46 protein-coding genes and 3 pseudogenes (1 of these 49 running past the window's edge) are annotated in these 56,877 nt (G+C 69.1%); 26 read left to right on the top strand and 23 right to left on the bottom strand.

Going from position 1 to position 56,877, the window contains the following annotated elements; genetic code table 11:
• Positions 1-328: 328 nt before the first annotated feature.
• The 12 genes from JOE48_RS14870 to hpxZ all read left to right on the top strand — a co-directional run bounded on the left by JOE48_RS14870 (position 329) and on the right by hpxZ (position 14,408).
• Positions 329-1,873, top strand: coding sequence for an ABC transporter substrate-binding protein (locus tag JOE48_RS14870; RefSeq protein ID WP_245252834.1), 1,545 nt, complete (start codon positions 329-331; stop codon positions 1,871-1,873).
• Complete coding sequence (locus JOE48_RS14865) at positions 1,870-3,453, top strand: GMC family oxidoreductase (protein WP_210030929.1); 1,584 nt, start codon at positions 1,870-1,872, stop codon at positions 3,451-3,453. Before JOE48_RS14870 ends, JOE48_RS14865 begins: the two co-directional genes overlap by 4 nt.
• A 410-nt stretch (positions 3,454-3,863) precedes the next feature.
• Positions 3,864-4,826 carry an ABC transporter substrate-binding protein gene (locus JOE48_RS14860; protein ID WP_245252833.1) on the top strand — a complete coding sequence of 321 codons (963 nt, stop codon included), beginning with the start codon at positions 3,864-3,866 and terminating at the stop codon, positions 4,824-4,826.
• 56 nt (positions 4,827-4,882) lie between these two features.
• The gene (locus JOE48_RS14855; protein ID WP_312893220.1) at positions 4,883-5,707 is read left to right on the top strand and encodes an ABC transporter ATP-binding protein; all 825 of its coding nucleotides are present in this window, start codon (positions 4,883-4,885) and stop codon (positions 5,705-5,707) included.
• A gap of 1 nt (position 5,708) precedes the next feature.
• A complete protein-coding gene (locus tag JOE48_RS14850; RefSeq protein ID WP_210030924.1) occupies positions 5,709-6,554 on the top strand; it encodes an ABC transporter permease in 846 nt (281 codons plus the stop codon).
• A 47-nt stretch (positions 6,555-6,601) separates the two neighbouring features.
• Positions 6,602-7,522, top strand: a complete 921-nt coding sequence (locus JOE48_RS14845; RefSeq protein WP_210030923.1) for an acetamidase/formamidase family protein — start codon at positions 6,602-6,604, stop codon at positions 7,520-7,522.
• Between the two features lie 264 nt (positions 7,523-7,786).
• Entirely contained in the window at positions 7,787-9,406 is a 1,620-nt protein-coding gene (locus JOE48_RS14840) for an ABC transporter substrate-binding protein (RefSeq protein WP_210030922.1), read from the top strand.
• 4 nt (positions 9,407-9,410) lie between these two features.
• Positions 9,411-10,382, top strand: coding sequence for an ABC transporter permease (locus JOE48_RS14835; RefSeq protein ID WP_210030921.1), 972 nt, complete (start codon positions 9,411-9,413; stop codon positions 10,380-10,382).
• Between the two features lie 2 nt (positions 10,383-10,384).
• Positions 10,385-11,212: an ABC transporter permease gene (locus JOE48_RS14830; protein WP_210030919.1), complete on the top strand. Its 828-nt coding sequence runs from the start codon at positions 10,385-10,387 to the stop codon at positions 11,210-11,212.
• Positions 11,209-12,825 (top strand): ABC transporter ATP-binding protein, encoded by a 1,617-nt coding sequence (locus tag JOE48_RS14825; RefSeq protein ID WP_210030917.1) that lies wholly within the window; start codon positions 11,209-11,211, stop codon positions 12,823-12,825. Before JOE48_RS14830 ends, JOE48_RS14825 begins: the two co-directional genes overlap by 4 nt.
• Positions 12,822-14,003 carry an amidase gene (locus tag JOE48_RS14820; RefSeq protein WP_210030914.1) on the top strand — a complete coding sequence of 394 codons (1,182 nt, stop codon included), beginning with the start codon at positions 12,822-12,824 and terminating at the stop codon, positions 14,001-14,003. The genes JOE48_RS14825 and JOE48_RS14820 overlap by 4 nt, the downstream gene beginning before the upstream one ends.
• The gene (hpxZ, locus tag JOE48_RS14815) at positions 14,004-14,408 is read left to right on the top strand and encodes an oxalurate catabolism protein HpxZ (protein WP_245252832.1); all 405 of its coding nucleotides are present in this window, start codon (positions 14,004-14,006) and stop codon (positions 14,406-14,408) included. It abuts the gene before it with no gap.
• Positions 14,409-14,489: 81 nt separating this feature from the next.
• Here hpxZ and JOE48_RS14810 read toward each other — a convergent pair whose 3' ends face one another.
• Positions 14,490-14,885: a tautomerase family protein gene (locus JOE48_RS14810; RefSeq protein WP_210030913.1), complete on the bottom strand. Its 396-nt coding sequence runs from the start codon at positions 14,883-14,885 to the stop codon at positions 14,490-14,492.
• A 15-nt stretch (positions 14,886-14,900) separates the two neighbouring features.
• Positions 14,901-15,401 (bottom strand): SDR family NAD(P)-dependent oxidoreductase, encoded by a 501-nt coding sequence (locus tag JOE48_RS14805; protein WP_312893219.1) that lies wholly within the window; start codon positions 15,399-15,401, stop codon positions 14,901-14,903.
• Between the two features lie 30 nt (positions 15,402-15,431).
• Here JOE48_RS14805 and JOE48_RS30335 point away from each other — a divergent pair.
• Both JOE48_RS30335 and JOE48_RS14800 read left to right on the top strand, forming a co-directional pair.
• Positions 15,432-15,548, top strand: a pseudogene (locus JOE48_RS30335) (GlxA family transcriptional regulator); the annotation flags it as partial.
• Positions 15,549-16,081: 533 nt separating this feature from the next.
• A complete protein-coding gene (locus tag JOE48_RS14800) occupies positions 16,082-18,337 on the top strand; it encodes a methyl-accepting chemotaxis protein (RefSeq protein WP_210030911.1) in 2,256 nt (751 codons plus the stop codon).
• A 183-nt stretch (positions 18,338-18,520) separates the two neighbouring features.
• Here the strand turns inward: JOE48_RS14800 and JOE48_RS14795 are convergent.
• The 3 genes and pseudogenes from JOE48_RS14795 to JOE48_RS14785 form a co-directional block, all read right to left on the bottom strand.
• A pseudogene (locus JOE48_RS14795) lies at positions 18,521-19,876 on the bottom strand (IS1182 family transposase).
• Positions 19,877-20,133: 257 nt separating this feature from the next.
• Positions 20,134-21,237, bottom strand: a complete 1,104-nt coding sequence (locus JOE48_RS14790; protein ID WP_210030906.1) for a phosphatase PAP2 family protein — start codon at positions 21,235-21,237, stop codon at positions 20,134-20,136.
• Positions 21,238-21,281: 44 nt separating this feature from the next.
• Positions 21,282-23,090 (bottom strand): adenylate/guanylate cyclase domain-containing protein, encoded by a 1,809-nt coding sequence (locus JOE48_RS14785; RefSeq protein ID WP_210030904.1) that lies wholly within the window; start codon positions 23,088-23,090, stop codon positions 21,282-21,284.
• A 272-nt stretch (positions 23,091-23,362) separates the two neighbouring features.
• Between JOE48_RS14785 and JOE48_RS14780 the strand changes: the two genes are divergently transcribed.
• A complete protein-coding gene (locus tag JOE48_RS14780) occupies positions 23,363-24,646 on the top strand; it encodes a S8 family serine peptidase (protein ID WP_210030903.1) in 1,284 nt (427 codons plus the stop codon).
• Positions 24,647-25,348: 702 nt separating this feature from the next.
• Here JOE48_RS14780 and JOE48_RS14775 read toward each other — a convergent pair.
• Positions 25,349-26,065, bottom strand: a complete 717-nt coding sequence (locus tag JOE48_RS14775; RefSeq protein ID WP_210030902.1) for a Crp/Fnr family transcriptional regulator — start codon at positions 26,063-26,065, stop codon at positions 25,349-25,351.
• A 564-nt stretch (positions 26,066-26,629) separates the two neighbouring features.
• On the opposite strand from JOE48_RS14775, the gene JOE48_RS14770 reads away from it, so the two are divergent.
• On the top strand, positions 26,630-27,379 hold the full coding sequence (locus JOE48_RS14770) for a helix-turn-helix transcriptional regulator (protein WP_210030901.1): 750 nt from the start codon (positions 26,630-26,632) through the stop codon (positions 27,377-27,379).
• Positions 27,380-27,387: 8 nt separating this feature from the next.
• Positions 27,388-27,600 (top strand): annotated as a pseudogene (locus tag JOE48_RS14765) (hypothetical protein); the annotation flags it as partial.
• A gap of 83 nt (positions 27,601-27,683) precedes the next feature.
• Here JOE48_RS14765 and JOE48_RS14760 read toward each other — a convergent pair.
• Positions 27,684-28,715, bottom strand: coding sequence for an aldo/keto reductase (locus tag JOE48_RS14760; RefSeq protein WP_210030895.1), 1,032 nt, complete (start codon positions 28,713-28,715; stop codon positions 27,684-27,686).
• Between the two features lie 251 nt (positions 28,716-28,966).
• On the opposite strand from JOE48_RS14760, the gene JOE48_RS14755 reads away from it, so the two are divergent.
• Positions 28,967-31,003: a molybdopterin oxidoreductase family protein gene (locus JOE48_RS14755; RefSeq protein ID WP_210030893.1), complete on the top strand. Its 2,037-nt coding sequence runs from the start codon at positions 28,967-28,969 to the stop codon at positions 31,001-31,003.
• A gap of 85 nt (positions 31,004-31,088) precedes the next feature.
• Here the strand turns inward: JOE48_RS14755 and JOE48_RS14750 are convergent, their stop codons facing one another.
• Complete coding sequence (locus tag JOE48_RS14750) at positions 31,089-32,108, bottom strand: GlxA family transcriptional regulator (protein WP_210030891.1); 1,020 nt, start codon at positions 32,106-32,108, stop codon at positions 31,089-31,091.
• A 146-nt stretch (positions 32,109-32,254) separates the two neighbouring features.
• On the opposite strand from JOE48_RS14750, the gene solA reads away from it, so the two are divergent.
• The 5 genes from solA to JOE48_RS14725 all read left to right on the top strand — a co-directional run bounded on the left by solA (position 32,255) and on the right by JOE48_RS14725 (position 36,769).
• A complete protein-coding gene (gene solA / locus JOE48_RS14745; RefSeq protein ID WP_210030889.1) occupies positions 32,255-33,424 on the top strand; it encodes an N-methyl-L-tryptophan oxidase in 1,170 nt (389 codons plus the stop codon).
• Positions 33,425-33,518: 94 nt separating this feature from the next.
• The gene (locus JOE48_RS14740) at positions 33,519-34,358 is read left to right on the top strand and encodes a transporter substrate-binding domain-containing protein (RefSeq protein ID WP_210030887.1); all 840 of its coding nucleotides are present in this window, start codon (positions 33,519-33,521) and stop codon (positions 34,356-34,358) included.
• A gap of 37 nt (positions 34,359-34,395) precedes the next feature.
• Positions 34,396-35,145 (top strand): amino acid ABC transporter permease, encoded by a 750-nt coding sequence (locus tag JOE48_RS14735; protein ID WP_210030886.1) that lies wholly within the window; start codon positions 34,396-34,398, stop codon positions 35,143-35,145.
• Entirely contained in the window at positions 35,142-35,987 is an 846-nt protein-coding gene (locus JOE48_RS14730) for an amino acid ABC transporter permease (RefSeq protein ID WP_210030885.1), read from the top strand. The genes JOE48_RS14735 and JOE48_RS14730 overlap by 4 nt, the downstream gene beginning before the upstream one ends.
• A gap of 5 nt (positions 35,988-35,992) precedes the next feature.
• Complete coding sequence (locus JOE48_RS14725; protein WP_245252831.1) at positions 35,993-36,769, top strand: amino acid ABC transporter ATP-binding protein; 777 nt, start codon at positions 35,993-35,995, stop codon at positions 36,767-36,769.
• Between the two features lie 35 nt (positions 36,770-36,804).
• Here JOE48_RS14725 and glnT read toward each other — a convergent pair whose 3' ends face one another.
• From glnT to JOE48_RS14700, 5 genes are all read right to left on the bottom strand, one after another.
• On the bottom strand, positions 36,805-38,112 hold the full coding sequence (glnT, locus tag JOE48_RS14720) for a type III glutamate--ammonia ligase (protein WP_210030884.1): 1,308 nt from the start codon (positions 38,110-38,112) through the stop codon (positions 36,805-36,807).
• Positions 38,113-38,186: 74 nt separating this feature from the next.
• Positions 38,187-39,515, bottom strand: coding sequence for an FMN-binding glutamate synthase family protein (locus tag JOE48_RS14715; protein WP_210030883.1), 1,329 nt, complete (start codon positions 39,513-39,515; stop codon positions 38,187-38,189).
• Between the two features lie 14 nt (positions 39,516-39,529).
• Complete coding sequence (locus JOE48_RS14710; protein WP_210030882.1) at positions 39,530-40,210, bottom strand: GXGXG domain-containing protein; 681 nt, start codon at positions 40,208-40,210, stop codon at positions 39,530-39,532.
• 26 nt (positions 40,211-40,236) lie between these two features.
• A complete protein-coding gene (locus tag JOE48_RS14705; protein WP_210030881.1) occupies positions 40,237-41,145 on the bottom strand; it encodes a glutamine amidotransferase family protein in 909 nt (302 codons plus the stop codon).
• 100 nt (positions 41,146-41,245) lie between these two features.
• Complete coding sequence (locus tag JOE48_RS14700) at positions 41,246-41,932, bottom strand: XRE family transcriptional regulator (RefSeq protein WP_210030880.1); 687 nt, start codon at positions 41,930-41,932, stop codon at positions 41,246-41,248.
• Between the two features lie 198 nt (positions 41,933-42,130).
• Here JOE48_RS14700 and JOE48_RS14695 point away from each other — a divergent pair, with 198 nt between their 5' ends.
• Entirely contained in the window at positions 42,131-42,484 is a 354-nt protein-coding gene (locus tag JOE48_RS14695) for a transposase (RefSeq protein ID WP_210030878.1), read from the top strand.
• Between the two features lie 161 nt (positions 42,485-42,645).
• On the opposite strand, the gene JOE48_RS14690 is transcribed toward JOE48_RS14695, so the two are convergent.
• The 6 genes from JOE48_RS14690 to JOE48_RS14665 are packed head-to-tail and all read right to left on the bottom strand — an operon-like array spanning position 42,646 to position 48,993.
• A complete protein-coding gene (locus tag JOE48_RS14690; protein WP_210030876.1) occupies positions 42,646-43,608 on the bottom strand; it encodes an acetamidase/formamidase family protein in 963 nt (320 codons plus the stop codon).
• Positions 43,609-43,628: 20 nt separating this feature from the next.
• The gene (urtE, locus tag JOE48_RS14685; protein WP_210030874.1) at positions 43,629-44,342 is read right to left on the bottom strand and encodes an urea ABC transporter ATP-binding subunit UrtE; all 714 of its coding nucleotides are present in this window, start codon (positions 44,340-44,342) and stop codon (positions 43,629-43,631) included.
• Complete coding sequence (locus tag JOE48_RS14680) at positions 44,339-45,049, bottom strand: ABC transporter ATP-binding protein (protein WP_210030873.1); 711 nt, start codon at positions 45,047-45,049, stop codon at positions 44,339-44,341. The genes urtE and JOE48_RS14680 overlap by 4 nt, the downstream gene beginning before the upstream one ends.
• A complete protein-coding gene (gene urtC, locus JOE48_RS14675; protein WP_210030869.1) occupies positions 45,046-46,146 on the bottom strand; it encodes an urea ABC transporter permease subunit UrtC in 1,101 nt (366 codons plus the stop codon). The genes JOE48_RS14680 and urtC overlap by 4 nt, the downstream gene beginning before the upstream one ends.
• Positions 46,143-47,774, bottom strand: coding sequence for an urea ABC transporter permease subunit UrtB (gene urtB, locus JOE48_RS14670; protein ID WP_210030868.1), 1,632 nt, complete (start codon positions 47,772-47,774; stop codon positions 46,143-46,145). The genes urtC and urtB overlap by 4 nt, the downstream gene beginning before the upstream one ends.
• Positions 47,767-48,993: a transporter substrate-binding protein gene (locus JOE48_RS14665; protein ID WP_210030863.1), complete on the bottom strand. Its 1,227-nt coding sequence runs from the start codon at positions 48,991-48,993 to the stop codon at positions 47,767-47,769. Before JOE48_RS14665 ends, urtB begins: the two co-directional genes overlap by 8 nt.
• 343 nt (positions 48,994-49,336) lie before the next feature.
• Here JOE48_RS14665 and JOE48_RS14660 point away from each other — a divergent pair, with 343 nt between their 5' ends.
• Positions 49,337-50,623, top strand: a complete 1,287-nt coding sequence (locus JOE48_RS14660) for a hydantoinase/carbamoylase family amidase (protein ID WP_210030861.1) — start codon at positions 49,337-49,339, stop codon at positions 50,621-50,623.
• Positions 50,624-50,636: 13 nt separating this feature from the next.
• Here the strand turns inward: JOE48_RS14660 and JOE48_RS14655 are convergent, their stop codons facing one another.
• Both JOE48_RS14655 and JOE48_RS14650 read right to left on the bottom strand, forming a co-directional pair.
• The gene (locus JOE48_RS14655) at positions 50,637-51,956 is read right to left on the bottom strand and encodes a dihydroorotase (RefSeq protein WP_210030859.1); all 1,320 of its coding nucleotides are present in this window, start codon (positions 51,954-51,956) and stop codon (positions 50,637-50,639) included.
• Positions 51,957-51,969: 13 nt separating this feature from the next.
• Entirely contained in the window at positions 51,970-52,650 is a 681-nt protein-coding gene (locus tag JOE48_RS14650) for an aspartate/glutamate racemase family protein (protein ID WP_210030857.1), read from the bottom strand.
• Between the two features lie 145 nt (positions 52,651-52,795).
• Here JOE48_RS14650 and JOE48_RS14645 point away from each other — a divergent pair, with 145 nt between their 5' ends.
• Positions 52,796-54,262, top strand: coding sequence for an amidohydrolase family protein (locus JOE48_RS14645; RefSeq protein ID WP_210030855.1), 1,467 nt, complete (start codon positions 52,796-52,798; stop codon positions 54,260-54,262).
• A 19-nt stretch (positions 54,263-54,281) separates the two neighbouring features.
• Here the strand turns inward: JOE48_RS14645 and JOE48_RS14640 are convergent, their stop codons facing one another.
• A complete protein-coding gene (locus JOE48_RS14640; RefSeq protein WP_210030850.1) occupies positions 54,282-55,874 on the bottom strand; it encodes an ABC transporter substrate-binding protein in 1,593 nt (530 codons plus the stop codon).
• Positions 55,875-56,187: 313 nt separating this feature from the next.
• Positions 56,188-56,877, bottom strand: partial view of a polysaccharide deacetylase family protein gene (locus JOE48_RS14635; RefSeq protein ID WP_210030849.1) — the 3' portion only. The gene runs 201 nt beyond the window's last position; 690 of the gene's 891 nt are visible here — the last part of the coding sequence; the start codon falls outside the window, past its right edge — the gene reads right to left on this strand; the stop codon is at positions 56,188-56,190.

Raw genomic sequence — 56,877 nt, 5'->3', positions numbered from 1 at the left:
GCCAGACCAGCCAGCCGGCCCTGGCCAGCATCGGGACATGCGCGTCGAGGCGGAGGGCATCGCACCTGTCCGAGGTGAGCGACAGCGCCGTCACCTCAGAGCCAGTGAGAACCCGTGCGCTCGTGGAAGCGGCTCGTTCCCTGAACCGTGTGACCGCCTCGAAGACGCGCGAATACGGCATCATCCATGACGATCCCTCCGATCGTATACCGGGCATCCCCGCATGCCGGCTCGACCGCGATCGCCAGCCGACGCGCGCGATCGGCTTGGTATCCGGCTTGCCTCTGCGGCCCAGGCAAAGGGTGAATGCGAAATGAGACGATCCTGGTTGTCCGGCCTATTCGCGGCCGTGGCGCTGCTCGCGCCGGGCTCCGCGGGCGCGGAAACGACGCTGAAGGCGGTGCTGGAAGCCGAGATCGTCACCCTCGACCCCTACTTCACCACGGCGTACATCACGCGAACCTTCGGCTTCATGGTATATGAGACGCTGTTCGCGCCGGACGCGACGGGCGTGTTCCGGCCGCAGATGGTCGACACATGGTCGGTGTCGGATGATCGGCTCACCTGGCGCTTCACCTTGCGCGACGGGCTGCGCTTCCACGACGGCGCGCCGGTCCGGGCCGCCGACTGCGTCGCCTCGCTGCGGCGCTGGGCGGCTCGCAGCGCGTTGGGCGGCCGGCTCATGGACGTGACGGCTGCCCTCGACGCCGTGGACGACCGGACCTTCGTGCTGACGCTGCGAGAGCCCTACGGCCTCGTCCTCGACACACTCGGCACGACATCGAGCCCCACGCCGTTTATCATGCCGGCGCGGCTCGCCGCGGCGCCCCCGACGACGCAGCTCTCTGAGGTCGTGGGATCCGGTCCGTTCATCTACGACCGCGCCGCGCACATCCCCGGCGACCACATGCTCCTGCGCCGGAACACCGACTATCGGCCGCGTCCCGAGCCGGCCGACTTCTTGGCGGGCGGCAAGGTCGTGAAGGTCGACGCCCTCGACATCCGCGTCATCCCCGACGGGGCGACGGCGGCGGGCGCCCTCGGCGTGGGCGAGATCGACTACATGCAGTATGCGCCCTTCGACCTGATCGCTCAGATGGAGTCCAAAAAGGGCTTGGCAGTGATGAACTTCACCGGCCCGCACAGGTTCACGGGCCACTATCGCATTAACACGGCGTCCAAGCCCTTCGACGACCCGGCCATTCGGCGCGTGCTGCTGCGGCTCGTCGATCAGCGCGAGGTCCTCGACGGGTTCGGCCTCGACCCACGCTTCTCGCAAACCTGCGACGCCTTCTTCATCTGCGGCTCGCCCTACGAGACGCATGTCGGGACAGATCTCTTGCACGACCCTTCGCTGGCGGCGGCACGGTCCGCTCTGAAGGAGACCGCCTACAAGGGCGAGCCGGTGATCGTGATGGTGGCCAACGATCTCGAGGCGGCGCGCGTGTCCTCGACCATCTTGGCCGATCGACTGAAGGAGGCCGGCTTCACCGTCGACCTGCAGGTGATGGATTGGGCAGCCCTGCTCGCCAAACGCACCAAGAAGGCCGGCTGGGGCCTCTTCGGCATCCATGCGCTCGGGCTCGATCTCAGCTCGCCTCTGACCAACTCCGCGATCAACTTCAACTGCAAGGACGCGGCGAGTTCCGGGTTCATGTGCGACCCGCGCATGGTTGGCTTGTTCGACCGTTTCGCCCGCGAGCCTGATCTGGACAAGCGGCGCGCCATCGCAGGGGAGATCCAGACCATCGTCTACGGAGAGGGCCTCGTCGTCCCGTTCGGCCAGTTCGCGCAGCCCGCGGCTTACCGGACCTCGCTCACCGGTCTGATCCCCTCCGCTATCCCGCTCTTCTGGAACGTCGTGAAGCAATGAGCGCAGCCCCGTACGATATCGTCGTGGTCGGTGCAGGCTCCGCCGGGGCGGCTTTGGCAGCCCGCCTCTCGGAGGATCCGCGCCGCCGGGTACTCCTGCTGGAAGCTGGACGCGATTGGCGCCCCACCGATGCGCCGCCGGCGCTGCGCTCGGCCAACATCATCCCGTTCATGTATGACCCGGCCCATCAGGCGGACTGGCAGTGGCCGGGACTGATGAGCCGGCGGACCCGTGTGCAGGAGCCACGCTTCTACTGGCGCGGTCGCGCGCTCGGCGGCAGTTCGACGGTGAACGCGCAGATCGCGATCCGCGGCGTTCCCGCGGCCTTCGATGCCTGGGCGGATCAGGGATGCACCGGCTGGTCAGCCGCGGATGTGCTGCCTCTCTTCGACCGGATCGAGGACGATGCCGATTTCGGCCTGGAGGACAGCTGCCGTCGCGGCGGTCCGCTCCCCGTGTATCGCGCGAAGCCGGATGCCTGGGGCGCGGTGGATCTGGGGCTTCGCGCGGCCGCCCTCGCAGCCGGCCATCCCTGGAAGGCGGACCTCAACTCGCCGGTGGGCGAGGGCGTCTCGTGCAACCCGATCAACAGCCGCGACGGTCACCGGGTCACCACCAACGACGGCTACCTGGAACCGGCGCGCGACCGGCCGAACCTCGAGATCCGCTGCGAGGCCCTGGTCGACTGCGTCCTGTTCGAGGGCCACCGGGCCGTCGGCCTGCGCGTCCGCTTCGGTGCGGAGCCCTGGACCGAGATCCATGGCCGCGAGATCGTGCTGTGCGCCGGCGCCGTCCACAGCCCGGCGATCCTGATGCGCTCCGGGATCGGCCCGGCCGAGCCGCTTCGCGCCCTCGGCATTCCCGTCCGGCAGGCGCACGAGGCTGTCGGCCGCAACTTCATGGACCATCCGATCCTGCGGGCGACGCTGGATCTGAAGCCGGGCCATCGGGCGCTCGGCACGGATGCGCGCCACACCAACTGCTGCGTCACGTACTCGAGTGGCCTCGCGGGCGGCGGGGAACGCGACATGATCTTCGTCGCCTACAATCATCGGACCCTGACCGGGCCGGAACCGACGCCGCAGGGCGCTGTCGGCGTCGGGCTCTACGACGCGTTCTCGCGCGGGACGCTGCACCTCACCGCGCCCAATCCGGAAGCCAACCCGATCATCGAGGAGAACATGCTCGATGACCCGCGCGATCGCCTGCGCATGCGCGACGCGGTGCGCCGTCTCGCAGGCCTCACCGCGCACCCGGCCCTGGCCGGTCTCGCGACGGCGATCCGGTTCGGCGAGAGCCCGCTCGCGATCGGCGCCGCCGCGCGCCTTCCGGACGACGAGCTCGATGCCCTGATGCTCGCCGAGGCCGGCGACATCCAGCACGCAGCCGGCACGTGCCGCATGACCGGCTGGCAGGACGCGTCCGGTGTCGTCGACCCCGATCTCAAGGTTCGCGGAATCGACGGATTGCGGGTGTGCGATGCCTCCATCATGCCGAGCGATTGTCGGGCCAACCTGCACTTTACCTGCGTGATGATCGGCGAGAATCTTGCTCGACGGATGTCGAAGAGCGATTTCTAGTCAGCCCCGGATCGCATTGCGCAGCATTGTCGGCATTCGATCGACGGGTCTTTGCGCCGCCCGCGGTGCGGCTGATCGTGGACGAACGATCGCCGTTGAAGCGTAGCAGTTGATCGGCTCTGTTCGTCCGTTGCGGCGGCATGGATCAGGCATTCTCGCTGCTTTTCGAGCTTGCAGACCGGATTTCATATCGAATGGTGCGCTATTTCCGCGAATGAGGGTGCGGTTTGGCAGCCAACTTGCTTGAGCGAATGCCCGACGGCAGCGGCCGCAGGATCCGGTGCTTCGACTCCGGTGCTTCGACAGCCGCCCTTTCTCGGCACGCGCCTGACTTCCTCATCGACTCCCGCGGAGCTCGTATGCCTCAGCCCTGGTCGCCCCTGCTCCATCGGCGCTCGATCCTGAGAGGAATGACCGGCCTAGCGGTCGGCGCGGCATGGGCGCCGACCGCCGCGCGTGCCGCAGGACTCAAGACCGTCCGCTTCAGCGAGGCCGTCCACAACCTCGGCTACATCAACCTTTACGTCGGGATTCACGCCGGCATCTTCGAGAAGAACGGCCTCGCCATGCAGGTGAGCGCCGCCGGAGGCGACACCCAGACCTTCGCGGCCGTGCTGGGGGGCTCGGCGGATTTCGCCATCGGTGACCCCACGATGGTGGTGATCTCGCGCGAGAACGGCGGGCCCGGGATGGTGGTCGGCACCGTTGTTCAGCGGGCCCACTACTTCGCGGTCTCGAAGTCGGTCGATCCCTTCACCGACCCGAAGGGCTTCAAGGGCAAGCGGATCGCCACCTCGCCGGAACCCAACACCAACTTCAGCGTGACCAAGCGCCTCGTCGAGAGCAATGGGATGAAGCTCGGCGTCGACGCGACGATCGTGCCGGTGAGTCCCGGAACCGAGATCGCCGCCATGCTCGCCGGCGCGGCCGACATCGCGGTCGCCTACCAGCCCGGCGTCGCTCAGGCAGTGGCGCAGGGTGCAAAAATCGTGTTCGATTTCTCGAACTACGTCGGGCCCTTCTGCAATACCGGGATCATGGTGCTGCCCGGAACGATCCAGAAGGATCCCTCGACCGTGCAGGCCCTGGTGACAGCCTTCGAGGAGGCCGGGCGCAGAACCTACAACGATCCCGACTACGCCAAGAAGGTCGCGCGGCTGGAATTTCCGGACCTCCCGGGCGACGTCGTGGACGCTGCCATCGATGCCGAGCTGAAGTATAAAATCCCGGCCTCCAGCGTCGTGACCGAGAAGGACGCCTGGGAAAGCCTGATGGGCATGCAAAGATACCTCGGGAATATCAAAGGCACGCTGACTTTCGATCAGGTCGTCGACAATACGTTCGCCGACAAGGCCGCGAAGCGCGCCGGCTGAACGGCACCCCCGTGTCCGAAGGTACTCTGCAAGCGGCGGCTCGCCCCGGGTCTCCCGTGCCCCCGCTCTCCGTCGAGCATCTCGCCAAGGCGTATCGGACGGGCGGTCGCATCCTGCCGGTCGTCGGTGATCTCACCTTCGCGCTCGCCCGCGGCGAGATCGTCGCGATCGTCGGCCCGTCGGGCTGCGGGAAGACCACGCTCCTCAACGCCGTCTGCGGTCTGACGCCGGCGGACTCGGGCCGCATCCTCTGGAACGGCATGCCCCTCGACCGGCGCGGCCGCACGCCCAGCGGGATCGGCTACATGCTGCAGAAAGACCTTCTGTTGCCCTGGCGCACGGCCCTCGACAACGTGAAGCTCGGCACCGAACTGCGAGGGATGCCGCGCGGTCAGGCCGACGAGCGGGCGCGCGCGCTCCTCGACCAGCTCGGCCTGCACGGTTTCGCTGGGGCCTATCCCGCGACTCTGTCGGGCGGCATGCGCCAGCGGGTGGCGCTTGCCCGCACCCTGATCAACGATCCGGACGTCCTGCTGTTTGACGAGCCCTTCGCGGCGCTCGACTTCCAGACGAAGCTGCTGATCGAAGCCGACACGGTGCGGCTCGTGCGCGACGGCGGCAAGTCCGTGCTTCTGATCACGCACGACATCGAGGAGGCCGTCTCGATTGCCGACCGGGTCCTCGTGCTGAGTGGGCGGCCGACCACCGTCAAGGCCGCCTACACGATCGACCTCGACTGTGCGCCCGACGACATGATCGGGGCCCGAGAGAGTGCCGGCTTCGGCGACTACGTCCGCCAGATCTGGGCCGATCTCGATATTCCACGCACCACGGTTGGCGGCGCCGGTCGTGGCATCAGCCGCGCTGCAGCGAGGTCCTGAGATGTCGGACGCCGTGACCGGACCGGCAACCGTGATCGGGACGAGCCGGGATGCCCCGCCCGCACCGCCGCGCGACGGTGCGCGCCTGCGCTCAGGCGCGCTCGTCCTGCTGGTGCAGATCGCACTCCTCGCAGCCCTGCTGGCGGCCTGGGAATGGCAGACCCGCCAAAGCCCGCAATCCTCCTTCCTGTTCGGCTCGCCCTCGGCGATCAGCCGGTTCCTCTGGCAGGGTCTCGCCGACGGTACGCTCCTGCGCGATGCGGGCGTGACGGCCCTCGAGACGGGGCTCGGGTTCCTCATCGGCAACATCGTGGGCACGCTCGCCGGTCTGTCGCTCTGGTACTCGACCTTCGTCTCGCGGGTCGTCCAGCCCTTCATTGTCGCAATCGGCTCGATCCCGATCATCGCGCTCGCCCCGATCATCATCATCTGGTTCGGGACGGGGCTCGCCTCGAAGGTCGCGATGTCGACGCTCTCGGTCGTCGTGGTCGCCCTCGTGACCTCCTACAAGGGCGCGCTCGGCGTCGACCCGGACCAGATCAACCTCATGCGGACCCTCGGCGCGCGGAAGCCGCAGATCTTCGCCAAGCTCGTCGTGCCGTCGAGCCTCGCCGATATCTTCGCTGGCCTGAAGCTCACCGTCGGCTTCGCGCTGATCGGTGCCATCGTCGGCGAGTTCATGTCGTCGTCCGTGGGCCTGGGCCACGCCATCTTCCAGGCAGGATCCCTCTACGCGATCCCGAAGGTCTTCGCCGCGCTGGTCGGCACGATCGCGCTGGCCCTTATCCTGACCTTCCTGGTCGGCCGGGCCGAGCGGCTGCTCATGCCCTGGCGGGATCATCACTGACCCACGCCACCCCTGGACACCAACGCCATCGTTATCAGGAGCCCCGTGTGACGCAGCGCATCAGCAAGCAGGGAACGATCAAGTACGCCCTCTCTGGCGACGAGTCCTTCGTCGCGACGATCGCACCGGGCGAGATCGTCACGGTCGAATGCGTGATCAACATCGGTGACGGCGTCATCAGGGAGCTCGGGCAGAACCTGACCGAGGCCGACGTCACATTCCCGTTCGTGAATGGGGCAACCGGCCCGATCGAGGTCGCGGGCGCGAAGCCGGGCGACATGCTGAAGGTCGAGATCCTCGACATGGAACTCGGCCAGCGCGGTTACAGCTCCCTCTGGCCCGGGCACGGCATGTTCCCGGACTGGGTGCGCCGCAAGGAATGGGGCATCCGGACCAAGGTCGTCGACGTGCACGACGGCCATGTGATTTGGAATGACCGGCTCCGGCTGCCGGTAAAGCCGATGGCCGGCGTCATCGGCGTCGCGCCGGTCCACGGCGCGGTCCTGACGGTCGACAACGGCACGCATGGCGGCAACCTCGACGTTCAGGAGGTCACCACCGGCAATACCGTGATGCTGCGGGTCGAAAAGACCGGCGCGCATTTCTTCATCGGCGATTGTCACGCGCTCCAGGGCGACGGCGAAGCCGTCGGTATGGGAGCGATCGAGATCGGTGCGAACGTGACCCTGCGGGTGAGCCTCGTGCCCGCGCCGGCGCGGCTCGGCCACCCGCGGATCGAGACGCCCACGCATATCTGCACACTCGGCTGCGCCCGCCCGCTCGAGGACGCGATGCGCATCGCCTTCGCCGACATGATCTACTGGCTCGCCGATGAGTGGAACATCCCCGAGCCGGATGGTTACCTGCTGCTCGCGCAGATCGCCGAGGCGCGCTGCACGCAGATGGTCAATCCGAAATACACGTACATCTGCAAGGTGCCGAAGGCGATCCTTGCGGCGTTCCAGTGAATTCATGGGCAGATCCGCCATCCAATGATAAGCCGGGCGCGAACCGCTGAGTTGCGTCGTCCATCGTGCCCGCTGCACGGCGCCGGGGCTGTGCAGCGAGGCATCGGCGCTGCTCAACAATGTGCAAAATATTTATTCTGCTCCCGTCATTGTTAAATAGAAACTACAAAGAAATCTTTCATCTTGCGCAATATAACGCTTAATTCGGAAGCATACATGGCACGCTTATTGCGAAATGCCGGGACGTTTCAGGAGTCCTCTGGCTTGCCCCGCACGTTCGACGCGACCGATCTCTCCCGCCGTACGATTCTGGCGCTTCCCCTCGGCCTCGCAGCGGCCGCGAGCGGCGCGCGCGCCGCCGAGCCGAAACGCGGGGGCACGATGGTGATGATCGTCCATCCCGAGCCCTCGACCCTGGCGCATTACGCGGTGTCGGCGGGCAACATCCCGCCGATCGCCACCCAGGTCTACGAGGGTCTGTGCACCTACGACTGGGACCAGAACCCGCAGCCGAACCTCGCGAAGTCCTGGGAGGTCGCGCCCGACGGCAAGACCATCACGTTCAAGCTCCAGGACGGTGTGACCTTCCACAACGGGAAGCCGTTCACGAGCGCCGACGTGCAGTACTCCTTCATGGAGATCCTGAAGAAGTACAATCCGATCGCGCCGGTCATGCTCGCGGAGCTGGTCGCCGTCGACACGCCGGACTCGATGACCGCTGTGCTGCGGCTCGCCAATCCCGCGCCCTACATCATGAAGGCGCTGTCCGGGCGCGACCTGCCGATCCTGTGCCGCTCCGTCTTCGAGGGCACGGACGTCCTCCAGAACCCCAGCGCCAACAAGCCGATCGGCACCGGTCCGTTCAAGTTTGCGAGCTGGGAGCGCGGTCAGTTCGTGCGCCTTGATCGCAACGAGAGCTACTGGAAGCCGGGCCTGCCGTATCTCAACCGGATCGTCGCCCGGTTCATCCCGGACGCGGCCACGCGCTCGGCGGCCATGGAGGCGGGGGAGGCGCATTTCGCCGGGTACAGCGCGGTGAACTACGCCGATCTCGCGCGGATGAAGACCAACCCGATCCTCGACCTGACGACCAAGGGCTACGAGATGACGCCGGCCCAGAGCGTCCTTGAGCTGAACGGCCGTCACCCGCATCTCCAGAAGAAGGAAGTGCGCCAAGCGATCGCCTACGCCATCGACCGCAAGGTCATCCTCAAGGACGTGATGTTCGGCTACGGCCAGCCCGCCACCGGCCCGCTCAGCCGCAAGTTCAAGACCGCCGGCCTCTACACCGACGACGTGCGCCAGTACGATGTGCCCGACCGTCTGGACATCGCCAACCGGCTGCTCGACGAGGCCGGCGCCCCGCGCGGCGCGGACGGAACCCGCTTTGCCCTGCACCTGGAGGTCAATTCCTTCGGCGAGCAGTGGCTGCGGCAGGCCGAGTACCTGAAGCAGGCGCTGGCCGGCGTGGGCATCGCCGTGACGCTGCGCTCCGAGGACACCGCGACCTGGCTGCGGCGCGTCTACACCAACTACGATTACGACCTGAACGAGCCGTTCCTCAGCCAGGGCGTCGACCCGGTCTACGGGCTGAACAAGCAGTTCCTTACCAGTCAGATCCGCAAAGGCGTGACCTTCGTCAACGACACCTTCTACAGCAATCCTGAGGTCGATCGCATGCTCGGCGAGGGCGCGCGCGAGCCGGATGCCGAGAAGCGCGCCGCGCTCTACAAGAAGGTCCAGCAGATCCTGGCGGAGGACAGCCCGATGATCTGGCTCATCGACGTGCAGTACGTCAGCGTCTTCAACCGGCGCCTCAAGGACCACACGACCGGCCCCCTCGGAACCCAGCAAGCCTTCGAGCGGGCCTGGATGGACAAGTAGTCCCGTGCGGCTCGCGCGTTTCCTCGGCTACCGGCTGCTGCTGTCGATCCCGGTGGTGCTCGGCATCGTCGTGCTCAACTTCTTCCTGATCCACCTCGCGCCCGGCGACGCGGCCTCCGTGCTGGCCGGCGAGAGCGGGGCGGCGAGCCCCGAATACATGGAGCAGCTGCGCCACAAGTTCGGCCTCGACCAGCCGCTTGCCACGCAGTTCGGCGTCTACCTGCTGAACATGCTCCACCTCGATCTCGGCTACTCGTTCCGCAACGACAGCCCGGTGGGAAGCCTGATCGTCGACCGGCTCTGGCCCACCGGGCTGCTGATGCTGACCGCCTTCGCGGCCGCGCTGGTGATCGGGACGCTCCTCGGCCTCGTGGCCGCGACCGGGCGCAATTCCTGGCGCGACGCACTCATCTCCCTCGTCAGCCTCGTGGCCTACGCGACGCCGGGCTTCTGGCTCGGGCTGATGATGATCGTGGTCTTCGCCATCCGCCTCGGCTGGCTGCCCACCAGCGGCTACGACACGGTCGGCGCCGACAACGAGGGCTGGGACGAGGTCTGGGATGTCGGTCGCCACCTGGTCATGCCGGCGGTGGCGCTCGCACTGTTCTACCTCGCGGTCTACGCCCGGGTGATGCGCGCCTCCGTGCTGGAGCAGGTCGGCATGGACTACGTCACCACCGCCCGCGCCAAGGGCCAGACCGAGGCCCGGGTGATGACCGGGCACGTCCTGCGCAACGCGCTGCTGCCGGTGGTCACCATGGCGGGCGTGCAGGCCGGCAACCTGATCGGCGGCTCCATCGTGGTCGAGACGGTGTTCGGCTGGCCGGGGGTCGGCACCCTGGCCTTCAACGCGCTCCAGTCGCGCGACCTCAACCTGCTCCTCGGCATCTTCTTCGTCTCCGCCTGCCTCGTGGTGGCGATCAACCTCGCGGTCGACCTCGTCTACGTCTGCCTCGATCCGCGGCTGGAGCTCTAGCGATGCGTACGGCTCTCGCGCGGTTCGCGCGCAACCGCCTCGCGCTCGCCGGGGCGATGGTGCTCCTCGGGCTGGTCGCCCTCGTGGCGCTCACGCCGCTCCTCTATCCGGGCGATCCGTTCGGCCTCGTCGGCCCGGCTCTCCAGCCGCCTGGCGGCCAGTTTCTGCTCGGCACCGACACGCTGGGACGCGACGTGGCCGCGGAGATCGCGTACGGCGCCCGCACCTCCCTGATCATCGGCCTCAGCGCGACCGGGGCGGCGATCCTGCTCGGGACCCTGATCGGCGGGCTCGCCGGTTACTATCGGGGCGGCGTCGAGGTCGCACTGATGCGGCTCACGGAGTTCTTCCAGACGATCCCCGCCTTCGTGCTGGCGATCCTGATCGTGGCGATCCTGTCGCCGTCGCTCTCCAGCGAGGTCGTGGCGATCGTGGCCGTCTCCTGGCCCGGCATCGCCCGGCTCGTGCGCGGGGAGTTCGTGGCGCTCGGCGGCCGCGAGTTCGTGCTGGCCTGCGACGGCCTGGGGGCGGGCGACGCCCGCATCGTCTTCCGCCACATGCTGCCGAACTGCACCGCGGCCATCATCGCCGTCGGGACGCTCCTGATCGGCACGGCAATCCTGATCGAGGCGGGGCTCGCCTTCCTCGGCCTCGGCGATCCCAACGTGATGAGCTGGGGCCTGATCATCAGTTCGGGCCGCGCGGTCCTCCGGTCGGCGTGGTGGATCTGCACGTTCCCCGGGCTGGCGATCCTGCTGACCGTCCTCGCCATCAACCTCGTCGGGGACGGCCTGAACGAGGTCCTGAACCCGAGGCTCCGAGAGCGATGAGCGACGCCGTCCTCGAGATCGAGACGCTCACGATTACGCTGCCGCCCGGCGCGGACCGCCCGAATGCCGTCACTGATCTCGATCTCGTCCTGCGGCCCGGGGCGGTCACCTGCCTGATCGGCGAGAGCGGATCGGGCAAGTCGATGGTGGCCCGCGCGATCCTCGGGCTGCTCCCGGGACCGCGGGTGCGCGTCGCGGGCGGGCGCATTCAGTTCGAGGGTGCGGATCTCGCGGCGATCACCCCGCGTCAGATGCGCAAAGTCCGGGGTGCGCGCATCGCGATGATCTTCCAGGAGCCCATGACGGCCCTGAACCCGCTCCACACGATCGGGCGGCAGATCGACGAGGTCCTGCGCGTCCACACGCCGCTCGGGCGCGCGGACCGCCGGGCGCGCATCCTCGCGCTGCTCGAAAGCGTCCATCTCCCGGACCCGGCCCGTCTGCTGCGCTCCTACCCGCACCAGCTCTCGGGCGGCCAGCGGCAGCGGGCGATGATCGCCATGGCGCTGGCGTTGAACCCGCGGCTGCTCATCGCCGACGAGCCGACCACGGCGCTCGACGTCACCACGCAGGCGCAGATCCTCTCCCTGATCCGCGACCTGCAGCGCGAGCACGGCACGAGCGTCCTGTTCATCACGCACGATTTCGGCGTCGTGGCCGACATCGCCGACACGGTGGCAGTCTTGCAGAAAGGCGTCCTGGTCGAGCAGGGGCCCGCGGCCTCAGTCCTCGGGGCGCCGAAGCATCCCTACACGCGCGCGCTCATCGCCGCCGTGCCGAAGCTCGCGCCGCCGCCCCGCCGGGCCGCGAGCACCGCCCCTCTGGTGGTGGAGGCCAAGGGGGTCGAAAAGACCTACGGCGCCCGCGGCCTGTTCGGGGGGCGCGTCACCCGGGCCCTCGACGGCGTGGACGTTTTGCTCAGGCGGGGCGAAACCCTGGGCCTCGTCGGCGAGAGCGGCTCGGGCAAGAGCACGCTGGCGCGGGCGATCACCCGCCTGATGCCGGTCGATGGCGGCGAAATTCTGCTTGCCGGACACAGCGTCGCCGAGCTGAGCCGCCGCCAGATGCGCCCGCACCGCCGGCGCGTGCAGATGGTGTTCCAAGACCCGTACGGCTCCCTCGATCCGCGCCAGCGCGTGGTCGACATCGTCGCCGAGGGGCCGATCATCCACGGCACCGAGCCTGGGATCGCGCGGGTCCAGGCGTGCGAGATGCTGGCGCTGGTCGGCCTCGACCCCGCGGCGGCGCAGCGCTTCCCGCACGAGTTCAGCGGTGGCCAGCGCCAGCGGATCGGCATCGCCCGGGCGCTCGCCATGAAGCCCGAGATTCTGGTGGCCGACGAGCCGGTCTCGGCGCTGGACGTCTCCGTGCAGGCGCAGGTCCTGGCGCTGCTCGCCGACATCAAGGCGCGGCTGCAGCTCAGCATGCTGTTCGTGACCCACGATCTCCGGGTCGCGCTGCAGGTCTGCGACCGGATCGCGGTGATGCGGTCCGGTCAGGTGGTCGAGGTCGCGCCCACGGCCGAGATCTTCTTCGCGCCGAAGCACCCCTACACCAAGGCGCTGTTCGCCGCCGTGCCCGGCGCCCAATGGCAGGAACCGATCCCCGCATGACGACCGCGCAGCCCCTCTCGACGGACCCGTTCCTGCCCGGACCGCGCCTCCGCGTCGCCGGATCCGCGACGGGGCCGCTCGCCGGCCTCACCTTCGCCGTCAAGGACCTGATCGACGTCGCGGACACGCCCACGGGGGGCGGAAACCCGGACTGGCCGCGCGTCTACCCGACGCCGGCCCGCCATGCCGGCGTGGTGCAGACGCTGCTCGATGCGGGCGCCTCGGTCGTCGGCAAGACGGTCACCGACGAAGTCTCACTGGGAATTCTCGGCGAGAACGCCCACGATGGCACGCCGCTCAATCCCGCGGCGCCCCATCGGGTGCCCGGCGGCTCCTCCAGCGGCTCGGCCTCCGCGGTGGCCGCGGGCGCCTGCGACTTCGCCCTGGGCACGGATACCGGCGGGTCCGTGCGCGTACCGGCGAGCTTCTGCGGCCTCTACGGCATCCGGCCAACGCACGGCCGCATCGACTTTTCCGGGATCTGCGTCCAGGCGCCGAGCTCGGATACCTGCGGCTGGTTCGCCCGAGACGCGCGCACCTTCGCGCGGGTCGGCGAGGTGGTGTTCGGCGAAGCCATGCCGGATCACATGCCGCACACGCTGCTCGTGGCCGCCGATGCGCTCGGCTTCGCCGATGCCGCCGTGCAGGAGGCGCTGGCCCCGCAGGTCGACCGCTTGGCCGCCCTGATCGGCAACCGCCGCGACGTGACCCTGGCGCCGCAGGGCCTGTCCGTGTGGCAGCGGGCGCAGCGCGTCCTCCAGAGCAGCGAGGCGTGGCAGACCTTCGAACCCTGGCTCGATGCCTGCAATCCACGCATGGCCTTCTCGGTCGCCCGCGCGCTGATCCAGGGCTCGATGATGACCGACGCCGAGCGCAGCGCCGCGGGCCTGATGCGGATCGAGGCCCGGGCGCGCCTCGCCCGGCTTCTGCCCCCCGGCACGATCCTGTGCCTCCCGACCACGCCGTTCCCGGCGCCGCTGCGCGGGCTGCCGCTCGGCGAACTGCATCCCCTGCGGGAGCGTATCGCCTGCCTGACGAGCCACGGCGGCCTCACCGGCGTCCCGCAGGTCAATCTGCCGGGCGCATGCGTCGACGGCGCCCCGGTCGGCCTGTCGATCCTCGGTGCGCGTGGAACCGACCTCGACCTGATCCGTACCGCGGTCGCCCTGGAGGCCTGAATGGACGTGACTGTGAACCGCCCCGAGGTCGTGGCCGAGATTACCGCCCTGTTCGAGCGCTACGAGCGGGCGCTCGTCGAAAAGGACGTCGCCGTGCTCGACGAGACCTTCTGGGACAGTCCACACACGATCCGCTACGCCCTCCATGAGAACTGCTACGGCTTTGCCGAGGTCCACGCCGCACGGGTCGCCGCCGATCCGCCGCCGGGCGGGACCAAGGAGGCGCGGATCCGGCTGGAGATCCTGACGCTCGGGACCGACTTCGCCACGGTCAATCTGGAATTCAAGCCGCGCGGCAAGGCCGGCATCGGGCGTCAAAGCCAGACTTGGATGCGTCTACCCGACAGCGGTTGGAAGGTGGTGTCAGCCCACGTGTCAATCATGCCGGCTGCGGATTGCTTATAGGCGCTTAGGCGGGCTGCTTTCCTGTCGATTTTTCTCCGAATCAGCCATTCCGTTACCGGCCAGAACCGTTTGCGACACGGATCACCGCTCGTCCGGCGACCATTCGGGGCTGTAGCCCCCGAGGGTCGGGTGATACATCTCGTCGCCGGGATGCTGCGTGAACTCGACGTTGAGGCGATCCTCGCGCAGGCCGAGGATCTCGACGCAATGGGCGCACAGCGCCTTGGCGACCTCCATCCGCAACTCGGCCGAGCGTCCTTTGCGGATGTCCAGCATCATCACGGAGACCGGCACCGGCTCGCCGCCGGCTTCCGGTATCCGCCACACGCCGCCCTCGCCGAGCTCGCGGATGGCGACGCTGATCCGCCTGATGTCGACCGACATCATCTCCGCGTAGGTCCGGCTCATCTGCGCCGCGAGGCGCTTCTTGGAGGCCACGGAATGCGTGCTGGTCACGTCGAGCTGGAGGTACGGCATGGAGGGTCTCCGGGTTCAGGCCGCGTTCGCCGTCACGAGCCCGTAGCGCGCCGACGGCTTGGCGTTGCCGAACTTGGCGGCCATGGCCCGGCGATCCTCCTGCCAGCGCGTCCAGTCGGCGACGTCCTGCAGGCCCGGGATGGTGACGAGCTCGCCCTGGTCGAGCCCGGCGAGCGCCGCATCGACAAGGTCGGCCGCCGACATCGTGATCGCCGACGTCTTCTGCGCCGCGTAGCCGGCGACATCCCAGAACTCGGTGGCCGTCGCGCCGGGCAGCACGGTCTGGACGCGGACGCCCTTGTCCGCGAGGTCCTTCTGCAGCGCATGGCCGAAGCTGAGGACGTAGGACTTCGAGGCGCTGCAGACGCCGTTGAGCATCTCGACCGCGATGCCGACGACGGACGAGATGTTGACGATGGTCCCCGAGCCGCGCGCAACGAGAGCCGGCGCGACCGCGCAGGTCAGTCGGGTCAGCGCGGTGATATTGAGCTGGATCATCGCGTCCATTGCCTCCACGTCGGCCTGAAGGGTCGAGGCGACGGAGCCGATGCCGGCTTCGCAGACCGCAACCGGATACGTCGCGCGTTCCTCCGAGCGTTCGGGCAGCCGCCGCAGGTTATCCGGCGCAATGCGCGTGGAGACTTGGATACGGCGACTGCGTAGCGTTGGCCACCCACGGTCTAGCACGTTTTGGAGGATAATTCACCTTGAACAACTGCTTCAAGGCGAAGATCTGCGGAGTATACGTGTCCGAGCCGGATCTTGGCAGCCCGTCCGATTTTCCAGCGGACCAGCCCAGAAGCAGACCGGCGGCTTTCGGCCATCATCGGCCAGCCGCACCGGACCCGGGTGAGCGTCTCAGATGGGCGGTTTCCAGTCCGTCCGCTTCCGGACGGCGGAGGCATTAAAGCGGGCATCGCTGCAGGGACCAATACCCGCCCGATGGAGCCCTTGGAAAGGACCGCGCTCAGGCAGTCCTCAAGACCGTCATTCGGCACCGAACTCCAACTGAGGTGCGCCTGACGGATAATCGTTCAAGCTCACTGCGCCGGTGGCTACGATGAGGGAAAAAGGTAGAGATCCTGCCATTTAAATCCGAAGTCCGCGATCTAATTGCGGCCGCATTCACGCCTGCTCAGGCAATGTATGCAAATATACGGGTCGCGCAAATATGCCTAATTGTCTAGGGGGCGGCCTTGAAGAGTATCTTCACTATACGTCGCAAACTCATCGCGGCAGTGAGCCTGTTTTTATTGCCGATCGGCATCTTCGCCGCACTCTACGTGCAGCAGGCGATGACCAGCGTCCGCTTCGCCGACGCCGAAAGGCTCGGGGTCACTCAAATCCGCGCCGTATGGCCTGTCATGCTCCAGGCCGCTACCGTGCATCCCAGCGCGGCCCTCGACCCCCGGAAACTACAGGCCGAGCGTACGACCAGCCTTTCCCTGGCGGAAGCGAACAAGGCCAACACTGCGGGTGATGACCTCGGCAAGGCCCTTTCCGGTACCGATCGTGCCGCTCAGGTTGCCGCTGCCCATGCCTTGATCGACGCCGTTGGAGACGGGTCGAACCTTCTGCTCGATCCCGACCTCGACTCCTTCTACGTCATGGACGCGGCAGTGGTGCGGCTGCCCGAGATGCTCGAATTGGACTGGAAGTTGCTGGGCTCGGCCCGTGCGCAAGCCGAGCGGACGAACATCTCGAAAGCGGATTACGCCGCGAGGCTCATCGATCTGGGCAAGGTGCGGGCGAACCTCGAAGGCGTCGAACGCTCTCTCGCCAAAGCCTTCGCTGCCAATGCGGGGGACACCAAGCAGGCGCTCGCGCGACCGCTGGAAACCTTTCAGGACGCCTACAAGGCCCTGTTCTCAACGGCCGATGTCCTAATGCAGGCGCACGAGGCCGGTCGTCGTACGCCGAGAGAGACTGCGGCATTCGAGGAGACCATGGCTGCGGCCATCGCAGCAAACGACCGCCTGCAGACGGCTGCAGCCGATGAACTCGATCGCCTGCTGAAGGTCCGCATTGACGGCTTCTACAGCGCCATAAGCATTGCCGGTGCTGTCGGCTTCAGCGTCACGGCCATAGCCTTCGTAATTGCGTGGCTCCTGACCCGGTCGATCGTGCGGGCGCTCGACAATCTTGGCTTGCGGATCCGGGTTCTCGCCGACCGGGATGTCACCGCCGACGTGCCGGAAGCTCAGGGCAGCGACGAGATCGCCGAGCTCGCCCGCGCCGTCGTGCACTACCGGGACCGCACCGCGGCTCAGATCGCCGAGGCGGCCAATGCTGACCGCTTGGTCGAGCGCGACGCCTGGGTGGCCTACATGGTCGAGATCTCGGACCGCATCACATCGTCGACCCAGCGCGCCATGGCGCGCTTCCAGGAGCTCGCCGGGAAGATGGGCACGTCGACGAAACAGGTTCGTGGCCACGCTGGCACGACACGGACGCAACTCGACCAATCTGTCGATGGTCTGCAGGGATCGATCGCAGACATTTCAGGCGTTGCTACCGCCGTGACGGAACTCTCCGCCTCGATTGCAGAGATCGCGACCCAGGCCGCGCAGTCCAACGCTGTGGTGCGACAGGCGCAGGAACAGGTCCATGCTGCCCGTTCTCTCGCGGTGCTGCTCGATCAGGCCAGTGCGCGGATCAGCAGCTTCACGGATCTGATCAGCCAGATCGCGGCGCAGACCAACCTACTGGCGCTCAACGCCACTATTGAGGCCGCCCGCGCGGGCAGTGCGGGTCGGGGCTTTGCCGTCGTGGCGAGCGAGGTAAAGGGTCTGGCCGAGCAGACCGGCAGAGCTACGGCCGAGATCGGCCAGCAGGTCGCTGCCTTGCGTACGGCCTCAAACGACGTGCTCATGGCCATGGGTCGGGTCAACGATACGATCTCCACCATCAACGTCGCAGCCTCGACGATCGCCAGCGCCGTTGAGGAGCAGAGTGCCACGACTGCTGAGATCGACCGAACGGTACAAGCATCCGCCGATCGCACGCGCTCGGCGATCGAGAACCTGAGCTCTCTGCCTGCGAAAGCAAGCGAGACGGATCGGCTCGCGGCCGAAGTGGCCCATTTTGCCGAGAGCCTTCTGGGTGAAGCCGGGAAGTTTAGCACGCGCCTTGAGGAGGTCGTACGAGCCATCTCCGAGCGGCGTTCCAATATGCGGCTTCAGTCAAATGCGACGATCCGTGTGCATATCGCCGGCACGCCTCGTGAGGCTCGCCTCGAAGACGTCAGCCGGGGTGGCGCGAAGGTATCCCTGCCCGGTGAGGACTTACGGCCCGAAAGCCCAGTGACGCTTGACTTCGGGGACGGTCGCGCCCGCCGCGGCTCGGTGGTCCACGCAGCCTATGAACGCTTCGGTGTGAAGCTGGTCGAAGCGGACCGCCTCGACGATGTGCTGATCGCGGCACTCACGAAAGAAGCCCGTGAGGCCGCGTGAGCGGCGGCCAGGGACCGCTTCTTATCTCGAGCTGAAGTTGTCGGACGACCGACGAAAGGCTGCTTTTGGGATGAACCGACGACGGCCTGAACGGCTGGCATGGGTCGAGGCCGTGTCAAAACGCATTGATCGTGGCCGCCGGCGTAGATCAGCAGGATGACGACGGCGGCGTGGCGGGCTGCTTCAGGCGCGAATGGCCTGGATGAGCCAGGTTGCGCCGAACAGGCGGATCATCCGCTTCACATTGTAGGCGAGGATGGCGAGGCTCATCTCGGTTCTCACGGCTTTCAGGCCCTTCGTCAGGAAGGGCGTACTGCCCATCCAAGCCTTCAATGGCCTCCAGCACCGCCTCGTGCTTCCAGCGCTTGAAGCGCTTCACCTTCTCTGTCGTGCAGCGCGCCCGCATCGCGCAGGCATGACAGGCTTCCAGGTTGCGGTAATGGTCGATGTCGCCGTGTCGATCTGAGCGCGCGGCGGACTTCGTCAGCACAGCCCCGGCGGGACAGACGTCGTGGTCAGCCGCGGTGTCGTAGACGCAGTCGGCGCGCACGAAGGGCCCCTTCTTGGCTCGACCTGACGTGTCAGCCCGCGGCATGGCCGGCAGGATGCCTGTGCCTTCGCAGGCTAGAACCTCGTCGCCGCTGTCGTAGCCGCGATCGGCCAGGACCACGACCTCCCTTGCATGGAGGGCCGGCCCCCCATCGGCACCAGCTGGGTCCGGTCGTGGCCCTCGTTGACGACGTCATGCGCTACGACGAGATGATGCTCGGGATCGACGGCGATCTGGACGTTGTAGCCGACGATGCCCGTGCCGCGCCCGCTCGTTGCCATCGAGGGCGCGTCCGGGTCGGTCCGTGAGACCTGTCCGTCGTCCGCGGTCCCTACCTGCGCCTGCATCTCGCGCAGGAAGGCCATCTGTCGGCGCAGGGCGGCGATCTTCTCGCCGATACCCTGCGTCCGCGCCTCGGGAACGTCGTTGCCTTCCCTGTCCGCCCGGTCGAGCGCCGCGAGGGAGCGGGCGATGCTGGCATCCACCTGTTCCAGGCGTTTGGCGAGCTTGGCCACGGTGTAGTTGCGGTCCCGGTTGTTGACCGCCTTGAACTTCGATCCGTCCACGGCGCCGGTCGCCCCGGCGCACAGCCGTAGATCCCGGCACAGGACCACGAATTGCCGACAGGCGGCCTGGATCGCAGGCCCGTTGTCGCGCCTGAAGTTGGCGATCGTCTTGTGATCGGGAGCCCGGCGACCGGTCAGCCACATCCCCTCGATGTTGCGCTGTGCCTCCCGCTCAAGCCGCCGCCTCGACGGTACCCGGTTGAGATCGCCGTAGAGATAGAGCTTCAGAAGCGTGGCCGGATCATAGGCAGGCCGCCCCGTCGCTGCGGGCTCACAGCGGGTGAAGCCGAGGGTGCCGAGATCGAGTTCGTCGATGAAGGCCTCGATCACCCGAACCGGATTGTCCGCGGTGACATAGTCGTCCAGCGAACTGGGCAGCAACCAGGACTGCCGACAGGTCTGCCCTTCGACGAACCGCCCCATGGGGGCCACCTCAAATGAGGACGCAAGTCTATCCCAGAAGGGACTCTCGACACAGCCTCGGTCGATAGGGGACCGTCCGCTTTTAAGGCGGCTCATCCCTGAAGCGGACCGGCTGCTTTCGGCCATATTACGCCATGCCGGATCGCCGATTAGCGCAAAAGCGGCCGTTCAGCGTAGCGCCCATCTCGGCCATTCGGCGGCCTTCGCCGGCATCTCTAAAGCGGACATGGCCACAGCTTGTCCCATGCTGTCGCGCATCATTGGCGCGGCTCCCACTCCTTTCTCGCGAGAGCGAGCCATCCATTGTCGTAAATCGGCTGGCCGACAATTGTCAGCGGCGCCCCAACTTCGTCTTTAAGTTGGTTGTCTGGAACGCCGTCCCCATCAAGATCCGGGCCTGCGGTCCCAGCAACACGGGCGCATGTCAGCATCAGCGGAAACGCGCTCTCGGCCAAAGCTTGCCCTCCTAGAGTGTCACTCGGGTAATGCACCCCCAGAACCTCGCGGAGCTTCGCGATGCGCTCCGCGAGCAGCCAGAAGGGGCTTTGCTGATTTGCCTGCCCCGAGCCTAGCGCAACTGGAACTACCTGTTCGAGGCACCTCGCAATGAGGAATGACTGGGTGGCGTGCCCGCTCGGATAGGAGGAGTGGCCCGGGGGATCAATCGGCGGGAGCAAGCTTGGATCGAGGCGTACCGGTCGCGGCCGATTGAACTGTCCCTTGTAATACATACAGAGGAACTGCCCGATCCGCAGCGCTGCTGCGACGAGATAGTATGTGTGCGGGTGAGTCTGCAGATCGAAATACAGCAGGGCTCGGAAATAGCCGATGATGCCATTGCGCTGGGCCAAAGCTTCTGTCATCGCGCCCGATCGAAATTGGGCAAGTCTGCGCAAGTGTTTGAGCTCAAACTCGACCATTGTGCAGGGACGCTGGGGGTCCTGGTCGATGGGCTGTATTTGATTGATGTCATTCGTCATGTCCTGCGGAGACATGAGGAGGGCCCAGCGGTCGTCACCGGCATTGTTCCTAAGCCGGACGAATTCCGCGAGGACGAGCAGCGAAGCGTTATCAGGCGTGAAATCCGCTAAGCGCGGCTGGATGGTGTCTGGCGCGCTCGGCCAGCAAGCCGTCGGTAACAAAGGCGGCCAAGTGTGACCATCCAATCGAGGCGGCCAGCGATGGCCTCGATAATCCGTTTCGTTGGCCCGAAGCTTCATCTCTGGGACGGCACCGAGCGGGCGAAAGACAGAGCGGCGACCACTGCCCAGCGCGTCAAGATTCTCGAAGCCTTCTGCGCCGTCGGCCCCGTCCGCGCCATCGGCACCATCCGCGGGACCGAACGCTCCACCTCTCGTCATGTCATTCTCCCTCGCTTAGGTATGAGAGCGCCATCGCCCTGTGGTCAGTCGGGCAAGCCCGCCTCCCGCAAATGCAAGGCGAAGGTTCTCCGCAGCGTCGGATCAAAGAACGGGAGGCGCGTGCGCGAGTACCTGTCCAGAGAGAAATCGGGGCGCAGGGCCAGAAATCGAGCGGTGACTTGGCGTGCGTCTTCAAGCGAGCCCACGGCGGCCAGAGCTGCGGCGAGTAGCAGGAGTGTCGCCTCATGAAGTGGATTGTTGGCGACAGACCGTCGCTGCCATCTCACCGCCTCCTCGAAGGCGCCGGTGGCATAATGGGCTATGCCGAGGAACATGAATTGCGAATACCGCATCGGATCGTGCGGCGAGAGTCGCAGGCCGTGCTCGGCGCGTCGCACCGCTTCTTGGCCCTGACCGAGGTAGGCGAGTGTTGCGCTCGACAGCGTCCAGGCGAGCGGATGGTTGGGACAAGCCGCGAGCGCATCGTCAAAGCATTGGAGCGCCGCCTCGCTGTCGCGCCGGAGGATGGTGTTCATGTGGCCGAGTGTGGCCAACGCAAGTGCATTTAACGGGTCGATCGTGGTAGCTCGCGTCGCGAGTGCGTACGCTTGCGCCGAGTCGTCATCCGGATCCTGCGACCAGCCGCGCCCGATACGCACGCTGTGCCAGCGCGCCGCCCATGCAACCGGCAGGACGAAGTCCGGCTCCTCGATCATGGCCTCGCCCAAGAACGTCCGCGCGCGGTCGAAGGTGTCGCGATCGGCGCTGCTTATCGTGAATAGCCCGCGAAGTAGCCGGTCATAGGCGGTCAGGCTTTCGGGCGGCTTACGCATTGCGCGCCGCAGTTCCACCGAGCGTACCTGCGGTGCAAGATTCATCACGACCTTTCGCGCGAGCGCGTCCTGCAACTCGAAAACCTCCGCCATGTCGACACGCATGCGCTCGCCCCAAAGCATTGCGCCCGAGCGTGTGTCGCACAATTGCACCGATACACCGTAGCCTTGGGACAACCGATGTATGCTGCCAGACAGGGCGTAGTTCACGCCGAGAGCGCGGCCGACCTCTCTGGGATCCGGCTGTTGCCCGCGAAAGATAGCGCTCGATGCGGGCGACACGACGAAGAGCTCGTGTAGCGCGGCGAGCGACATGCCCACACCGTCGGCGAATCCGTCCGCAAGGTATGTGTCCTCCGGATTTGCGCTTTGATTGACGAGCGGCAAGACGGCCACAGACGGGAGGCTCCCGGTTGCCTTCACCGGCGCTGCCAGACGAACGAGATCCGTCTCAATGGCGAACAAATAGGCGCGCCTGTCGAATCCTTTCAGCTCCGCATAGCCGAGATCGCGCAGGTCCGATGGACGGGAGCAAGCACTCAACCCATCGCGCACTCGCTCCGAAAGCACAATCCCGCCGGGCCTGGCATGGGATTGCAGACGAGCGGCGAAATTCACGGCATCACCGAAGATTTGAGAGTTCTCCTCAAAGATACTGCCCATATGGATGCCGATGCGGAGCACAATCGGAACCGGATCGATCGGACCTGCATCGTCAAGTTTGGCGCGTACATTGTGCTGAATGGTGCGCGCCCATTCGACAGCGGCGTCGGCGCTTTGGAATACGGCGAGTACCCCGTCGCCCATCACGTCCACGATGCGTCCCTCGCACCGTTCTGTTTCGGGTTCGATGGAGCCATGCAGGAGATTCATCCATCGCGCGTGGGTGCCATCCTCGTCGGCGGCCATCAGCGTCGAGTAACCAACTACATCGGCGAACGCGATTGCCACCGTTTGACGCGCGCCTTGAGCCAAGCCCGCCGCGTTGCTTATGGCCTTGCGGTCAGACACGAACACCATCGTGATGCGTCTCCGTCACGATCGTCTCGGCTGGAATGCCTAAGGCAGGCCCCCTGAGCCACCATGATCATGGCGTTCGAAATCAGTAAGCGCTAGTCTCTTGCAACATTCACTGGCGTACGCCAGCAGTCGGCAAGCGCGGCGGCCTCGAAATGTCAGACCCGGATGAAATCCGCTTGGTGCTATCTGTTCGGGCGTGGCCTGAATTACGGCGCGCTTACCAGAGTCGGAAGATCGGCGGAGTTCGAGGCCTCCTAACCGCAAGGATGCTGATGAAAGCTGCCATCCGTTTCGAAGTGGTGGCGTTGCCGTCCAACGCTCCGCTTCCCGATGGATTGGACATCACGGACGAGCAGTTCCATCCGTTCCTTGTGTTCGGAATCGTAGTCTACGGCGGAGAGAAATCGGTGCGAGTCTTCGCCGACGGTGTGAAGAATTTGCCCGACGCCGCAATCGGCGCGGATCTCGCGGTCAACGCCGCCAACAATGCGTTCTGGAGCCACTGGTGCCCCGCAGAGGCCAGTGATGGGCTCCTGGGCGATCGGGCTGCGGCGCTCAGGACTGTTCATGCCGATCCGGTTCTTTTGACGGCAGCCGGCCTGCCTGGACCGAACCAAGCCAACATCGTCTTCGTAGATACCGGCCTACCTTCCAGTCTGATTCCCAAGCACGGGTTCAAAGGGTGGTGCGTGCTTGAAGATCCCGGCCTCGCGTTAAAGGACGTAAAAACGCGGTGCCCAGGCGCTCCGCTTTCCCCACACGGCGAGATGGTAGCTCGCAATGCCTACGCGATTGCGTCGATCCCTAATGCCCCCAACAGGCTTCGGCTGCTGGATTGCCCCGTCATCCCCGACGGCATCACGAATCTACCGGTCTTTCTGAGCTCAGTAACGGCTGCACTGTTTCAAGTTCTGGCTGTGATCGCGTTTTCACGTACTAGCGATCCCAAGGCCGGCTGGGTGATCTGCAACGCTTGGAGCGTTTTCAACCCGACCCTTGAGTCGAGCGAACTGCCATATTCCAACAATCCCAACCATCCTATCGCGGAGGCCTTGAGGCTACTTAACGCCATCGGTGCTGACGTGGTGTTCGCCGCCGGCAATTGCGGAGAATTCTGCCCCGACCCGCGTTGCTCACCGAGTGCCATCGGCCCATCCCGCAGCATCAACGGCGCCAATGCCCTGAAACAAGTACTAACTGTCGGCGCCGTGAGGATCGACCGACTTTGGCTCGGGTATTCGGGTCAAGGCCCTGGCGTCACCGGCATGGAACACGACAAGCCTGACATCTGCGCGCCGAGTCAGTTCGAGTCCGACGACCTTCCGGGACGCAACACTGGCACTTCGGCCGCTTGCGGTCTCGCGGCCGGCGCTGTCGCGCTTTTCAGAACGAAATGGGTCCATTCCAAACTCGACCCGGACCAACTCGCCGACAAGATCCGGTACTATGCTCAGCGCTACGGGCCGGATGCATGGCAGGACCGGACCGGGCACGGCATTCTCGATCTGGCGGCGACCGCACGGAACTTGGCTGATTCTCAATCGAACCCACCTTGAATGGTTGGTTGAACCATCATCCTTCGCATGCGCTTATCTTTCGCGTGCTCGTTCTGCGCATTGACAGCCGAACGACGCAGCTATGCCACGTACTCAGTGGTCGAGCTCGAAGAGCAAACCCACATTAAGCCCAGACGCGGCGCCGGCCCTCGTCATTCGGGCATTGGGCGGAGTGCGATTCCGAACGCGGCTTGGCGGCGAGGCAACCTCGGTGATTGGGGTCGACGCTTAAAAGACACCGGGTTCGGCGACCGCGCAGATGCCGGAGCCGATCGAGACGCCTCGGGTGACCCTGGCTATCGCGTGCCCGCCCTCCCGTCCCTGCTATCCCGCAGTCGGCCGCCCTCGTGACTGGGGGTGCCAAAACGGTATGTCACGCTCCATCAGACCCACGTCCTCGAACTCGTGCACCGTGAGACATTGCAGGCAGCGACGGATGCCCACATCTGTCGCTGCGTCCGGATCATCTCTGCCAGGCAGCGCAACATCGGCAATGTTCCCAGCGGATGGAAAGATCTCTTATCAGTGGTCGACGAATTCAGATTTGATGCGCCTTGAGCCGAACGTTTTAGAGTGCGACGGATCTCGCGTCCGGTAGAATGGGATCAACGATGCGCTCGGAAAGCCACCCCGCGCCCCGGAGATCCGGTCGCCGCGCGGACCGAGGTCTTCCGTCGGGCAGAAGACCTGTTGAAACGGCGGTCAGCTCCGGGTCACGTTGTCGCTCGACACGATCCGCTCAAGCGCCGTCCGGTCGCGGATTGTGCAGGCGCCCGGTGCCAGCGCGATGTAGCCCTTGCGCTGCCACGCCGAGAGATGCCGGTTGATGCCTTCGCGGGAGAGACCAACCATATGGCCAAGCTCCCGCTGGGTCGTCAGCACGCGGGCGCTGTCCCGCTCGGTGTGTCCGGACAACAGGAGGAGCGTCTTCGCCAGACGCTGCTGGGCGCAGACGAAGGTGTGATCCGACAATTGCTGGCTGGTGCGCCGCAGCCGCCCGCTGAGGATCGCCAGAAGTCTTACCGCCAACACGGGAAAGTCGTGGAGGGCAGGAAAAAGGTCACGCCGCTCAAGAAGGAGGAGACAACATTGCGTGGCTGCAATCGCATCGGCCGTGCGCAGCCCGTGATCCAGCAGCGCAATCTCACCGAACACTTCGTTCGGACCAATTAAGTTCATCACAAGTTCGGATCGTCCATCAGGGCAGCTTGTAGAGATTCGAACATAACCGCTGACAACGGCAAACAGTCCACGGCTCTCATCGCCGCGGCTGAAAACACGCCGACCACACTCGAATGCGAGGGGCTGAACGCGCAAGCTGAGCCGGTCGATCACAGCTTGCGGCGCGTCACGGAACAATTCGTGCTGCGACAGTGCGGTCCGCTTGTCGAGAATGGGCCCGACCTTGCCGGACGGCATGGAGCGCGCTCCTACCGAGCGCGGCCGGTGCGCGCGCCGTGCGCGAATCCGCCCAGTAGCGCGGAGGCCAGACTGAAAAATCTTGAGCGACTGCCTCGTCTTGGTGCGCCCATGCAGGATCTCTTCCATCTCGCTCCGGTCGACGTGCACGGATGCCGGAAGCCGCGGATTAGCGCGAATACACTATAGCCGGGCCTCGGCACAGGCAAGATCACCCGATCGCCTCCGGCGGGTACCTCGCCGCCCGAACACATCAATGAGACCGAGGATCAGGACTTGATGCAACAGCGACCCGGCCGGCCAGGCGCCCGTGCGGAGCGTCTCGGAGACCTCCGGATCGTCGGCTGACGGCGTGGTCGGTTACCACGGACGCGCTGCGACGGGGCGTCTCCGTGACCGGGAGCAGTGTCTTTGCCGTCTCGTCCGGCGCGCCGCTGCATCGGCTCCGACCCGCCCCGCCCTAGTCCGCAAGCGTGACGAACGTCACACGTGGTCAGAGCGGGAAGATCGTACATTCCGCGCTGTCGGGAGGACGCTCAACGCGAACCTGATGCGAGGTTGCCCATGCACGCAGTTGCAAGCCAAGCGCATTTGGGGCCCGGCATCTCGCCGGTAGGTTCTCACGAGCAATGCGGTGCCACGCACCGGCCGGCGCCTGTAGCTGCCGCGCTTAAGGCTTTCGTCGACCACCTCGAACAGGGCGTGGCGGTCGCCGACAGATACGGGCGCGCACTCTTCCTGAACCGGGCTGGTCAAGCCATCGTGCGCGGTTCTCACCTGCGGCTGGCAAACGGGCGCCTCTGTGCGAACGCGCCGAGCGGCAGCATGGCGCTTCACAAATTGATCGCCGACTGCGCCGCCACTGGCTCAGAGGGTTGGCTTCGGCTGGGGAGCGAGGAGGATACGCTTCTGATCGCGGTGAATACGTTTCCACCGGCGGGCGACGCGGATGCCGATCCCATCGTCCTTCTGCGCCTGATCGATCCTGTCACCGCCCGACCTTCCGCCAAGAAAGCGCTCCAGGCTCAGTTCGGCCTGACGCCGGCCGAGGCGGCACTTGCGCTGGACATACTGGCCGGAAATGATCTGGCGGCATGCGCGGCACGGCGCGGGATCACGCTGAACACGGCGCGGGCTCACCTGCGTCGTCTCTTCGAAAAGACAGAAACGCGCCGCCAAGCCGCTTTGATGCGCTTTCTGCTGCTCTGTCCCAAGCCGATCGCCGATCACAGCGCGCCAGCCGCGGGCAGCACGCTCGAGCCGAAGCGTGACGGACGTGACGAGCGGATCTGCTACCGTCACGGGGCGGCTTGAACCGTGACCGGACCCACGACGGACGCTCGCTCCGGATCCTGACGCTGATCGACGAGTATAGCCGGGCTTGTCTGGCGCTGAAGGCGGCGCAGATCGCGATCGGTCTGGGGCAAACCACCGACAACCGCGTCCGGCCGCACTCGTCGCTGGGCTGTCGGCCGCCCGCGCCCGTCAGCTACCCGGATCTGGCCTTCCGGCTACCCATGACCGCGACCATGCAGGAGCCTCGCAACTGGCCCGGTCCAACATACCGGTCAGGTCAATCACGGAGGGGCAGGCCCATGACGGGCGGGCAGCCGATGACCTACCAGGTCGTCGGCTTCGGGTTGCGCTCGTCGAAGCCCTTCTGATGCCAGTAGGGATAGATCGGGGTCTCCTGGCTCGCCGCGTCGAGGCGGGCGACCTGCTCGGGCGCCAGCCGCCAGCCGAGCGCGCCGAGGTTCTGCTTCAGCTGCTCTTCCGTGCGCGCGCCGACCACGATGTTGCAGACCGTCGGCCGGCTCAGCAGCCAGTTGAGCGCCACCTGCGCCACCGTCTTGCCGGTCTCGGCCGCCACGGCGTCGAGGGCCTCCACGACGCCGAACAGATAATCATCGGAGACCGGCGGACCGCCCTCGGCGCCCCCCGCCGCGATGCGGCCGCTCTGGTTCGGCTGGCCGCGGCGGATCTTGCCGGTGAGACGGCCCCATCCCAGCGGGCTCCACACCATCAGGCCGACGCCCTGGTCGATCCCGAGTGGCATCAGCTCCCACTCGTAGTGCCGGCCGATCAGGGAATAGTAGCCCTGGTAGGCGACGTAGCGGGCGAGCCCGTAGCGCTCGGACGTGGCCAGCGCCTTCATGAGCTGCCAGCCGGAGAAGTTCGACGCGCCGATATAGCTGATCTTGCCCGAGCGCGTGAGATCGTCGAGGGCCCGCAACGTCTCTTCGACGGGCGTCAGCGCGTCGAAGCCGTGCATGAAGTAGACGTCGATATGGTCGGTGCCGAGCCGCTTGAGGCTGGCCTCGCAGGCGCGGACCAGGTGATGGCGCGAGGAGCCGACCTGATTCAGGTCGTCGTTGAAGCGGAACGTCGCCTTGGTGGAGATCAGCGCCCGGTCGCGCTTGCCCTTGAGAGCCTGCCCCAGGATCTCCTCCGAGGCCCCCGCCGAGTAGATGTCGGCGGTGTCGAAGAAGCTGACCCCGGAATCGAGGCAGAGGTCGACCATGCGGGTCGCTCCGGCGACATCGGTCTGACCCCAGCGCTGGAAGAACGCGTTCGTCCCGCCGAAGGTGCCGGTGCCGAAGCTGAGCACCGGCACGGTGAGGCCGGAGCGTCCGAACTGCCTGTATTCCATCGGGACCTCTCTGCGATCACGCCCGCCGTGCGGCGCGCCACTCCGTCTAACACGGCTGCCCGGCCGGGCTTTCCCCACGCCGGCAAGCCTGCTTGCGCGGGGGACGATCCAGTCGCCGCGACGGCGCCGTCCCCGCCGCGCCCGTTGAACCCGTCCGCCTGCCGAAGCCTTTCGTCAGCCTGGACCGTGCGTGCGCCTCAAAAACGCACGGGCTTTGCATCATCCCTGCCGGCGCCACGGGAGTTCGTCACTTGGTCCGGACCGTCTGCCCCCATGATTGCCCCTCCGCCTGCAGCCTCGACGTGCAGGTGGCGGATGGCCGCGTCGTCTCGGTCCGGGGTGGCGACAACCCCTACACGGCGGGGGTGATCTGCGCGAAGGTCAGCCGCTACGGCGAGCGCGTCCACCATCCCGACCGGATCCTCCATCCGCTCGAGCGTGTCGGCGCCAAGGGCAGCGGACAATGGCGGCGGATCGCCTGGGACGCGGCGCTCGACCGGCTGGCCGCGGCCTTCTCGGAGACGGCGGAACGCTGGGGGCCGGAGGCGGTCTGGCCGTACAATTCGGGCGGGACCATGGGCCTCGTCCAGCGCGACGGCATCCACCGGCTGACCCACGCGATGGGCTATTCGCGGCGCAAGCGCACGATCTGCACGGCCATCGCGATCGCGGGCTGGAGCGCCGGAACCGGCCGGATCGCCGGGCCGGACCCCCGCGAGATGGCGCTGTCGGACCTGATCGTGGTCTGGGGCGGCAACCCGGTGAGCACCCAGGTCAACGCGATGACCCACATCAGCCGCGCCCGCAAGAATCGGGGCGCCAAGCTGGTGGTGGTCGATCCCTACCGCACCGGCACCGCGGCGGCCGCCGACCTCCACCTCGCGCTGCGGCCGGGCACCGACGGGGCGCTCGCCTGCGCGGTGCTCCACGTCCTGTTCCGCGACGGCTACGCGGACCGGGCCTACCTCGCCGCCCATGCCGCGGAGACGGCGGCCCTGGAGGCGCATCTCGCGTCGCGCACGCCCGAATGGGCGGCGGCGATCACCGGCCTGGAGCCCGCCGCGATCGAGGCCTTCGCGGCCCTCTACGGCCGGACGCCGCGCAGCTACATCCGCTGCGGCTTCGGCTTCACCCGGAGCCGCAACGGCGCCGTGAACCTGCACGCGGTGACCTGCCTGCCGACGGTGACCGGCGCGTGGCAGCACGAGGGCGGCGGCGCCCTCTGGCAGCAGGCGGCGATCTTCAACTGGGACAAGACCCTGACGGAGGGGCTCGACATCAAGGCGCCGGGCGTGCGCGAGCTCGACATGAGCCGGATCGGCCCCATCCTCGCCGACGATCCCGACGCCCTGCAGGGCGGGCCGCCGGTGCGCGCCATGCTGATCCAGTCGGCCAATCCGGCAATCTCGGCCCCCGACAGCGCCCGGGTGCGTGCGGGCTTGGCGCGGCCGGACGTGTTCGTGGCCGTGCACGAGCAGTTCATGACCGAGACCGCGGCGCTGGCCGACCTCGTCCTGCCGGCCACCACCTTCCTGGAGCACGACGACATCTACGGGGCCGGCGGCCACAGCCACATCCAGGCGGGGCCGGCGATCCTGGAGCCGCCGGGGGAGTGCCGGTCGAACCACGCGCTGCTCGGTGCCCTCGCCGCGCGCCTCGGCGCGGACCATGCCGGCTTCCGGCTGAGCGCCCGGGATCTCGCCGACGCGACCCTGGCGCGTTCGGGCTGGGGCGGCCTCGACCGGCTGGAGGCGGAGGGCTGGATCGACGCGCAGCCGGACTTCGCCGAGAGCCACTTCCTCAACGGGTTCGGCCATCCGGACGGGCGCTTCCGCTTCGCCCCCGACTGGGCGGCGCTCGGCCCCCGCGCGGCCGGGATGCCGGCCCTGCCCGACCACTGGCCGGTGGCCGAGCCCGCCGACGCGGAGCACCCGTTCCGGATGATCGCCCCGCCGGCCCGCCAGTTCCTCAACGCGACCTTCACCAACGTGGCCGAGTCGCTCCGCCGCGAGGGGCGGCCGACCTGCCTGCTCCACCCGGAGGACGGCGCGCGGCTCGGGATCGGCACGGGCGACGCCATCGAGATCGGGAATGCCCGCGGCCGGGTCCGGCTGCACGCGCGCCTCGCCGAGGGTCAGCAGCCGGGCGTCGTGGTGGTCGAGAGCCTGTGGCCGAGCGCGTCCTTCGCGGGCGGCAGCGGGATCAACACCCTGATCGGCGCCGCGCCGGCGGCGCCCAACGACGGTGCCGCCTTCCACGACACCGCGGTCTGGGTCCGGGCGGCCTGAGCCGGCGCTCAGGCCCTCAACGCCCCGGGCCTGACGCCGCGCCCGGATTCCGGACGCCCGAAACCCCACGCGCGGCTCCGGCCGATCAACCCGTGCGGTCCACATTCCGGGCCGACATGTCTCGGTCGGCAGAGGGGCTGCACCCGAACTGGGACCGGTAGCTGCGGGAAAAGTGGGCCGCGCTCGAGAACCCGCAGGCCGTCGCGATCTCCCCGATCGCCAGGGGGCTCTGGCGCAACAGGCGCCGTCCGTGGGCCAGGCGGATGGCCCGGTACTGCGCCGAGAAACGCAGGCCCCGCTTGTCGAGGAAGAGCCGGTCGAGGTGACGGGCGCTGACGGCGGCGAGGCGGGCCATGGCGTGACGGCTCAGCGGCGCCTCGACCGTCTTCTCCATCGTCTCGAGGACGGTCAGCAGGGCCGGGTGGTGGACACCGTACCGCTCCGCCGCCGACGCGCGCTGCGGGTCGTCCGCGGCGCCCACCGCCGTGTGCAGGAACCAGTCCGAGACGCGGCGCGCGAAGGCCGCGCCCATGCGTTCGGCGATCAGCCCGTGGGCCATGTCGAGGGGGGCGACTCCGCCGCCGCAGGTCAGGCGGTCGGCATCGGCGACGTAGCGTGCCCGCGTGAGCCGCGCCTCCGGAAACGCCTCGACCGTGGCGCCGGCATACTCCCAGTGAAGGGTGAAAGCGCGCTCCGCCAGCAGCCCCGCCGCGGCCATCAGGTAGGGGCCGCCCGATATGCCGCCGACGCGGACGCCGAACCGGGCCATGCGCCGCAAGGCCGCGTGGATCGCCGGCCTGTCCCACCCGGTCGGCTCGCCGCCCGCGCAGATGAAGAGGGTGTGGAGATGCCCGCGCTCCCGGGGCAGCCCCTCGGTGGGGACCTCCACGCCGGAGGAAGACGCGACGCGGCCCTCGGCCTCGCCGAAGTAGCGCAGGCGATAGAGGGCGCGCCCCGCCAGGTCGTTGGCCGCCCGGAACGGCTCGCAGGCCGAGGCGAACGACAACAGCGCGAAGCCCGGCACAAGGAGGAAGCCGATCTCCTGCGGCCGGTCCCCCGATCCCGGAGGGTCCGCATCCGCTGTCTGTGCTCCGGGTTGGCTCATCCGTGCAAGAAACCGTCTGTTGCGGTCAAGCGCAACCGGGCCGGGACGCCATTCTCGACGCCGCTCCGTTCGGCCCAGGACCCCCTCCGCATGCCCAGCTCCGTGTGCCCACCCGCGTTCGTCGCCAGCGCCCGCGGGCAGGCCCGATGACCCGCCGGGTCGACGTCGCGGTCCTCGGGCTCGGCGCGATGGGCAGCGCCGTCCTGTATCAGCTGGCCAAAAGCGGGGCTGCGGTCGTCGGAATCGACCGCTTCGCCCCGCCGCACGCGTTCGGATCGAGCCACGGCGAGACACGCATCACCCGTCAGGCCGTCGGCGAGGGGCGCGACTACGTCCCGTTCGTCACCGCCTCGCACCGCATCTGGCGCGCGCTGGAGGCGGAGACGGGGGAGACACTGCTGAACGCCTGCGGCGCCCTCGTCATGGCGCCCGGTCACGGAACCTCGTCCCATCACGGCAAGCCGGATTTCGTCGGCCGCTCGATCAGCGCGGCGCAGGGAGCCGGGATCGCCCACGAGGTGCTCGACGGCGCCGAAGTCGCCCGCCGCTTCCCGCAATTCCTCAACCTCGCGGGCGACGAGAAGGCCTATTACGAGCCGGGCGGCGGCTACGTGTTTCCGGAGCGCTGCCTCGCCGCGCAGCTCGGCTGCGCGGCAGCATTAGGTGCCGAGATCCGGACCGGCTGCACGGTGCGGGCGCTCAGCCAAGACGGGGCCGGGATCCGCATCGAGACCGGGGATGGCGCGATCCTGGCCGACCGCGCCGTGGTTGCCGCCGGCGCCTGGACGGCGCCGCTGCTCGGTCGCCCGTTCGACCGGCTGCTCACCGTCCGGCGCCAGCTGCTGCACTGGTACGCCCTGGCGGACGACTCGGCCTATGGGCCGCAAGCGCCGGTCTTCATCTGGATGTACGGGACCACCGACACCGAGTACCTCTACGGCTTCCCGCCGCTGCCGGGGGAGGGCGCCATCAAGGTCGCGACCGAGCAGTACAGCACCGCCACCACGGCCGACGGGGTGGACCGCCGCGTCGATCCGTCGGAATCCGCCGAGATGTACCGGCTGCGCGTCGCGGACCGGCTGGCCGGCACCACCCCGGAGGTCGTCCGGGCGGCGGCCTGCGTCTACACGGTGACCCCCGACCGCGGCTTCATCATCGACCGGCATCCCGGGATGGACCGGGTCCTCGTGGTCTCCGCCTGCTCGGGGCACGGCTTCAAGCACTCGGCCGGAATCGGCGAGGCCGTCGCCGCGGAACTGGCCGGCGGGCCCGGGCGGGTCGATCTCGCCCCCTTCACCCTCACACGCTTCGGTTGATACGCTGGCCGATGGCTCGTGGATTGCTTGAAACCATGCCAAGATCGGCGCCGAGACCAGCGCCAGTTCAGTACAGGCCAGCAGGACCGCTTTGATGCGACACACGATCCGAACCTTCCTGACGACCGGAGCGCTGGCTCTCGCGGCGCTCTCGTCCGTCGCGCTGCCCGGCCGGGCCGGGGCCGCCGACGGTGTCGAGGCGATCAAGAAGCGCGGGACGCTGATCGTCGGGGTCAAGGCGGATTACCGGCCGTTCGGCTTCCGCGATCCGAGCGGCACGATCATCGGGCTCGAGCCCGACCTCGCCGCCGACCTCGCCAAGCGGCTCGGCGTGAAGCTCGAACTGGTGCCGGTGGTCTCGGCCAACCGGATCGAGTTCCTGCAGCAGGGCAAGGTCGATCTGCTGATCGCCACGCTCTCGGACAAGCCGGAGCGCCGCCGCGTCGTGCAGGCGATCGACCCGCAATACTATTCCGACTTCGTGAACGTGCTGCTGCCCAAGAGTTCCGGCATCACCGACTGGGCGCAGCTGAAGGGCAAGCCGCTCTGCGCGACCTCGGGGGCGTGGTACAACAAGGACGTGGCGCGTACCTACGGGGCGGAGATCATCGCCTTCGACGGCTCGGAGAAGCCGCTCTTCGCGCTCAAGCAGGGCAACTGCCTCGGCTACGTCTACGACCAGAGCATGCTGCAGGGTAAGCTGCTCGACGACGACTGGAAGGCCAATTACGCGATGCCGCTCAAGGGTATCCTCGACGCGCCGTGGATGATGGCGGTGGCGCAGGGCAACACCACGCTCCAGACCATGGTCGAGGACGCCACCAAGGACTGGATGAAGACCGGCCTCATCGTCGACGAGGAGAAGAAGTGGGGCATCGAGCCGACCGCTTACTCGAAGGCGATGCACGAGAAGTACAAGAACGCGACCAACTGATGCGGTCCTGCACGACGGCTCCGAGCGTTCGCCCGCGATGATCGCCACGATCCAGGCGTGGTTCCAGCAGCTCTACGAAACCACGGGCTTCAACTTCACGGTCTTCTACGACCCCTACGACTGGGACCGCTACGTCGCCGGCCTGCGGATGACGCTGCTGCTCGGGATCACCACGATCCTGGCGAGCCTCGTGATCGGCGCGGTCGGCGCGCTCCTGCAGAGCGGGCCGTCGCGCCTGCTGCGCGGGCTGGTCAACGGCTTCGTCGTGCTGTTCCGCAACACGCCGCCCCTGGTGCAGATCTTCTTCTTCTATTTCGGGCTCGGCACGCTCCTGCCGGACCTGCGCTCGGCGGACGGCCTGCGCGCGCCGATCCTCAGCAACGTGCAATGGGCGATCGTCTCGCTGTCGCTGTTCGCCGGCGCCTTCAACGTCGAGATCTTCCGCTCCGGCATCGAGGCCGTTCCGAAGACCACGATCGAGGCCGCCGAGGCCCTGGGCTACACCCGGTTCAAGGCCTACCGCCACGTCGTCCTGCCGCTGGCTCTGCGCGTCTGCCTGCCGGCCCTGAACAACAACCTGATCAACCTCCTGAAGACCACGACGCTCGCCTACGCCATCGCGGTCCCCGAGACGCTCTACGCGGTCAAGCAGATCTGGTCCGAGTCGCAGAACGTCCTCGAGATGATGCTGGTCCTGCTCGCGACCTACGCGGTCCTCGTCGGCCTGCTCGTCTGGGTCATGCACCGCTGGGAGCGGGCCCTGCGCATCCCGGGCTACGGCCGATGAGCGCCCTGGACCCGAACCGCCCGGGCGACCTGCCGGTCCTGCTGCCGTTCGCGCTCGCCGATCACCGTCCGCCGGCGCGGCTGCGGCCGGCCCATCTCTGGCTGCTCACCGGCCTCGCCCTCGTGGCGGTGCCGGCCTGGGCGCAGGGCGGGGCCGCCGCGCTGTCGCCTCTGGAGGTCGTGATCAAGTGGGCGCCCCTGCTGCTCACGGGCTTCGCCTTCAACGTCGCGATCTCGCTGATGGCGATGGCGATCGGCACCGCCGCGGGGATCGGGCTTGGCCTCGCCATGCTGGCCGAGGGGCGCGTCCTTTCGCGCCTCGCGTGGTGCGCCACGCAGGTCTTCCGCAACGTGCCCTGGCTGGTTCTGCTGTTCTTCGTGATGTTCCTGGTGCCGTTCCAGGTCACCGTGTTGGGGATCCGGGTGCCGCTGCCCGACTGGATCAAGGCGACCTTCGGCTTCAGCCTGCCGGTGATGGCCAACGTCGCCGAGATCGTCCGCGGCGCGGTGCGCTCGGTGCCGAACACCCAGTGGGAGGCGGCCGAGTCCCTGGCCTTCAGCCGGCGGCAGACGATGTGGCGCATCATCCTGCCCCAGTGCGCGAAGCGGATGCTGCCGCCCTGGATGAACGTCTATTCGCTGATCGCCATGGCGACCGTGCAGGCCTCGATCGTCGGGGTCACCGAGATGCTGACGCTGACCGCGCAGGTGCATGCGGCCGAGGGTGGCCGCCCCGAGCTGTTCGCCCCGCTCTACGGCTTCGCCCTGCTCTGCTTCTTCCTCTACTGCTACCCGATCGACCGGCTGACCGCCCGCCTGGAACGCCGCTTCGAGACCCGTTGAGCCCGATGCCCGCACCCGCTGCCAGCAGACCGTCCCCGGCTTGGACGCCCGATCAGCCGATCGTCCGCCTCGTCGACGTGCACAAATCCTTCGGGACCTTCGAGGTGCTGAAGGGGATCAGCTTCGACGTGCGCAAGGGCGAGGTGGTCTGCATCATCGGCCCGTCGGGCTCGGGCAAGTCGACGCTGATCCGCTGCGTCAACGCGCTGGTGCCGGTCACGGCGGGCTCGATCGCGGTCGAGGGGATCGACGTCACCGATCCGCGGCTCGACAAGCTGGCGCTGCGCCGCAAGGTCGGGATGGTGTTCCAGCAGTACAACCTCTTCCCGCACAAGACCGCGCTGCAGAACGTGATGATGGCCCCCATCCACGTCCTCGGGCAGGACCGGCGCGAGGTCGAGGCCCGCGCCCGGGCGCTCCTCGCCAAGGTCCGGCTGGCCGGCAAGGAGGACGCCTATCCGGGCGAGCTGTCGGGCGGCCAGCAGCAGCGCGTGGCCATCGCCCGCTCGCTGGCGATGCGGCCCGACGTGATGCTGTTCGACGAGGTCACCGCCGCCCTGGACCCGGAGACGGTCAAGGAGGTGCTGGTCACGATCCGGGAGCTCGCCGAGGAGGGCATGACCTGCATGCTCGTCACCCACGAGATGAATTTCGCCCGGGACGTCGCCGACCACATCTACTTCACCGACCGCGGCGTGATCGTCGAGCACGGGCCGCCCGCGACCTTCTTCGCCTCGGCCCAGGATCCGCGCACGCGCCGCTTCCTCTCGCAGGTGCTCTGACGCCGCGGGAGGGCGCCCGTCGGCACGGCGCGGCCTCACACGTCGAGCGTGGTCTCGCGCTCCCAGGCGGTGAAATGGGCGCAGTAGCTGTCCCACTCGCCCTGCTTCAGCTTGAGATAGGCGGACGAGAAGGCGCCGCCCAGATTCGCCCGCAGGGCCTCGTCGGCCTCGAAGGCCCGCAGGGCGTCGAGCAGGTTGAGCGGCAGGCGCGGGGCGCCGGAAACCGTGTGGCCGTCCCGGTACATGTCGACGTCGCTGTGCGGCCCGGGATCGGCCGCCTGCGCCAGCCCGTCGAGGCCTGCGGCCAGGATCGCCGCCTGGAGCAGGTAGGGGTTGGCCGCGCCGTCGGGCAGGCGCAGCTCGAACCGGCCCGGCCCGGGCACCCGGACCATGTGGGTGCGGTTGTTGCCGGTCCAGGTGACGGCGTTCGGCGCCCAGGTCGCCCCCGAGATCGTGCGGGGCGCGTTGATGCGCTTGTAGGAATTGACCGTCGGGTTGGTGATCGCGGCGAGCGCCGGCGCGTGCCGCATGATCCCGCCGAGGAAGTGCCGGCCCCGGGTCGAGAGGCCGAACGGCATCTCGGGATCCGCGAAGGCGTTCTCGGTGCCGGCCATGTTCCACACCGAGACGTGGCAGTGGCAGCCGTTGCCGGTGAGGCCGGGGAACGGCTTTGGCATGAAGGTCGCCCGCAGGCCGTGCCGTTCGGCGACCGAGCGGACCATGAACTTGAAGAAGGCGTGCTTGTCGGCGGTGGCCAGCGCGTCGTCGTATTCCCAGTTCATCTCGAACTGGCCGTTCGCGTCCTCGTGGTCGTTCTGGTAGGGCTTCCAGCCGAGCGCCAGCATGTGGTCGCAGATCTCGGCGATCACGTCGTAGCGGCGCATCAGCGCCTGCTGGTCGTAGCAGGACTTCTCCGCCCGGTCGTGGTGGTCGGAGATCGCCGCCCCGTCCGGGCTCAGCAGGAAGAACTCGGCCTCGACGCCGGTCCTGACCCGCAAGCCCTCGGCGGCGGCCCGCGCCACGAGCTGCTTCAGCACCACCCGGGGCGCCTGGTCGACGGGGGCGTCCGCCATGGTGCAGTCGGCCGCCACCCAGGCGACGTCCGGCTTCCAGGGCAGGCGGATCACCGAGGCGGCGTCCGGCATCGCGAACAGGTCGGGATGGGCCGGCGTGAGGTCGAGCCAGGTGGCGAAGCCCGCGAAACCCGCACCGTCGCGCTGCATGGCGCCAATCGCCTGCGCGGGCACCAGCTTGGCGCGCTGGCAGCCGAACAGGTCCGTGTAGGAGATCATGAAGTACCGCACGCCGTGCTCGGCGGCGTAGGCGGAAAGGTCGGTCGTCACGGCAGCCCCCCTGAGCGCGGGTCGGTGGGTGCCGACCGCGCCCGAACCGGCGCGACCGGCGGGGTTGAAGGGCCCTAGAAGCCGGCTTTGCCCGGGTACCAGTCGGTGCCGGCCAGCGGCACGCGGGCCATGGCGGCGGCCTCGAGCGTCAGCGCCACGAGATCCTCGGGCTCCAGATTGTGCAGGTGGTTGTGGCCGCAGGCGCGGGCGATCGTCTGCGCCTCCAGGGTCATGACCTTCAGGTAATTGGCGAGCTTCCGGCCGGCGCGCACCGGGTCGAGGCGGGCCGCCAGTTCGGGATCCTGCGTGGTGATGCCCGCGGGGTCGCGGCCCTCGTGCCAGTCGTCGTAGGCGCCCGCGGTGGAGCCGAGCTTGCGGTACTCCTCCTCGTAGGCCGGGTCGTTGTCGCCGATGGCGACGAGCGCCGCGGTGCCGATCGAGACCGCGTCGGCCCCCAGCGCGATGGCCTTGGCGACGTCGGCGCCCGAGCGGATGCCGCCGGAGATCACGAGTTGCACGCTCCGGTGCAGGCCGAGATCCTGCAGCGCCTGCGCGGCGGGGCGGATACAGGCCAGCGTCGGCTGGCCGACATGCTCGATGAACACGTCCTGGGTCGCCGCCGTGCCGCCCTGCATGCCGTCGAGGACGACGACGTCGGCCCCGGCCTTCGCGGCCAGCGCGGTGTCGTAATAGGGCCGCGCGCCGCCGACCTTCACGTAGATCGGCTTCTCCCAGTCGGTGATCTCGCGCAATTCGCCGATCTTGATCTCGAGGTCGTCCGGGCCGGTCCAGTCCGGGTGCCGGCAGGCGGAGCGCTGGTCGATGCCCTGGGGCAGGTCGCGCATGGCGGCGACCCGGTCGGAGATCTTCTGGCCGAGCAGCATGCCGCCGCCGCCGGGCTTCGCGCCCTGGCCGACCACCACCTCGATGGCGTCGGCGCGCCGGAGGTCGCGCGGGTTCATGCCGTAGCGGGAGGGCAGGTACTGGTAGACGAGGATCTCGGAATGGCCGCGCTCCTCGTCGGTCATGCCGCCGTCGCCGGTCGTGGTGGAGGTGCCGGCCAGGCTCGCGCCGTGGCCGAGTGCCTCCTTGGCGTTGGCGGACAGGGAACCGAAGCTCATGCCGGCGATGGTGATCGGGATCTTCAACGCGATCGGCTTCTTCGCAAAGCGCGTGCCGAGGGTGACGCCGGTCCCGCAGGTCTCCCGGTAGCCCTCCAGGGGATAGCGCGACATCGAGGCGCCGAGGAACAGCAGGTCGTCGAGATGCGGGAGCTTGCGCTTCGTGCCGCCGCCGCGGATGTCGTATATCCCGGTGGCCGCGGCCCGGCGGATCTCCGCCATCGTGTGGTCGTCGAAGGTCGCCGACTTGCGCGGCGGCATCGGCGGGTTCTGGTAGGTCATGCCCGGTCTCCCGCTCAGTAGGCGTTGTCGATGTTGAAGCTGTAGAGCTGGCGCGCCGAGCCGTAGCGCCGGAACGCCTCGGGCCGGACGTCCGTGACCCCGGCCCGGTCGAGCAGGGCCGCGAGGTACGCGCGGTGCTCGGGGCGCATCGGCTTCTCGATGCAGTCGGCCCCGAGGCTCTTCACGCTGCCGCGGACGAACAGCTTCGCCTCGTAGAGCGAGTCGCCCAAAGCCTCGCCGGCATCGCCCAGGACCACGAGGGATCCGGACTGCCCCATGAAGGCCGACATGTGCCCGATCGAGCCGTGCACGACGATGTCGATGCCCTTCATGGAGATGCCGCAGCGCGAGGCCGCGTTGCCCTTGATGACGAGGAGGCCGCCGCGCCCGGTCGCTCCGGCATATTGCGAGGCGTCGCCCTCGATCACGACCGTGCCGGACATCATGTTCTCGGCGACGCCGGGACCCGCCGAGCCCTGCACCGTGACGGTGCCGCCGTCGTTCATGCCGGCGCAGTAATAGCCCACCGAGCCGCGCACGGTGACGGAGACGGGCCCGTCGATCCCGACCGCCACCGCGTGCTGGCCCCGCGGGTTCAGCACCTCGAAAGCGGTGTCGTTGGCGCCGGCGGCGACGCCGTGAAGGGCCTGGTTCAGGGCGCGCAGGGGCGTCGCCGCCAGATCGAAGACGGGCATGGACGGATCCGTGATGTGAGGGCGGCTCAGGCGGCCTGCCGCTGATCCCAGAAGTAGACGGTCGCCGGCTCGGGCTCCCAGATTCGGGCGGTCTCGATCCCCGGCAGGCCGACGAGCGCCCGGTATTCCGAGCCGAAGGCGACGTAGCGCTCGGTCTCGGCCATGATCGCGGGTTTGCAGGCGATCGGGTCGCGCAGGACGCCGAAGCCGGACTTGGTGCCGACCACGAAGGTGAAGAACCCGTCGAGATCCTCCAGCGCCCCCGCGAGCGCCGCGCCGAGATCCCGGCCCCGCGCCATCGCGGTCGTGAGATAGGCGGCCGCGACCTCGGAATCGTTCTGGGTCTCGAAAGCCATGCCGTCGCGGGCGAGGCTCCGGCGCAGGTTGTTGTGGTTCGACAGCGAGCCGTTATGGACGAGGCACTGGTCGGCCCCCGTCGAGAACGGGTGCGCGCCCATCGTGGTCACGGCCGATTCCGTCGCCATCCGGGTGTGGCCGATGCCGTGGGTGCCGGACATCCGGGCGATGCCGAAGCGCGCCACCACGTCCCTCGGCAGGCCGACCTCCTTGTAGATCTCGACGCTCTCGCCCGCGCCCATCACGCGCAGGTCTGGCGAGAGGCCCTTGAGGGCGTCTCGCGTCGCGTCGAGGCGGTCGGACGCGACGGTGATCACCGCGTGCGAACTCTTCACCGCCACCCGCGCCGAGCCGCCGGAGGCCTCCGCGAGGCGCTGCTCCAGGGCGGGGAAATCCGCCAGGGCCTGAGCCGACTGCACGGTGATCTTCGAGCGGCCGGGGGTCGGCGGCCCGTAGATCGCGAGGCCCGCCGAATCCGGACCGCGATCCGTCATGGTGACGAGCATGTCGGCGAGCAGGGCGCCGAGCCGCGGCTCCAGGGCGGGGTCCTTCAGGAACAATCCGACGATGCCGCACATGGCACCACCTCCGTCGCGGGTTCGCCCGGAGCATAGGCGGTCTCGCAACGGAGAATCAACTGTCAGGAAATAAGATTTCTTCTCAAGAATTGACGACGGGTCAGTCCGCCCCCCCGGATTGCGGGTAGGCGATCACCGAGAGGTAGCGGGCCGGCAGCACCAAGAGCTCCGCCGGCCCGTGCGGGGCGTCGGCGTCGAAGAACAGGCTGTCGCCCGGCTGCATGTGGAAGTGCCGGTCCCCGTGCCGGTACAGCACCTCGCCCTCCAGCATGTAGAGGAATTCCAGGCCCGCGTGCTGGAAGGTCGGGAACACGTCCGAATCGGTCGTGAGCGTGATCAGGTACGGCTCGACCGTGACCCCGCTGGTGTTCTCGTGGATGTGGCCGAGCAGGTTGTACTGGTGCCCGGCGCGGGTGCCGCGCCGCTCCAGCTCGACGCCTTCGCCGGCCTTGACGAAGACGGCGTTGCGAACCTCCTCGTAGCGCCGGAAGAAGCCGGTGATCGGCATGCCGAGCGCCTGGGCGAGCAGCTGCAGCGTCGTCAGGGACGGCGAGATGTTGCCGTTCTCGATCTTCGACAGCATGCCGGGCGACAGGCCGGTGGCTGCGGCGAGGTCGGCGGAGGTGAGGCCGAGGCGTTTCCGGCGCTCGCGCACTTCGTGGCCGATCGCCCGTTCGAGGTTGTTCTCGCGCGGCTCGCGGACGGCGTGCGGATCCTGCGACAGGACCGGCTCGCGCGCCGGCTCCGACGCCTCCCCCGCCGTCCGGTTCGACGAGCCTGACCGCATGGCGGGTTCCCCTCCTCGGCGATCGCGGGTTGCGGCCGCGCGGATCCTCGGCCGCCCTGCCGCGGCGCCGGACGCCTGTCAACGGATCGGCGCCCGCCCGGATCGCGGGCTGCGCAGCACGGACACGTCGCCGGTCCGCTTCTTGCTCGCACCCCGGCCGCGGAGTGGACTCAAGGCTGCCGAACCGGGAGATCCTGCATGCGTCGATCCCTGCACACCGATGAGGAGATCGCCTTCCTGCTCGACGAGGCCGCGCGTGGCATCCCCATCGCCGAGATCTGCGCGAGCGCCCGGATCTCGCTCGGCACCTTCTACCGCTGGCGAAGACGCCTCGGCGGCCTGAAGCCAGCGGGAGTGGCCCGGCTCGATCAGGTCGAGCGGGAGAATGCCGGCCTCCGGGCGGAGGTGCTGCGGCTTCGGGCGGCCCTGCTCGTCCAGCCGGTGCGCGGGGCACCGGCCACGACGGAGCACACGAGCCTGCGCCAGACGCCGCACCATCGCGGCGCCTACGCCTGTGTCGGCCGGTTCGCCTTCGGGCGCAGCGCGAACTGAGGCGGTCTCCGTCTGGATGCTTCGGGTGAGGGATCCCTCGCCGTCATCGCGCGCGCAGCGAAGCGACCCGGGGCAGCGGGACCTCTCAGGTCGGAGCGTGTCCCGGCATGGCTTCGCTGCGCTCGCAAGGACGGAGGGGTCTGCATCGGCCGGCCATGCGCTCAAGCGGCTCCGGACGGCGCCGACGCGAGGGCTGTCTTGGGCATCAGCATGTGGACGCCCTTGTTGCCGTCGACCGTCTGGGTGATCCGCAGGTTCCCGGCGAGCGAGCACAGCATGTAGGCCTGGTTCCGGGTGAGGCTGGTCCGCGCGCAGACGAGGCGCACCATCTCGCGCACGGCCTGGCGCATCGCCTCGTCGAGGCTCTCGTGCAGGCCGATCGACATCAGGTCGGTGGGCGTCTCGGCGAAGGGCCACGCGCCCGGGAGGTCCTTGCGGACGGTCAGCCGGAACGTGCCGGTCAGCCCGGTCTCCAGGGCGGTGATGCAGACCTCGCCATCGCCCTGCACGCCGTGGCCGTCGCCCGCGTAGAAGCCGCCGCCGGGGTTGAACACCGGCAGGTAGAGGGTGGTGCCGACCCGCAGCTCCTTGTTGTCCATGTTGCCGCCGAAGGCGCGGGGCACCGGGCTGCCGACCCGGCCCCAGGTGGCAGGCGGGGCCGTGCCCATGATGCCGAAGAACGGGTCGAGGGGCAGCTCCGTGCCCCAGGGCAGGCGGCAGAGGCCGCGCGCGGTGTCGATGTCGGCGTGGACGGTCTCGTACTCGGTGAACTCGTCCGGCAGGGTGCCGAGGAGCGGCAGGATCGACACGAAGCCCCAGTCGAGGCGGAACTTCAGGTCGAGGATGTCGACCTGCAGCATGTCGCCGGGCTCGGCGCCCGCGACGTGGACCGGGCCGGTGACGAAGTGCGGGCCGGGGCCGCGCTCCAGGGTGTCGAGGGCGTGGAGCAGGTCGGGCGGCACCCGGGCCGGATCGGGGTGGAGCGACTCGCGCCCGCCCGCCGGATGCGAGTGCAGGGTGACGGTGTCGCCGGACGCGACGGTGAGGACGGGCGGGAGCGCGGCGTCGAAATAGCCGAGCACCATGGTCTCGGGCGTCGCGGGGATCTCGTGATGGGTCGGCACGGCGGCTCCTGGTTTGTCCGTCAGACGGCGATGTGACGGGTGAGGGCTTCGGGGTTCAACACCTTCGGATCGCCGCGCTCGACGACGCTGCCGCGGGACAAAACCACCACGGAATCGGCGACCCGCAGGGCGAAATCGAGGTATTGCTCCACGAGCAGCACGGTGATCCGGCCTTTGAGCCCGGCGATCACCGCCTCGATGGCGGCGACGATCGAGGGCTGGATGCCCTCGGTCGGTTCGTCGAGGAGGAGCGCGCGGGGCCGGGTGGCGAGCGCCCGGGCGATGGCGAGCTGCTGCTGCTGGCCGCCCGAGAGGTTGCCGCCCGGGCGGTGCCAGAGGCCGCGGAGCGCCGGGAACAGGGCGACCGCCTCGTCGACCGCGTCGGTCCGCTCCAGCGCGTGGGCCCGGGCCGCGACCCGCAGGTTCTCGGCGACGGTCAGATCCGAAAAGATCTCGCGTCCCTGCGGCACGTAGGCGAGCCCTGAGCGGGCGCGCCGGTCGGGCGACAGGCGGGTCAGGTCTGTCGCGTCGAGGGCGATCCGGCCGCGGCTTTCCGGAATCAGGCCGGTGAGGCAGCGCAGCAGCGTGGTCTTGCCGGCGCCGTTGCGGCCGAGCACGGCGAGGCAGGCGCCCGGCTCGACCGCGAGGCCGATCCCGCGCAGCACCTGCGCGCTGCCGTAATGCTGGTCGAGCCCCTCGACGGCGAGGCGCGCAGGTGCGGCGGCTGTGGTCATCGGCCGAGGAACACCTCGATCACCCGGGCATCGCCCCGCGCGCCCTGCATGCTGCCCTCGTAGAGCGTGCGGCCCTCGTGCAGCACCGTCACCCGGTCGGCGATGGCCTCGACGAAGCCCATGTCGTGCTCGATCACCAGGATCGCCCGGTCCGGCCGGCGCAAGCTCCGGATCAGCGCGGCGGTCTGGGCGGTCTCGGCGTCGGAGAGCCCGGCGACGGGCTCGTCGAGGAGGAGGAGCACGGGCTCGGCGGCCAGCACCATGCCGATCTCCAGCCACTGCTTCTCGCCATGCGCGAGGCTGCCGGCCGGCACCTCGGCGCGGGGGCCGAGGCCGATCTCGCCGAGCACGGCGGCGATGCGCGCCGGGCGCTCGCGCGGGCTGAGGGCGGGGCCGCAGCCGATCTCCAGGTTCTCGCGCACGGTGAGCGCCGGGAAGACGCTGGGCTTCTGGAACTTGCGCCGCACGCCGGCCCGGGCGATCTCGGCCTCGGAGCGCTTGGTCAGGTCGATATGGTCGCCGAGCATCACCCGGCCGGAGACCGGCTTGGTGACGCCCGAGATCACGTCGAGGAGCGTGGTCTTGCCGGCGCCGTTCGGGCCGATCACCGCCCGCACCTCGCCGGGATCGACGGCGAGCGACACGGCATCGAGCGCCGTGAACCGGCCGAAGGCGACGGTGAGAGCGTCGACCACGAGGGCGGTCATCGCGTCCCCCGCAGCCAGGTCGGGCGCCGGCGCCAGTCCACGAGGTCGAGGAGCCCGTTCGGCAGGACCAGCACCACGAGCAGCACCAGCCCGGACAGGATGAACGGCCACGCCTCCGGCATCGCGGCGCTCAGCCAGAACTTCAGGCCGTTGACGAGGATCGCGCCGATCACCGCCCCGCCGAGCCGTCCCAGCCCGCCGATCGCCACCCAGACGGCGATCTCGATGGACAGGTCGGGCGCCAGCACCCGCGGGTTGATGATGCCGACCTGCGGCACGTAGAGGATGCCGGCGAGCGCCGCGATCATGGCCGAGACGCACCAGATCCCGAGCTTCAGCCGGGTGGTGCTGTAGCCCAGCGTGCGCAGGCGGGTCTCGTCGTCGCGGCAGGCGAGCATCCGCCGACCGATCGCGCTGCCGACGAGAAGCCGCGTGCCGGCGAGCACCGCCGCCAGCGTCAGGAGGGCGGCGACGGCGAGCCCCGTGACCACGCCGGGCGAGCCCATCGGCCAGCCGAACAGCAGCGGGAATCCGGTCATGCCGTTGTTGCCGCCGAGCCCGGTATCGTTGCGGTACATCAGCAGCATCGCGACGTAGACGAGCGCCTGGCTGATGATCGAGAAGTAGACGCCGTTGACCCGCGAGCGGAACGAGGCGAACCCGAACACGAAGGCGACGAGGCCGGCGAGCGCCAGCGCCAGGACGAACGCGTACGACGCGTGGTCGAGGCCGGCCCAATAGGCCGGCAGGCTCTTCCAGCCCATGAACTGCACGAAATCCGGCAGCACGCCGGTCACGGCAGCGCCGTGGGCCAGCAGGTGCATGGCGCAGACATAGCCGCCGATGGCGAAGAACAGCCCGTGCCCGAGGCTGAGGATCCCGAGATAACCCCAGACCAGATCCAGCGACACGGCGAGGATCGCGAAGGCGGCGAGCTGGCCCAGGGCGTTGACGAGATACGGGGCAGGGGACGCCACGAGGAGCCCCGCCGCCGCGGTGAGGCAGAGCCCGACGAGCCCCGCGACCAGGGGATCGCGCACGGCACGCCGCGCCGGTCCGGCGGGGGCGGCAAGGGCGGTCTGCACGCCGCCGCTCATCGCCGCCGCCGCACCGCGAACAGCCCCTCGGGCCGGCGCTGCAGGAACAGGATGATGCCGACGAGCACGATCACCTTGGCGGCGACCGCGCCGGAGATCGGCTCGATCAGCACGTTGGCGCCGCCGACCCCGAGGGCCGCCACCAGGGTCCCGACGAGGCTGCCGACGCCGCCGAGCACCACCACCATGAAGCTGTCGACGATGAGGCCCGAGCCCATGCCGGGATTGACGCTGTAGATCGGGCACAGAGCCACCCCGGCGAGCCCGGCCAGGCCCGAGCCCAGCCCGAAGGCGAGGCGGTCGACCCGGCGGGTCGGCAGGCCGAGGCAGGCGGCCATGTCGCGGTTCTGGGTCACGGCGCGGATGTCGAGGCCGAGCGGGGTGCGGCGCAGGATCAGCAGCGTCAGGACGAGGGTCGCCGCCGCGAAGCCGATGGCGAACAGGCGGTTCCAGGTCATGACGAAGTCGGCGTAGAGCGGCACCCCGCCGCTGACATAGGCCGGCATGACGAATTGCAGGTTCTGGGTGCCGACCGTCACGCGGACGAGGTTCACCAGGAACAGGCTCACCGCCCAGGTGGCGAGCAGGCTCATCAGCGGCCGCCGGTAGAGGTGGCGCAGGATCAGCGCCTCGACGACGATGCCCGCCAGGGCGACCGCCCCGAAGGCGACCGGAATGGCGGCGAACAGGTACAGGTCGAGCAGCCCCGGGGCGAGCCGGCGGAAGGCCTCCTGCACGCCGTAGGTGGCGTAGGCGCCGAGCATGATGAACTCGCCCTGGGCGAGGTTGATCACGCCCATCAGCCCGAAGATGATCGCGAGCCCGGCCGCCGCCATGAACAGGATGCTGGCGAAGCTCAGGCCGTTGTAGACGACCGCGAGGCCGTCGCCGATCGCCACCGCCCGGGAGACCTGCGCGAGGCCGGCATCGAGCGCGGCCCGGAAGGCCGGGTCGGCGGTGTAGGCGGGATCGCTCTTGAGCGCCGCGAGCCGCGCCTGCGCGGTCCCGGACGGGCTCGCGGCCACGGCGGCGATCGCCGCCCGGCGCCGGGCCGGATCGGGCGACGACAGGGCGGCCGCCTGCGCGAGCCCGGCGATCGTCCCCTTCAGCGCGGGATCCGTCTCGGCGTCCCGCGCCCGATCGAGCACGGCCGCCGGGACGGTGGCGATGCGGCGCTCCACGACCGACAGCCCGGCTCCGCGGGCGGCCGGATCCGCACCCGTCAGCAGCGCGACGGTGCCGCGCGCGGTCTCGAGGGCGGCGCGCTGGCGCAGGCCGAGGACCGGTGCGCGCGCCTCCGCGACCGGCCGTGGCGCGCCGCTGACCGCATCGCGCCCCTCTGATGCGCTCGGACGGTCGAGCAGGACGGCGCCCTCCGCCCGGCAGGACAGGCGGCGCTCGGCCAACGCCCCGAGGAGCCGGCCTGCGAAGGCGAGATCGTCCGCCGGCAGGTCGCCGCCGGCCTGGACGAGGCCCTCGGCCCCGCGGACCTGCGCGGCGCCGTCGCCGCACAGATCCGCCGCGAAGGCCGCCCGGTCGAGCGGCGCTGCGGAGGCCGGGGTCGCCGAATGTACAAGACACCAGAGTGCCGGAAGCACCCAGAGGTAAAACCGCCTCGGCTCAGCCATAGGGGCTGAACGGGACCGGCTTCGGGGCGTTCGGGGATTGCCAGAGGACGTCGAAGCCGCGCTTCTCGTTGACCGAGCCGATGAACACGCCGCGGGAGACGTAATTGTTCTCCCCCGTCATGGTCAGCGTGTAGCCCGACGGGTCGTCGAAGCTGAGGCCCGCGAAGGCCTTGCGCACCTCCGGCACCGCGAAGGAGCCGGCCTTGGCGGCGGCCAGCGCCCAGAGATGGACGCTGTCATAGGCCGAGACCATCGGGTCGATCACCGTGTCGGCGCTGAACGGGACGTTCTTGGCCTTCACGTAGGCGGCCCAGTCGGCGAGGAATGTCTGGTTGCGCTCGCCCTTGGCGGCCTGGAGATAGGCCCAGCAATTCAGGTGGCCGACGAGCTTGGCCGTATCGAGCCCCTCGAGATCGGCCTCCACCATGTCGAGGCCGAGGATCGGCACGTCGGTGGCGCTGATGCCCTGGTTGGCGAATTCGCGCAGGAAGTCGGGGATCGAGGATCCGACGACGGTGAGCACCACGATCGCCTGGCCGCCCGGCTGGCTGGCGAAGCTGCGGACCTGGTTCACCAGCGTCTGGAAGTTCGAGAAGCCGAACGGCACGTATTCCTCGCGCCACGCCGTCTCGGGGATGCCCTTGCTGGTCCAGTAGCCCTTGAGCTGCTTGTTGATCGTGCGCGGCCAGACGTAGTCCGAGCCGATCATGAAGAACCGCTTCGCCCCGACCCCGTCCGGGCCCATCAGGTAATCCACCGCCGGCAGCACGGAACTCGCGGGCGGCGAGTTCACGTAGACGACGGCCTTGGAATTCTCGTCGCCCTCGAAGTGGAGCGGGTAGAACAGCAGCCCGTCATTCTGCTCGACCACCGGCAGCACCGACTTGCGCGACACGGAGGTCCAGCAGCCGAACAGGGCCGCGACCTTCTCCTGCTGGAGCATCTGCCGGCCGACCTGGGCGTAGAGCGGCCAGTCCGAGGCGGGATCGGAGGTCAGGACCTCGATCTGGCGGCCGTTGACGCCGCCGCGCCCGTTGATCGCGTCGGCGGCCATGCGGACCACGTGGTTCAGCCGGCCCTCGAGATTGGCCATCGTGCCCGACGACGAGAACAGGCAGCCGAGCTTGACGGTGTCGGCGGCGAAGGCCGGCCGGATGATGGCCGGTGCCGCGAGCAGCGCCGCCGTGCCCAAGACGCCGCGTCGCGTGAGATGCGTCATCGACCCCGAAGCTCCCTTGAATGACGGGTCGATTGTCGGTCGCCGTCCGAGCGACGGGAAGGTCAAAGAGACTGCAGGTCGCCGGGGTTCTTGCGCATATTGGCGGCACTTGTACGCGCTGCGGGCGGTCCTGTGCCGAGAACGTCAAAATTTGCGTATTGAGGCCCAGACCTGTGTCGCCCGGAGCGTGATGACGGGCGGCCGGCATCAGAGGTCGGCGTCGATCGGAAGCCGTGTCGGATCGCGCCGGCGGTCGCGCCTCCAGCGGAAGCGGCGCCGGCACGGAAGTGGCAGGGTGGCGCCGTCGCGGTCCGCCCCGGACCCGCGCACCGGGAGCGGCGGAATGGACACGGTATCGGCGGTCGGCACGGCGGTCCGTGCGCAGCGCGGCCGGGTGGAGGCGTTGTTCGACGACCTTGCCCGGTGCGGCCGGACCGATCCCGGGTTCACGCGGGCCTCCTACAGCCCGGAGGAGACCGAGGCGCACGCGGTGGTGATGCGCTGCGCCGCCGCTCTCGGCCTCGCGATCGGGCGGGACGCGGCCGCCAACACCACCCTGACGCTGCCGGGGCGGGACCGGAGCCTGCCGCCGATCCTGATCGGCTCCCACCTCGACACCGTCGCCCAGGGCGGCAATTTCGACGGGGCCGCCGGGGTGGTGGCCGGGCTCGCCGCCGTCGCGGCGCTCCGCGACCTGGGGCTGACCCCGGCGCGCGACATCACCGTCATGGCCATCCGCGCCGAGGAGAGCGTCTGGTTCCAGGTCTCCTACATCGGCAGCCGGGCGGCCCTCGGAACCCTGCCGGACGGGGCGCTCGACGCCGCCCGGATCGACAGCGGCCTCGGCCTCGCCGCGCACATCGCCCGGGAGGGGGGCGACCCGGAGGCGCTGCGCAGCGGCCCGCCCGCCCTCGACGCCGCCGCGATCCACGCCTTCCTGGAGGTGCATATCGAGCAGGCGCCGAGCCTGGAGGAGGCCGGGATCCCGGTCGGCCTCTGCACCGGGATTCCCGGCAACGTCCGCTACCCCGACGTCCGGATCCTTGGGCGCTACGACCATGTCGGAACGCCCCGCCGCTTCCGCCGCGACGCGGCCATGGCGGGCGCCGAGATCGCCCTGGCCCTCGATCGGGTCTGGGCGGAGCGCGAGGCCGCCGGCTGCCCGATGGCCGTCACCTTCGGCCGGTTCCACACCGATGCCGCGGTCCACGGCCTGACGACCGTCCCCGGCGCGTTCCGGTTCAGCCTCGACATGCGGGCCTACACAGCCGAGGTGCTGTCGGCCTTGGAGGCCGCGTTCCTGGCCGCCGTGACGGACGTGTCGGAGCGCCGCGGTGTCACGGTGGCCCTCGGGCCCCGCGCCGAGGCGGGCGTCGGCGCGGTTTCGCCCCGGATCCGCGACGGGCTCGCGGCGGCCGCGGACGCGCTCGGCATCGCCACCCGGCCCCTCGGCAGCCCCGCCTCCCACGACGCCGCCGCCTTCGCCAAGGCCGGCGTGCCGATGGCCATGCTGTTCGTGCGCAACGCCAATGGCAGCCACAACCCCGACGAGGCCATGGCGACCGATGACCTCCTCGACGCCGTCGCGATCCTCACCGCTTGGCTGGTGGCGGAGACCTGCGCCGGCTGAGGGCGGGCGCCCGTCAGGCGGAAAAGCGCGCGAGGCGGCCGGCCGGCGCGCCCAGGACGGTGTCGTCGCGCATCACGAGGTGGCCGCGCACGATCGTGGCGACGGGCCAGCCGGTGACGTCGGTGCCGGCAAAGGGCGTCCAGCCGCAGGGCGAGACGATCCAGGATTCCTCGATCCTGCGGCGCGCCTTCAGGTCCACGAGGGTGAAGTCGGCGTCGTATCCGGCGGCGATCCGGCCCTTGCCGGCAAGGCCGTAGACCCGGGCCGGCCCGGCCGCCATCAGGTCGACGAGGCGCGCGAGCGGCAGGCGCCCGGCCGCGACGTGGTCGAGCATCACCGGCACCAGGGTCTGGACCCCGGTGAGGCCGGCCGGGCAGTCCGGCCAGGGCTGCTCCTTGGCGGCCCGCGCATGGGGCGCGTGATCGCTGCCGACCGTGTCGACGGTGCCGTCGCGAACCGCCGCCCAGGCGGCCGCCCGGTGGCGCTCGTCGCGGATCGGCGGGTTCATGACGCCGAAGCCACCGAGGGTGTCGTAGCAGTCCGGGGCCACCTGCGTGAGGTGATTGACCAGCACCTCCACGGTGGCGACGTCGCGGAAATCGCGCAGGTAGGCGAGTTCCTCGGCGGTGGAGACGTGCAGGATATGGGTCGCCCGGCCGGTCTTCCGGGCCAGCGCCATGAGGCGCCGCGTGCCCAGGAAGGCGCATTCCGGGTCGCGCCATTCCATGTGGGTCCGGTACGGCTGGCCCCGGCTGAACAGCGGTTTGCGGGCCTGGAGCCGGTCCTCGTCCTCGCTGTGGAAGGCCATGCGCCGGTGGCCGGCGCGCATGGCGAGCTCGAGATGCGCGTCGTCCTCGATCATCAGCGCCGCCGTGGAGCTGCCGGCGAAGACCTTGACGGCGCAGACACCCGGCGCACGCTCCAGCGCGGCGAGGGCGTCGATATTGGCCTTCGTGCCGGCCACGTAGAGGCCGATGTCGCACCAGCTCCGGCCCGCAACGTAGTCGCGCTTCCACGCGAGGCGCTCGGTATCGGCGATCGGCGGGACGGTGTTGGGCATGTCGAACAGGGTGGCGATCCCGCCCAGCACCGCGGCCCGCGTGCCGGTCTCGATCGTCTCCACCGCCGGGTCGCCGGGGTCGCGCAGGTGGACGTGGCTGTCGATCAGGCCGGGCAGGACGTGCAGGCCCGCGGCGTCGATCACCGCCTCCGCGGTCGCGCCGGCCGGCGTCGCGAGGGCCGCGATGCGCCCGTCGCTGACGCCGAGATCGATCGCCTCGGTGCCCCAGGGCGTGACGCAGGTGCCGCCGCGGATCAGCAGGTCGTAGTGCATCGCCGGAGTCTCCCTACAGGTCCGCCCGGAGCAGAACCGCCCCGAGGGCCGCCGCCACCGCCTGCTGGCAGGGCTCGACGACCGGACACCCGACCGCCCGCGCGACGGCGGCCCGGTGCGGCGCCATGCCGGCGCAGCCGAGCACGATGACGTCGGCGCCGTCGCGCGCGACCAGGGTCCGGGCCGCCGCGACCAGGCGGTCGCGGATGGCCTCCCCCGCCGACTCGTCGGCCTGCGCCTCCACAGGCCGGCTGCCGGCATAGCGTTCGCCGAGGCCCATCTGGCGGACCATCCGGCGCTGGCGCCGCACGCTGCCCTCCGACAGGGCGACGATGCCGAAGCGCTCGCCGAGGGTGAGCGACCGGAGGAGGCCCCACTCGGCGATCCCCATCACGGGCCTGCCGCCGGCGACCTCGCGGGCGGTATGCAGGCCCGGGTCGCTGAAGCAGGCGATGACGAAGGCGTCCGCCGGATCCTCCGCGATGCGCCGGGCCAGCGGCATCACCACGGAATCCGCGTCCCGCTGGGTCGCGATGCCCGCCGGCCCCTCGGGCAGGTCCGTCACCGCGATGACGGGGCCGCCGTCCAGGCGCAGCGGCGTCAGTGCCGCGTCGATGGCGGCGGTCACCGCCCGGGAGGCGTTCGGGTTGATGACCAGGATGCGCGCGGGTCCGGTGGTGCCGCGATGATGCATGCCGTCTCCTGCGGAACCAACGCCTTGGCCTGCCGCTGACGACAGTGGCCGGCGCGATGCGAAACCCGGGCCGCGCCGCGCTGCGATGCCGGCCCGACCGGGCACCGATCTTGCCCGCCTCGTCGGCGCAAGAGAGAGGTTATCGATGCACGACGAAGCTGCGGACGGGACGATGGGCGCCACCCTGGTGACAGGGGCCCGGTGGGTCGTCGCCTGGGATCCCGACAGCGGCGGGCACGTCTACCGCACCGGCGCCGACGTGGTGTTCGAGGACGGCGTCCTGATCCATGTCGGTCCGGATTACGCAGGCCCCCCGCCGGCCCGGACCATCGACGCCTCCGGCTGCCTGGTCATGCCCGGCCTCGTGGACATCCACACCCACCTGTTCTCGGAGCCGATGAACAAGGGCATGTGGGACGAGGTCGGCAGCCAGCGGCTCTACAACACCTCGCTCTACGAGTACCTGCCGATCCTGCGGCCCGACGCGGAGGGCACCCGCGCCGCCTACGGGGTGGCGCTCGCCGAGCTAGCGCTCTCGGGCGTCACCACCGTCTGCGACCTCGCTTTGCCGAGCGATGGCTGGCTCGATCGCCTCGGCGCGTCGGGCCTGCGGGTCTGCATCGCCCCGATGTTCCGGTCGGGGCGCTGGCTGACCCGGAACGGCCACAGCGTCGAGTACGAGTGGGACGCGGCGGCGGGCCAGCGCGGCCTGGAGCAGGCGCTCGCCGAAATCGAGGCGGCGCAGCGCCACCCGAGCGGGCGCCTCTCCGGCATGCTCTGCCCGGCGCAGGTGGATACCTGCACGGCGGAGCTGATGCGCGACGCCCATGCCGAGGCGGTCCGGCGCGACCTGCGGTTCCACACCCATGCGGCGCAGTCCCTGTCGGAATTCCACGAGATCACCCGCCGCACCGGGATGACGCCGATCGAGTGGCTCGACGATCTCGGCGTGCTCACCGAGCGCACGATCGTGGGCCACGGGATCTTCCTCGACGACCATCCCTGGACCCACTGGCACAGCCCGGGCTCGGACATGCGCCGCCTGGCCGAGCGCGGCGCCACGGTCGCCCATTGCCCGACGGTCTTCGCCCGCCGCGGCATCGCGCTCCACCATTTCGGCCGCTACCTCCAGGCCGGGGTGAACATGGGCATCGGCACCGATGTCTACCCGCACAACATGCTCGACGAGATGCGCCTCGTCTCGTACCTCGCCCGGGTCGTCGCCGAGAATCCCCGCGATACCCGCGCGGCGGACGTGTTCCACGCCGCCACTGTGGGCGGCGCCAGGGCGCTCGGGCGCGACGACATCGGCCGGCTCGCGCCGGGCTGCAAGGCCGACTTCGTCCTCGTCGACTGCGCGCATCCGGCCATGCGGCCGTGCCGCGATCCCGTGCAGTCGCTGATCTACTCGGCCGGCGACCGCGCGGTCCGGCAGGTCTTCGTCGGCGGCCGCGAGATCGTGCGCGACGGCCGCGCCCTGACGGTCGACTACGCGGCGGCCGCGGCGGCGCTGGAGGAGGCGCAGGGCCGTGCGCTGGCGCAGATCCGGCAGCTCGACTGGGCCGGGCGCGGCCCCGACGCCATCGCGCCGCCGACCTTCCCGGGGCTGTGAGGCCCCGGCGCCGTGATCCTCAGGCGGGCCGGACGTTCCAGAAGGTCGGGAACCCGTCGAGGATCCCGGTGAGGCGGGAGCGGTATGCGGTCGGCTGCAGGTACTGCCCGAGGGGGTAGTAGGGCACGTCCTCCATCGCCTGGAGCTGGATGTCCCGGCACAGGGCGGCGCGGGCCGCCTCGTCCGGAGCCGTGAACCACGCGTCCCGCAGGGTCTCGATCCGCGGGGTCGTGGCCCAGCCGGCATAGCCGGTCTCGCCGGTGCCGCGCAGGGCGATGTAGCCGGCGGGGTTGAGCCAATCCATGCCGGACCAGTTGGTGACGAAGGCGCTCCAGCCGCCCTCGGAGACCGGCCCCTTGCGGTTGCGCCGCTGCAGCATCGCATTGAACTCGACAGCGTAGACCTCGACATTCATGCCGACGCGCTGGAGCAGGTCGGCCGCGACCTGGCCGAGCGCCAGAAGCGGGGCCGAGTTCGACGGCACCATCAGCAGCACGGTCTCGCCGGCGTAGCCAGCCGCCTTCAGGTCGGCCCGCACCTTGGCCGGATCCCGCGGTGTGGTGAGCGGCCCGAGCCCGTCCGTCGAGGCCATCGGCGTGTCCGGGCAGAAGAAGCCGAGGGGCACGTGGAACAGGCTGGGATCGTCGGCGCCCACCACGCCCTGCATGCAGGACGTCTGGTCGATCGCCCCCCAGAGCGCCCGCCGGATCGCAGGGTTGTTGAAGGGTGGCTGCAGGTGATTGACCCGCAGCATCGTCACGAAGCCGGTCGAGTCGAGGACGCGGGTGGTGACGCCCTTGGCGGCCTTCAGCAGACCGAGCTGGTCGTGCGAGGCGTATTCCTGCCAGTCCGCCTCGCCGGCGACCAGCGCCGAGGTGGCCGTGGACGTGTCGCCGATGACGCGCCACTCCACCCGGTCGTAGTGGACGACCTTCGGACCGGAGGTCCAGGTGGGTGTGCCGTCCTTGCGGGGCACGTAGCCCTCGAAGCGGGTGTAGACCGTCCGGTCGCCGGGCACGCGCTCGTCCGCCTTGAAGCGGAACGGCCCCGAGCCGATGAGTTCCGGCACCTGCTGGAACGGGTCGGTGACGGCGAGGCGCTCCGGCATCATCGCGCAGACCGGCACCGAGGCCTTGCCCAGCGCGATCGGCAGGAGCGGGAAGGGGCGCTTGAGGCGGAACCGGATCGTCCGGTCGTCGGGCGCCGACAGCTCGTCGGTCGCCTCCATCAGGGAGCCGCCGAACGGGTCGCGCTTGGCCCAGCGCCGCAGGGAGGCGACGCAGTCGCGGGCGAGGACGGGCGTCCCGTCGTGGAAGCGCAGGCCCTCGCGCAAGGTCAGGTCCCAGCGGCGCCCGTCCTCCTCGATCCGGTGGCCCTCGACCATCTGCGGCGTGGCGCGGAAGGCGCCGTCCATCCCGTAGAGCGTGTCGAAGACCATGTAGCCGTGGTTGCGGGTGATGTACGCGAAGGTCGTCACCGGATCGAGCGTGACGAGATCCTGCTGCGGGATGAAGCGCAGGGTCTTGGCGGCCTCCGCGCGGACCAGGGCTGGCGCCGCGACCGCGCTGGCCACGAAGGCTCCGGCTCCCTGCAACAGCGTACGCCGCTTCATCGGACAGCTCCCACTCTGCTCGGGCGGCATCGTTCAACCGCCAGCGATGGCCCGGACCGATCGTCGAACCCGCCACGATGCAGCTTGCAGGAACGAGGCCGCGTCCCGGCTGAAGGGGAAAGCGCGTCGGAATTCGGCGTGTCGGCCTGCGTCAGGAGCCAGCGCTATCCTGCCGACGGGCCGAGCTTGCGCGCCACAGAACATCCGTTCCGGGATGCCGACGCAGGCAGCCGCATGACCGGGCAGGCCGCGGAGGACCCTGGCACGCCCGATCAGGGGTGGAAAAGCCGCCCGCGGGCGGGGTCGCGCCGCGTCAGCGGGCCTGGACCGACTGCGCCGTGACGTGGTCCGCGATGGCGCCCGCCGTGGTGAGCCAGATGCCGTCGCGGCGGTCGACGATGTGCTGGAGCGCCTGCCGCAGGGGCCGCAGCCGGTGCGGGCGCCCGACGATATAGGGATGGAGCGCGATGCCCATCACCAGGGGCGCGGCGCGCGCCTGCTCCAGCATCTCGTCGAAGGCGTCCACGATCATGTCGGCGAACTGGCGGCCGGTCTCCTTGCGCGCCACGATCGCGGGGATGTCGTTGAGTTCCTGCGGGTAGGGTACCGTCAGGATCCGGCCGCCGTTGCGGGTCGCGAACCAGGTCGGCTGATCGTCGTGGTCCCAGTCGAGCAGGTAGCGGTAGCCGGCCTCGGCCAGGAGGTCGGGCGTCACCCGCGACTGCGAGATCCACGGCCCGAGCCAGCCGGCCGGCGGGCGGCCCTCCTGCGCGGCGATCACCTGCGTCGTCTCGGCGATCAGCGCCCGCTCGGCGGCCTCGTCGAGGGTGCCCTGCCGCTCGGCGTTGGTCCGCCCGTGGCCGACGATCTCGTCGCCGCGCGCCCGGAACGCCTCGATCAGCCCGGGGCAGTCCCGGTAGAGGTTGCTGTTGACCAGCACGCTCGCGGGCATTGCGAGCGCGTCCAGCATCTCGGCGATCCGCCACGCGCCGACCCGGTTGCC

The organism is Methylobacterium sp. PvR107 (assembly GCF_017833295.1).
GTDB lineage: Bacteria > Pseudomonadota > Alphaproteobacteria > Rhizobiales > Beijerinckiaceae > Methylobacterium.
Note: the sequence above shows the minus strand (reverse complement) of the source record. Positions and strands in the feature narration are given on the sequence as shown.

What these genes read in the sequence shown, in the direction of transcription:
- JOE48_RS14865 (WP_210030929.1), top strand. Translation starts at nt 1,870, where the DNA reads ATGAGCGCAGCCCCGTACGATATCGTCGTGGTCGGTGCAGGCTCCGCC.
- JOE48_RS14860 (WP_245252833.1), top strand. Translation starts at nt 3,864, where the DNA reads ATGACCGGCCTAGCGGTCGGCGCGGCATGGGCGCCGACCGCCGCGCGT.
- JOE48_RS14850 (WP_210030924.1), top strand. Translation starts at nt 5,709, where the DNA reads ATGTCGGACGCCGTGACCGGACCGGCAACCGTGATCGGGACGAGCCGG.
- JOE48_RS14830 (WP_210030919.1), top strand. Translation starts at nt 10,385, where the DNA reads ATGCGTACGGCTCTCGCGCGGTTCGCGCGCAACCGCCTCGCGCTCGCC.
- JOE48_RS14825 (WP_210030917.1), top strand. Translation starts at nt 11,209, where the DNA reads ATGAGCGACGCCGTCCTCGAGATCGAGACGCTCACGATTACGCTGCCG.
- JOE48_RS14820 (WP_210030914.1), top strand. Translation starts at nt 12,822, where the DNA reads ATGACGACCGCGCAGCCCCTCTCGACGGACCCGTTCCTGCCCGGACCG.
- hpxZ (WP_245252832.1), top strand. Translation starts at nt 14,004, where the DNA reads ATGGACGTGACTGTGAACCGCCCCGAGGTCGTGGCCGAGATTACCGCC.
- JOE48_RS14810 (WP_210030913.1), bottom strand. Translation starts at nt 14,885, where the DNA reads ATGCCGTACCTCCAGCTCGACGTGACCAGCACGCATTCCGTGGCCTCC.
- JOE48_RS14790 (WP_210030906.1), bottom strand. Translation starts at nt 21,237, where the DNA reads ATGACGAGAGGTGGAGCGTTCGGTCCCGCGGATGGTGCCGATGGCGCG.
- JOE48_RS14785 (WP_210030904.1), bottom strand. Translation starts at nt 23,090, where the DNA reads ATGGTGTTCGTGTCTGACCGCAAGGCCATAAGCAACGCGGCGGGCTTG.
- JOE48_RS14780 (WP_210030903.1), top strand. Translation starts at nt 23,363, where the DNA reads ATGAAAGCTGCCATCCGTTTCGAAGTGGTGGCGTTGCCGTCCAACGCT.
- JOE48_RS14775 (WP_210030902.1), bottom strand. Translation starts at nt 26,065, where the DNA reads ATGCCGTCCGGCAAGGTCGGGCCCATTCTCGACAAGCGGACCGCACTG.
- JOE48_RS14770 (WP_210030901.1), top strand. Translation starts at nt 26,630, where the DNA reads ATGCACGCAGTTGCAAGCCAAGCGCATTTGGGGCCCGGCATCTCGCCG.
- JOE48_RS14760 (WP_210030895.1), bottom strand. Translation starts at nt 28,715, where the DNA reads ATGGAATACAGGCAGTTCGGACGCTCCGGCCTCACCGTGCCGGTGCTC.
- JOE48_RS14750 (WP_210030891.1), bottom strand. Translation starts at nt 32,108, where the DNA reads ATGAGCCAACCCGGAGCACAGACAGCGGATGCGGACCCTCCGGGATCG.
- solA (WP_210030889.1), top strand. Translation starts at nt 32,255, where the DNA reads ATGACCCGCCGGGTCGACGTCGCGGTCCTCGGGCTCGGCGCGATGGGC.
- JOE48_RS14740 (WP_210030887.1), top strand. Translation starts at nt 33,519, where the DNA reads ATGCGACACACGATCCGAACCTTCCTGACGACCGGAGCGCTGGCTCTC.
- JOE48_RS14735 (WP_210030886.1), top strand. Translation starts at nt 34,396, where the DNA reads ATGATCGCCACGATCCAGGCGTGGTTCCAGCAGCTCTACGAAACCACG.
- JOE48_RS14730 (WP_210030885.1), top strand. Translation starts at nt 35,142, where the DNA reads ATGAGCGCCCTGGACCCGAACCGCCCGGGCGACCTGCCGGTCCTGCTG.
- JOE48_RS14725 (WP_245252831.1), top strand. Translation starts at nt 35,993, where the DNA reads ATGCCCGCACCCGCTGCCAGCAGACCGTCCCCGGCTTGGACGCCCGAT.
- JOE48_RS14715 (WP_210030883.1), bottom strand. Translation starts at nt 39,515, where the DNA reads ATGACCTACCAGAACCCGCCGATGCCGCCGCGCAAGTCGGCGACCTTC.
- JOE48_RS14710 (WP_210030882.1), bottom strand. Translation starts at nt 40,210, where the DNA reads ATGCCCGTCTTCGATCTGGCGGCGACGCCCCTGCGCGCCCTGAACCAG.
- JOE48_RS14705 (WP_210030881.1), bottom strand. Translation starts at nt 41,145, where the DNA reads ATGTGCGGCATCGTCGGATTGTTCCTGAAGGACCCCGCCCTGGAGCCG.
- JOE48_RS14700 (WP_210030880.1), bottom strand. Translation starts at nt 41,932, where the DNA reads ATGCGGTCAGGCTCGTCGAACCGGACGGCGGGGGAGGCGTCGGAGCCG.
- JOE48_RS14695 (WP_210030878.1), top strand. Translation starts at nt 42,131, where the DNA reads ATGCGTCGATCCCTGCACACCGATGAGGAGATCGCCTTCCTGCTCGAC.
- urtE (WP_210030874.1), bottom strand. Translation starts at nt 44,342, where the DNA reads ATGACCACAGCCGCCGCACCTGCGCGCCTCGCCGTCGAGGGGCTCGAC.
- JOE48_RS14680 (WP_210030873.1), bottom strand. Translation starts at nt 45,049, where the DNA reads ATGACCGCCCTCGTGGTCGACGCTCTCACCGTCGCCTTCGGCCGGTTC.
- urtC (WP_210030869.1), bottom strand. Translation starts at nt 46,146, where the DNA reads ATGAGCGGCGGCGTGCAGACCGCCCTTGCCGCCCCCGCCGGACCGGCG.
- urtB (WP_210030868.1), bottom strand. Translation starts at nt 47,774, where the DNA reads ATGGCTGAGCCGAGGCGGTTTTACCTCTGGGTGCTTCCGGCACTCTGG.
- JOE48_RS14665 (WP_210030863.1), bottom strand. Translation starts at nt 48,993, where the DNA reads ATGACGCATCTCACGCGACGCGGCGTCTTGGGCACGGCGGCGCTGCTC.
- JOE48_RS14660 (WP_210030861.1), top strand. Translation starts at nt 49,337, where the DNA reads ATGGACACGGTATCGGCGGTCGGCACGGCGGTCCGTGCGCAGCGCGGC.
- JOE48_RS14655 (WP_210030859.1), bottom strand. Translation starts at nt 51,956, where the DNA reads ATGCACTACGACCTGCTGATCCGCGGCGGCACCTGCGTCACGCCCTGG.
- JOE48_RS14650 (WP_210030857.1), bottom strand. Translation starts at nt 52,650, where the DNA reads ATGCATCATCGCGGCACCACCGGACCCGCGCGCATCCTGGTCATCAAC.
- JOE48_RS14645 (WP_210030855.1), top strand. Translation starts at nt 52,796, where the DNA reads ATGCACGACGAAGCTGCGGACGGGACGATGGGCGCCACCCTGGTGACA.
- JOE48_RS14640 (WP_210030850.1), bottom strand. Translation starts at nt 55,874, where the DNA reads ATGAAGCGGCGTACGCTGTTGCAGGGAGCCGGAGCCTTCGTGGCCAGC.